Source organism: Paenibacillus silviterrae, from assembly GCF_030167925.1.
GTDB classification, from domain to species: domain Bacteria; phylum Bacillota; class Bacilli; order Paenibacillales; family NBRC-103111; genus Paenibacillus_G; species Paenibacillus_G silviterrae.
Genome location: NZ_JASKUT010000004.1, coordinates 1 through 44,152 on the forward strand (window position 1 = coordinate 1; position 44,152 = coordinate 44,152).

The 44,152-nt window shown below is 53.0% G+C and carries 55 protein-coding genes and 17 pseudogenes; 44 read left to right on the plus strand and 28 right to left on the minus strand.

The window, feature by feature from the left end; genetic code table 11:
* Nucleotides 1-342 precede the first annotated feature (342 nt).
* The 3 genes from QMO62_RS32880 to QMO62_RS32890 all read left to right on the plus strand — a co-directional run bounded on the left by QMO62_RS32880 (nt 343) and on the right by QMO62_RS32890 (nt 1,132).
* Nucleotides 343-543 carry a hypothetical protein gene (locus QMO62_RS32880; protein WP_284646816.1) on the plus strand — a complete coding sequence of 67 codons (201 nt, stop codon included), beginning with the start codon at nt 343-345 and terminating at the stop codon, nt 541-543.
* Complete coding sequence (locus tag QMO62_RS32885) at nt 489-851, plus strand: hypothetical protein (protein ID WP_284646817.1); 363 nt, start codon at nt 489-491, stop codon at nt 849-851. Before QMO62_RS32880 ends, QMO62_RS32885 begins: the two co-directional genes overlap by 55 nt.
* A 152-nt stretch (nt 852-1,003) precedes the next feature.
* Nucleotides 1,004-1,132, plus strand: a complete 129-nt coding sequence (locus tag QMO62_RS32890; protein ID WP_284641245.1) for a hypothetical protein — start codon at nt 1,004-1,006, stop codon at nt 1,130-1,132.
* Nucleotides 1,133-1,189: 57 nt separating this feature from the next.
* Here the strand turns inward: QMO62_RS32890 and mtnA are convergent.
* The 3 genes and pseudogenes from mtnA to QMO62_RS32905 form a co-directional block, all read right to left on the minus strand.
* Nucleotides 1,190-2,240 (minus strand): annotated as a pseudogene (gene mtnA, locus QMO62_RS32895) (S-methyl-5-thioribose-1-phosphate isomerase).
* 33 nt (nt 2,241-2,273) lie between these two features.
* Nucleotides 2,274-3,475, minus strand: a pseudogene (gene mtnK / locus QMO62_RS32900) (S-methyl-5-thioribose kinase).
* Between the two features lie 155 nt (nt 3,476-3,630).
* Nucleotides 3,631-3,801, minus strand: coding sequence for an asparagine synthase (locus QMO62_RS32905; protein WP_284641242.1), 171 nt, complete (start codon nt 3,799-3,801; stop codon nt 3,631-3,633).
* 152 nt (nt 3,802-3,953) lie between these two features.
* On the opposite strand from QMO62_RS32905, the gene QMO62_RS32910 reads away from it, so the two are divergent.
* The 8 genes and pseudogenes from QMO62_RS32910 (at nt 3,954) to QMO62_RS32945 (ending at nt 11,231) form a co-directional block, all read left to right on the plus strand.
* Nucleotides 3,954-4,526, plus strand: a complete 573-nt coding sequence (locus QMO62_RS32910; protein WP_284641241.1) for a DUF1802 family protein — start codon at nt 3,954-3,956, stop codon at nt 4,524-4,526.
* A gap of 167 nt (nt 4,527-4,693) precedes the next feature.
* Nucleotides 4,694-5,522 (plus strand): annotated as a pseudogene (gene sufC / locus QMO62_RS32915) (Fe-S cluster assembly ATPase SufC).
* A gap of 28 nt (nt 5,523-5,550) precedes the next feature.
* A pseudogene (sufD, locus tag QMO62_RS32920) lies at nt 5,551-6,862 on the plus strand (Fe-S cluster assembly protein SufD).
* Nucleotides 6,859-8,085, plus strand: coding sequence for a cysteine desulfurase (locus QMO62_RS32925; RefSeq protein ID WP_284646819.1), 1,227 nt, complete (start codon nt 6,859-6,861; stop codon nt 8,083-8,085). Before sufD ends, QMO62_RS32925 begins: the two are co-directional and overlap by 4 nt.
* Complete coding sequence (sufU, locus tag QMO62_RS32930; RefSeq protein ID WP_284641237.1) at nt 8,072-8,497, plus strand: Fe-S cluster assembly sulfur transfer protein SufU; 426 nt, start codon at nt 8,072-8,074, stop codon at nt 8,495-8,497. The genes QMO62_RS32925 and sufU overlap by 14 nt, the downstream gene beginning before the upstream one ends.
* A 46-nt stretch (nt 8,498-8,543) precedes the next feature.
* Nucleotides 8,544-9,939, plus strand: a pseudogene (gene sufB / locus QMO62_RS32935) (Fe-S cluster assembly protein SufB).
* A gap of 139 nt (nt 9,940-10,078) precedes the next feature.
* Nucleotides 10,079-11,086 (plus strand): C40 family peptidase, encoded by a 1,008-nt coding sequence (locus QMO62_RS32940; protein WP_284646820.1) that lies wholly within the window; start codon nt 10,079-10,081, stop codon nt 11,084-11,086.
* A gap of 40 nt (nt 11,087-11,126) precedes the next feature.
* Nucleotides 11,127-11,231 (plus strand): hypothetical protein, encoded by a 105-nt coding sequence (locus tag QMO62_RS32945; RefSeq protein ID WP_284646821.1) that lies wholly within the window; start codon nt 11,127-11,129, stop codon nt 11,229-11,231.
* 48 nt (nt 11,232-11,279) lie between these two features.
* Here QMO62_RS32945 and QMO62_RS32950 read toward each other — a convergent pair whose 3' ends face one another.
* The 5 genes and pseudogenes from QMO62_RS32950 to QMO62_RS33350 all read right to left on the minus strand — a co-directional run bounded on the left by QMO62_RS32950 (nt 11,280) and on the right by QMO62_RS33350 (nt 14,289).
* Nucleotides 11,280-11,879, minus strand: coding sequence for an HD-GYP domain-containing protein (locus QMO62_RS32950; RefSeq protein ID WP_284646822.1), 600 nt, complete (start codon nt 11,877-11,879; stop codon nt 11,280-11,282).
* Nucleotides 11,880-12,466: 587 nt separating this feature from the next.
* Nucleotides 12,467-13,456: pseudogene (locus QMO62_RS32955) on the minus strand (ThiF family adenylyltransferase).
* Nucleotides 13,405-13,542: a hypothetical protein gene (locus tag QMO62_RS32960; RefSeq protein ID WP_284646858.1), complete on the minus strand. Its 138-nt coding sequence runs from the start codon at nt 13,540-13,542 to the stop codon at nt 13,405-13,407. Before QMO62_RS32960 ends, QMO62_RS32955 begins: the two are co-directional and overlap by 52 nt.
* A gap of 135 nt (nt 13,543-13,677) precedes the next feature.
* A complete protein-coding gene (locus tag QMO62_RS33345) occupies nt 13,678-13,956 on the minus strand; it encodes a molybdenum cofactor biosynthesis protein MoaE (RefSeq protein WP_348651754.1) in 279 nt (92 codons plus the stop codon).
* Nucleotides 13,957-13,989: 33 nt separating this feature from the next.
* Nucleotides 13,990-14,289, minus strand: coding sequence for a MoaD/ThiS family protein (locus QMO62_RS33350; RefSeq protein WP_348651755.1), 300 nt, complete (start codon nt 14,287-14,289; stop codon nt 13,990-13,992).
* 79 nt (nt 14,290-14,368) lie between these two features.
* Here QMO62_RS33350 and QMO62_RS32970 point away from each other — a divergent pair, with 79 nt between their 5' ends.
* From QMO62_RS32970 to QMO62_RS32990, 5 genes are all read left to right on the plus strand, one after another.
* Nucleotides 14,369-14,695, plus strand: a complete 327-nt coding sequence (locus QMO62_RS32970) for a hypothetical protein (RefSeq protein WP_284646823.1) — start codon at nt 14,369-14,371, stop codon at nt 14,693-14,695.
* Nucleotides 14,659-14,862 (plus strand): hypothetical protein, encoded by a 204-nt coding sequence (locus tag QMO62_RS32975; RefSeq protein ID WP_284646824.1) that lies wholly within the window; start codon nt 14,659-14,661, stop codon nt 14,860-14,862. Before QMO62_RS32970 ends, QMO62_RS32975 begins: the two co-directional genes overlap by 37 nt.
* Before the next feature lie 42 nt (nt 14,863-14,904).
* Nucleotides 14,905-15,309, plus strand: coding sequence for a metallophosphoesterase (locus QMO62_RS32980; RefSeq protein WP_284646825.1), 405 nt, complete (start codon nt 14,905-14,907; stop codon nt 15,307-15,309).
* On the plus strand, nt 15,306-15,617 hold the full coding sequence (locus tag QMO62_RS32985; RefSeq protein WP_284646826.1) for a metallophosphoesterase: 312 nt from the start codon (nt 15,306-15,308) through the stop codon (nt 15,615-15,617). Before QMO62_RS32980 ends, QMO62_RS32985 begins: the two co-directional genes overlap by 4 nt.
* 68 nt (nt 15,618-15,685) lie before the next feature.
* Nucleotides 15,686-16,075 (plus strand): 5'-nucleotidase C-terminal domain-containing protein, encoded by a 390-nt coding sequence (locus QMO62_RS32990; protein ID WP_284646827.1) that lies wholly within the window; start codon nt 15,686-15,688, stop codon nt 16,073-16,075.
* Nucleotides 16,076-16,157: 82 nt separating this feature from the next.
* Here the strand turns inward: QMO62_RS32990 and QMO62_RS32995 are convergent, their stop codons facing one another.
* The gene (locus tag QMO62_RS32995; protein ID WP_284646828.1) at nt 16,158-16,283 is read right to left on the minus strand and encodes a hypothetical protein; all 126 of its coding nucleotides are present in this window, start codon (nt 16,281-16,283) and stop codon (nt 16,158-16,160) included.
* Between the two features lie 198 nt (nt 16,284-16,481).
* On the opposite strand from QMO62_RS32995, the gene QMO62_RS33000 reads away from it, so the two are divergent.
* The 15 genes and pseudogenes from QMO62_RS33000 (at nt 16,482) to QMO62_RS33070 (ending at nt 26,463) form a co-directional block, all read left to right on the plus strand.
* On the plus strand, nt 16,482-16,649 hold the full coding sequence (locus QMO62_RS33000) for an undecaprenyl-diphosphate phosphatase (protein WP_284646829.1): 168 nt from the start codon (nt 16,482-16,484) through the stop codon (nt 16,647-16,649).
* Entirely contained in the window at nt 16,589-16,939 is a 351-nt protein-coding gene (locus QMO62_RS33005) for an undecaprenyl-diphosphate phosphatase (protein WP_284646830.1), read from the plus strand. Before QMO62_RS33000 ends, QMO62_RS33005 begins: the two co-directional genes overlap by 61 nt.
* A 46-nt stretch (nt 16,940-16,985) precedes the next feature.
* Nucleotides 16,986-17,201, plus strand: a complete 216-nt coding sequence (locus tag QMO62_RS33010) for a hypothetical protein (protein WP_284646831.1) — start codon at nt 16,986-16,988, stop codon at nt 17,199-17,201.
* Nucleotides 17,202-17,454: 253 nt separating this feature from the next.
* The gene (locus QMO62_RS33015; RefSeq protein ID WP_348651756.1) at nt 17,455-18,438 is read left to right on the plus strand and encodes an HD-GYP domain-containing protein; all 984 of its coding nucleotides are present in this window, start codon (nt 17,455-17,457) and stop codon (nt 18,436-18,438) included.
* 194 nt (nt 18,439-18,632) lie between these two features.
* Nucleotides 18,633-19,767, plus strand: a pseudogene (gene yfkAB, locus QMO62_RS33020) (radical SAM/CxCxxxxC motif protein YfkAB).
* Between the two features lie 558 nt (nt 19,768-20,325).
* The gene (locus QMO62_RS33025) at nt 20,326-20,868 is read left to right on the plus strand and encodes an AI-2E family transporter (RefSeq protein ID WP_284646832.1); all 543 of its coding nucleotides are present in this window, start codon (nt 20,326-20,328) and stop codon (nt 20,866-20,868) included.
* A 19-nt stretch (nt 20,869-20,887) separates the two neighbouring features.
* Nucleotides 20,888-21,764, plus strand: a pseudogene (locus QMO62_RS33030) (YitT family protein); the annotation flags it as partial.
* A 250-nt stretch (nt 21,765-22,014) separates the two neighbouring features.
* Nucleotides 22,015-22,235: pseudogene (locus tag QMO62_RS33035) on the plus strand (spore coat associated protein CotJA).
* A gap of 18 nt (nt 22,236-22,253) precedes the next feature.
* Nucleotides 22,254-22,523 (plus strand): spore coat protein CotJB, encoded by a 270-nt coding sequence (locus QMO62_RS33040; protein ID WP_284641223.1) that lies wholly within the window; start codon nt 22,254-22,256, stop codon nt 22,521-22,523.
* Nucleotides 22,524-22,625: 102 nt separating this feature from the next.
* Complete coding sequence (locus tag QMO62_RS33045; protein WP_284646833.1) at nt 22,626-23,195, plus strand: manganese catalase family protein; 570 nt, start codon at nt 22,626-22,628, stop codon at nt 23,193-23,195.
* A gap of 25 nt (nt 23,196-23,220) precedes the next feature.
* Nucleotides 23,221-23,595 carry a hypothetical protein gene (locus tag QMO62_RS33050; RefSeq protein WP_284641168.1) on the plus strand — a complete coding sequence of 125 codons (375 nt, stop codon included), beginning with the start codon at nt 23,221-23,223 and terminating at the stop codon, nt 23,593-23,595.
* Between the two features lie 126 nt (nt 23,596-23,721).
* On the plus strand, nt 23,722-23,922 hold the full coding sequence (locus tag QMO62_RS33055; RefSeq protein ID WP_284641167.1) for a hypothetical protein: 201 nt from the start codon (nt 23,722-23,724) through the stop codon (nt 23,920-23,922).
* A gap of 650 nt (nt 23,923-24,572) precedes the next feature.
* A complete protein-coding gene (locus QMO62_RS33060; RefSeq protein WP_284646834.1) occupies nt 24,573-25,094 on the plus strand; it encodes a CBO0543 family protein in 522 nt (173 codons plus the stop codon).
* Between the two features lie 149 nt (nt 25,095-25,243).
* The gene (locus tag QMO62_RS33065) at nt 25,244-25,633 is read left to right on the plus strand and encodes a DUF6010 family protein (protein ID WP_284641165.1); all 390 of its coding nucleotides are present in this window, start codon (nt 25,244-25,246) and stop codon (nt 25,631-25,633) included.
* Nucleotides 25,634-25,784: 151 nt separating this feature from the next.
* Nucleotides 25,785-26,463 (plus strand): annotated as a pseudogene (locus tag QMO62_RS33070) (HAD family hydrolase).
* 58 nt (nt 26,464-26,521) lie between these two features.
* Here QMO62_RS33070 and QMO62_RS33075 read toward each other — a convergent pair.
* The 8 genes and pseudogenes from QMO62_RS33075 to QMO62_RS33105 all read right to left on the minus strand — a co-directional run bounded on the left by QMO62_RS33075 (nt 26,522) and on the right by QMO62_RS33105 (nt 31,070).
* Nucleotides 26,522-26,659 carry a hypothetical protein gene (locus tag QMO62_RS33075; protein WP_284646835.1) on the minus strand — a complete coding sequence of 46 codons (138 nt, stop codon included), beginning with the start codon at nt 26,657-26,659 and terminating at the stop codon, nt 26,522-26,524.
* On the minus strand, nt 26,656-27,414 hold the full coding sequence (locus tag QMO62_RS33080) for a YheC/YheD family protein (protein WP_284646836.1): 759 nt from the start codon (nt 27,412-27,414) through the stop codon (nt 26,656-26,658). The genes QMO62_RS33075 and QMO62_RS33080 overlap by 4 nt, the downstream gene beginning before the upstream one ends.
* A gap of 38 nt (nt 27,415-27,452) precedes the next feature.
* Nucleotides 27,453-27,647, minus strand: a complete 195-nt coding sequence (locus tag QMO62_RS33085; RefSeq protein WP_284646837.1) for a hypothetical protein — start codon at nt 27,645-27,647, stop codon at nt 27,453-27,455.
* Nucleotides 27,648-27,654: 7 nt separating this feature from the next.
* On the minus strand, nt 27,655-28,182 hold the full coding sequence (locus QMO62_RS33355) for a YheC/YheD family protein (RefSeq protein ID WP_348651757.1): 528 nt from the start codon (nt 28,180-28,182) through the stop codon (nt 27,655-27,657).
* Nucleotides 28,183-28,186: 4 nt separating this feature from the next.
* Nucleotides 28,187-28,453, minus strand: a complete 267-nt coding sequence (locus QMO62_RS33360; RefSeq protein WP_348651758.1) for a YheC/YheD family protein — start codon at nt 28,451-28,453, stop codon at nt 28,187-28,189.
* A 15-nt stretch (nt 28,454-28,468) separates the two neighbouring features.
* On the minus strand, nt 28,469-28,774 hold the full coding sequence (locus tag QMO62_RS33365) for a hypothetical protein (RefSeq protein WP_348651759.1): 306 nt from the start codon (nt 28,772-28,774) through the stop codon (nt 28,469-28,471).
* Nucleotides 28,775-28,835: 61 nt separating this feature from the next.
* Nucleotides 28,836-30,197: pseudogene (locus QMO62_RS33095) on the minus strand (YheC/YheD family endospore coat-associated protein).
* A gap of 166 nt (nt 30,198-30,363) precedes the next feature.
* A pseudogene (locus QMO62_RS33105) lies at nt 30,364-31,070 on the minus strand (YheC/YheD family protein).
* Here QMO62_RS33105 and QMO62_RS33110 point away from each other — a divergent pair.
* Entirely contained in the window at nt 31,039-31,302 is a 264-nt protein-coding gene (locus QMO62_RS33110) for a hypothetical protein (RefSeq protein WP_284646840.1), read from the plus strand. The pseudogene QMO62_RS33105 and the gene QMO62_RS33110 sit on opposite strands and share 32 nt — an antisense overlap.
* Before the next feature lie 9 nt (nt 31,303-31,311).
* Here QMO62_RS33110 and QMO62_RS33115 read toward each other — a convergent pair whose 3' ends face one another.
* From QMO62_RS33115 to QMO62_RS33145, 7 genes and pseudogenes are all read right to left on the minus strand, one after another.
* Nucleotides 31,312-31,575, minus strand: coding sequence for a hypothetical protein (locus QMO62_RS33115; RefSeq protein WP_284646841.1), 264 nt, complete (start codon nt 31,573-31,575; stop codon nt 31,312-31,314).
* A gap of 23 nt (nt 31,576-31,598) precedes the next feature.
* Nucleotides 31,599-31,784, minus strand: a complete 186-nt coding sequence (locus QMO62_RS33120; protein WP_284646842.1) for a YheC/YheD family protein — start codon at nt 31,782-31,784, stop codon at nt 31,599-31,601.
* 7 nt (nt 31,785-31,791) lie between these two features.
* Nucleotides 31,792-32,295 carry a YheC/YheD family protein gene (locus tag QMO62_RS33125; protein WP_284646843.1) on the minus strand — a complete coding sequence of 168 codons (504 nt, stop codon included), beginning with the start codon at nt 32,293-32,295 and terminating at the stop codon, nt 31,792-31,794.
* A 66-nt stretch (nt 32,296-32,361) separates the two neighbouring features.
* The gene (locus QMO62_RS33130; protein ID WP_284646844.1) at nt 32,362-32,784 is read right to left on the minus strand and encodes a hypothetical protein; all 423 of its coding nucleotides are present in this window, start codon (nt 32,782-32,784) and stop codon (nt 32,362-32,364) included.
* A gap of 387 nt (nt 32,785-33,171) precedes the next feature.
* Nucleotides 33,172-33,954, minus strand: a complete 783-nt coding sequence (locus QMO62_RS33135; protein WP_284646845.1) for an HAD hydrolase family protein — start codon at nt 33,952-33,954, stop codon at nt 33,172-33,174.
* Between the two features lie 109 nt (nt 33,955-34,063).
* The gene (locus QMO62_RS33140; RefSeq protein WP_284646846.1) at nt 34,064-34,363 is read right to left on the minus strand and encodes a DeoR/GlpR family DNA-binding transcription regulator; all 300 of its coding nucleotides are present in this window, start codon (nt 34,361-34,363) and stop codon (nt 34,064-34,066) included.
* A gap of 232 nt (nt 34,364-34,595) precedes the next feature.
* Nucleotides 34,596-34,664: pseudogene (locus QMO62_RS33145) on the minus strand (hypothetical protein); the annotation flags it as partial.
* A 326-nt stretch (nt 34,665-34,990) separates the two neighbouring features.
* Here QMO62_RS33145 and QMO62_RS33150 point away from each other — a divergent pair.
* The 6 genes and pseudogenes from QMO62_RS33150 to QMO62_RS33175 all read left to right on the plus strand — a co-directional run bounded on the left by QMO62_RS33150 (nt 34,991) and on the right by QMO62_RS33175 (nt 38,335).
* Nucleotides 34,991-35,230 carry an acyltransferase family protein gene (locus tag QMO62_RS33150; protein WP_284646847.1) on the plus strand — a complete coding sequence of 80 codons (240 nt, stop codon included), beginning with the start codon at nt 34,991-34,993 and terminating at the stop codon, nt 35,228-35,230.
* 180 nt (nt 35,231-35,410) lie between these two features.
* The gene (locus QMO62_RS33155; RefSeq protein WP_284646848.1) at nt 35,411-35,686 is read left to right on the plus strand and encodes a hypothetical protein; all 276 of its coding nucleotides are present in this window, start codon (nt 35,411-35,413) and stop codon (nt 35,684-35,686) included.
* Between the two features lie 79 nt (nt 35,687-35,765).
* A complete protein-coding gene (locus tag QMO62_RS33160) occupies nt 35,766-36,026 on the plus strand; it encodes an acyltransferase family protein (protein WP_284646849.1) in 261 nt (86 codons plus the stop codon).
* Between the two features lie 85 nt (nt 36,027-36,111).
* Nucleotides 36,112-36,312 (plus strand): hypothetical protein, encoded by a 201-nt coding sequence (locus QMO62_RS33165; protein WP_284646850.1) that lies wholly within the window; start codon nt 36,112-36,114, stop codon nt 36,310-36,312.
* 225 nt (nt 36,313-36,537) lie between these two features.
* On the plus strand, nt 36,538-36,789 hold the full coding sequence (locus QMO62_RS33170) for a hypothetical protein (RefSeq protein ID WP_284646851.1): 252 nt from the start codon (nt 36,538-36,540) through the stop codon (nt 36,787-36,789).
* A gap of 206 nt (nt 36,790-36,995) precedes the next feature.
* Nucleotides 36,996-38,335 (plus strand): annotated as a pseudogene (locus QMO62_RS33175) (DRTGG domain-containing protein).
* Here the strand turns inward: QMO62_RS33175 and helD are convergent.
* The 4 genes and pseudogenes from helD to QMO62_RS33195 form a co-directional block, all read right to left on the minus strand.
* A pseudogene (gene helD, locus QMO62_RS33180) lies at nt 38,319-40,674 on the minus strand (RNA polymerase recycling motor HelD). The pseudogenes QMO62_RS33175 and helD sit on opposite strands and share 17 nt — an antisense overlap.
* Nucleotides 40,675-41,088: 414 nt before the next feature.
* Entirely contained in the window at nt 41,089-41,373 is a 285-nt protein-coding gene (locus tag QMO62_RS33185; RefSeq protein ID WP_284646852.1) for a YtpI family protein, read from the minus strand.
* Between the two features lie 63 nt (nt 41,374-41,436).
* Nucleotides 41,437-41,583, minus strand: a complete 147-nt coding sequence (locus QMO62_RS33190) for a hypothetical protein (protein WP_284646853.1) — start codon at nt 41,581-41,583, stop codon at nt 41,437-41,439.
* Nucleotides 41,584-41,988: 405 nt separating this feature from the next.
* Nucleotides 41,989-42,320 (minus strand): annotated as a pseudogene (locus tag QMO62_RS33195) (YtrH family sporulation protein).
* Between the two features lie 138 nt (nt 42,321-42,458).
* Between QMO62_RS33195 and QMO62_RS33200 the strand changes: the two are divergent.
* From QMO62_RS33200 to QMO62_RS33220, 6 genes and pseudogenes are all read left to right on the plus strand, one after another.
* Entirely contained in the window at nt 42,459-42,827 is a 369-nt protein-coding gene (locus tag QMO62_RS33200) for a PHP domain-containing protein (RefSeq protein WP_284646854.1), read from the plus strand.
* 4 nt (nt 42,828-42,831) lie between these two features.
* Nucleotides 42,832-42,978 (plus strand): PHP domain-containing protein, encoded by a 147-nt coding sequence (locus QMO62_RS33370; RefSeq protein ID WP_348651760.1) that lies wholly within the window; start codon nt 42,832-42,834, stop codon nt 42,976-42,978.
* A complete protein-coding gene (locus QMO62_RS33205) occupies nt 42,914-43,117 on the plus strand; it encodes a hypothetical protein (protein ID WP_284646855.1) in 204 nt (67 codons plus the stop codon). Before QMO62_RS33370 ends, QMO62_RS33205 begins: the two co-directional genes overlap by 65 nt.
* Nucleotides 43,118-43,438 carry a hypothetical protein gene (locus QMO62_RS33210; protein WP_284646856.1) on the plus strand — a complete coding sequence of 107 codons (321 nt, stop codon included), beginning with the start codon at nt 43,118-43,120 and terminating at the stop codon, nt 43,436-43,438.
* On the plus strand, nt 43,395-43,586 hold the full coding sequence (locus QMO62_RS33215; protein ID WP_284646857.1) for a hypothetical protein: 192 nt from the start codon (nt 43,395-43,397) through the stop codon (nt 43,584-43,586). Before QMO62_RS33210 ends, QMO62_RS33215 begins: the two co-directional genes overlap by 44 nt.
* Nucleotides 43,544-44,038: pseudogene (locus QMO62_RS33220) on the plus strand (hypothetical protein). Before QMO62_RS33215 ends, QMO62_RS33220 begins: the two are co-directional and overlap by 43 nt.
* Nucleotides 44,039-44,152 lie beyond the last annotated feature (114 nt).

Sequence of the window (44,152 nt, forward strand, 5' to 3'; positions counted from 1 at the left end):
TATTCTAGCTGCAGAAATCACCTTACTGTACCAAGAATGTGTTCATCTGCCACCGTAAGTTGAAAAAATCGCGTTACGACGTCTGGCGCTTATATCGGGCCGATAATGCTTCCTTGTAACGTTATGAAAGTCATCGTAATGGGCAGAATTCGCAAGAAATTTGGGCTGCCAAAGCTCAATTTGTGCGATTGAAGTCAAAAAACCTTCGACTTTCGTATGAGCATTCGACACGAATTGTTCATTCTGGTATCCAAATCTAATAATCTCTTAACGATTGCTTGATACTTTTTGAATTTCTTCCTAGTAAACTCCAATTATAGCAATGATGCGGAGGTGCTTCGGATGAAAGAGATTCAAATGTTGTATAAAGGCAAGGTTCACAAAGGAGAAATTGCATACGAGCAGCCGGACTTTATGGAAATCAGCCTGCCGGATGAAGCTGAATATTCGAGCGGAGATGCGATCATTTGCTTTGACCGTTTCCGCAGATGGACGATGAAAGTGATGCGGACCGCTACGTCGCGGATCATCGTGCTCCTGTAAACAGCGAAATTTTTCAGATTCAGGGTTATTCGCCTATCGCGTACGAGGAGCTGTACCGCCAGGAGGACAAGGTGTTCAAGAGCTTTAAGCTCAATACCTTCGGTACGATCAGCGAGGATTTCAAAATCCGTTCGGTTCGCTTTACGGATGTCAGCAGGCTGGGCTTCGGGCTGGAGGTAGACGATTTCTCCGTCCGAATGAATGAGGTCTACGATTCGATGATCATCTGTGACGAGGGAGACCATCCATCCGAAGCTGATCGTAAGATATGCGCATATCCTGGAGAAAACGATCCGGTACGGCTGTGAAATCAAGTCGATTTCTTCTAAGGATCTGCATAAGCTTCGCTGCTATCTTCTGACAAAGCAGTTTGCACAGGAAGTGTGATATCGGTCACAGCCGCCGGGGACGGCTCTATGGTTCAATAGAGGTAAGTTCAAAGATAAGGGGGCTGCCAGCCATGATTACCTGCGGAGAATGCGGCAAAATCAAGGGCCAAGGTGAAACGGGGAACAGCTGGATCTGCGAGGATTGCAAAGTCGAGCCGCCGGCAAAGGAAGAGGAGCCAAAGGAAACGAACACGCCATAAGAAAAAGGGACGCCTTGATCGGATTAAAACCCGAGGGGCGTCCTTTGTATTTATCCGCTACTCTTCAAACAGGTTACGCAAGCCTTCCTCATAAGGGGCTCGCACGATTCCCTTTTCGGTGATGATCGCGGTAACGTATTCGTTCGGCGTCACGTCGAAGGCAGGATTATATACTTTGATGCCTTGCGGGGCCGTACGTTTGCCGAAGCCTTGCGTAATCTCGTCTTCATGGCGTTCCTCAATAGGAATGTCCGCTCCTGTAGGCGTATTGAGGTCGATTGTGGACATCGGGCAAGCCACGTAAAAAGGAATGCCGTGCGCTTTGGCCAATACAGCTACGCTGTAGGTCCCGATTTTGTTGGCTACGTCGCCATTGGCCGCCACGCGATCCGTCCCGACGATGACCGCCTGTACCCAGCCCTTGGACATGACCGCTCCGGCCATGTTGTCACAAATCAGCGTCACATCGACACCGGCCTGCTGCAGCTCGAAGGCCGTCAGTCTGGCACCCTGCAGCACCGGCCGTGTTTCATCCGCGAACACCTTGATGTTGAGTCCCTTCTCCTTCGCCAAATACATCGGGGCCAAGGCGGTGCCGTAACGGGCTGTCGCTAAGCCGCCGGCGTTGCAGTGCGTGAGCAAGCCCATGCCGTCCTCGAACAGGGTTAGAGCATGCTCTCCGATCAGACGGCACGTTTCCTCATCTTCGGCTTGGATTGCCCTAGCCTCGTCCAGCAGTGCTTGCTTTGCGCCTTCGACCGTTACTTCCGTACCCTCGGCAAGAAGCCCCTTCGCGGTTGCCCGCATCCGGTCCAAAGCCCAGAACAGGTTCACTGCCGTAGGCCGGGAGGTAGCCAGGTAATCGCATTGCCGCTCCACTTCTGCCAGCAGGGCGCTTTTGTCCCCTTCGGTGTGACGAACACCGAGGTAAACCCCGAACGCAGCGGCAATCCCGATGGCCGGAGCCCCGCGAACCGCGAGCTGTTTAATGGCGTCCCACACCTGTTCGGAGGTGGTCAGCTCCAAATAAACAATTTCATCGGGCAGCAGGCGCTGGTCAAGAACGATCCAACCGGTTATCCAGCGAATTCCAGCGTACCGACTGCAGCCAATCATATGCGTTTGCTCTACTGTTGACATCTTATTGAACCGCCTTCACTGCGATATCCAGAAGCTCTTCGATCGAAGCTGCCTTCCGGTTGTGCTTAATTAGGGACGTGCCGATTTGCAGGGCGATGCGCTGAGCGCGCTCCTTCGCCGCGGCGTCCTCCAGCTTATTGATATCGGCGACCTGTGCGAGTCCATGAACGCGGCGAACCATCTTACAACCGGAGTACCCGAAGGTGTCCTGCAGCAAGCGCGTCATATAAGCGTCCTGGAAGCCCTCTGTCTTGAACATGCGATCGTTGCCCTGCTCGTTCCAAAGCGTACGGAATTGCCGATCGAAGCCCACCAATGTCCCGGATGGTATTCAAGAGATACGCCGGAAGTCCTGACGAGAGGAAGCATCCTGACTCCAGCCCTCTTGCGCGGCATAATTGAGCAGGAGATTGGCGAATACCGCACCGATATCAAAGCCCATCGGACCATAATAAGCGAATTCCGGGTCGATCACCTTCGTCGATTCGGGTTTAATGAAAATACTGCCGGTATGTAGATCGCCATGCAGCAGCGCCTGCGCTTGAACGAGGAACTTCTCACGGAGAAGGGCAACCTCAAGATGCAGCTCCTTATCGTTCCAAACCGCTTCTACCGCATCCTGAATGGCCGGCGGCACATTGTTGTTCGGCGAATTCGTGTACGGGTCATCGAAAATCAAATCCTCGGTAATTTTGCACAGCTCCGGATTGACGAATTGCTTCACCCGAGCTTTCTTCTCCTGCTGATTCATTCCAAGGTCGGAGGTAAAGAACAAGGTGTGGGCTAGAAAACGGGAAATGTGCTCGGCGAACAGCGGATATTTATTGCCTTCCATCAGTCCGCGGCGCATGATGACATGATCGCTTAAATCCTGCATGACCGTAAGGGCAAGCTTCGCTCATAGACATGGACATGGGGCACAAGATCAGGACAAAGCGCTTCCTGGATCATCAACGCTTCGCTTTCAATACGGGCACGGTCCAGTGTCAGAGGCCAGGATTCCCCTACAACCTTTGCGTAAGGAAGGGCTTGCTTGAGAATGATGCTTTTCCCCGAAAAAGGCTCCGAGATATGAAAAACGAGATTCAAATTGCCGTCGCCGATCTCACGGCTGACAAGCTCGCTATTGGCTGCAAACAAATCGGGCAGGCGGCGGGCGTACTCGATTGCTTCCGCTTCACTTAATGCGTGGTATGCGCACATGGTATATATCCCCTCCAAGTGGACGTTAACTAAACGGTTTCGACAAAAAACTGCCATTCCTAAGTATAAATCAAATTAGGGGTGATTGGAAATAGAGGGATACAAAAGAAAAGGGAGGGCACTGGAATTGTGCCTTCCCTTGTCCTCTTTCAGAATTAAAGCATGCGTTGCCTACGATGCTCCACCAAATCGATTGCCCCTAGTACCACATGGGCAAGTCCGAAGCCTACTACAGCGGCGGCTGCCATAGGATACTTCCCTCTCATAGCTGCACCGGAAGCTGTTACTGCTGTACCCAGGACGGTAGGAATAAGACCTTCGCGCATGTACAATTCCTCCTCAAAGGATAATGTCATTACTTCTTTAGAATCGGGCGAACCGCGAAGTTTTATGCAATCAGGGAGCTGTATGGTTTTGCCTTGCCGCGCGAACATGGTACAATGTTAAGATCAAGCAAATACGGAGTTGAGAATCACGGATGAGCGGTCAGGTAATTGCACTAAAGGAGTGGGCTTCGGCCATTGAAGCACTTCGAAACGGGCAGCAAATTCTCATTATGCGCAAAGGAGGGATTCGGGAGGAAACCCGGGATTTCCAGATCGAGAGCGAAAGCTTCTACTTATATCCGACTTACGAGCATCAGCGCAGGGAGCTGCTTAAGGAAGAGTATCAATATCAATTGGACGAGACTCTGAGGGGCTGGAGCAGCCAGGATACGGAAGCGGTGATTCGTTGTTATGCCGAGCTTACGGAAGACATACTAATTGCATCGCAAGAGGAGCTGGATCGGCTCAAAGGAGAGCATATCTGGACCGACCGCTTCGCCGAAGAGCGGGTCAAGTGGAAGCGGGCACAGCCGCTGCATCTTATGCTGCTGCGTGTGTACGAGCTAACCGAGCCCGTCCGGGTAAGCATCCTGCCGGAGTATAACGGCTGCAAATCATGGATCGGCTTGCCTGCCGCAGCTCTGGATGCAGCGGAGCGACGGCCGGTCTTATCCGATGAGCAATATGCGGAACGGATAAATACCATAAAATCGTTGCTGGGGTGACCGGTTTATATGTGATCGAGGCTCCCGGGTTCGCTTCATTTTCACCGAGCCTAAGCACGCCTATTGATTTTTATTGGTAATGTAAGATAATATTATCATTGAGAATCATTGATAATCAGTTAGAATAATTATTAACAAAGAATAATTTAACGCTGGAGGCGCAAATCATGGCTAATTCACCACAATTTATCATAGACGGTTTGAAGGCAACTGTCGAAGGGAAAGAGATCCTCAAGGGCTTAAGCTGAAGATCAACGGCGGCGAGGTTCACGCCATCATGGGTCCGAACGGAACGGGGAAATCGACCCTTGCATCACATTGATGGGACATCCGAAGTATGAAGTTACTGACGGTTCCGTTTCCTTGAACGGCGAAGACGTGCTTGAAATGGCGACGGACGAAAGAGCAAGAGCAGGCTTGTTCCTTGCTATGCAGTACCCTAGCGAAATTACCGGTGTTACGAATGCGGACTTCCTGCGCAGTGCGATCAATGCGCGCCGCGGCGAGGGCAACGAAATTTCGTTGATCAAGTTCATCCGTCAAATGGAAGCGAAAATGAAAGAGCTGGAAATGAATCCGGAATTCATGCATCGTTACCTGAACGAAGGCTTCTCCGGCGGTGAAAAGAAGCGGAACGAAATTCTCCAGATGCTGATGCTCGATCCTAAGATCGTCATTCTCGATGAGATTGACTCCGGTTTGGATATCGACGCTCTCCGCATTGTAGCGACAGGTGTGAACGCCATGCGCTCCGAAGACCGCGGCTTCCTGATCATTACGCACTATCAGCGCTTGCTGAACTACATCAAGCCTGATTACGTTCACGTTATGATGCAAGGACGCATTGTAAAATCAGGCGGTCCTGAGCTTGCAGAGCGTCTGGAAGCGGAAGGCTATGATTGGGTAAAGGAAGAACTGGGGATTGTAGACGAAACGGTTGGCCAAGAAGAGAAAGAATTCAAGGTTCCGATGAATACTACAGCGCCTAAATACTAAGCGATAGAGGGATAGGAGGATACGCAAGATGAGTACACAAACCGCTCTTCCCATCGATCGTGCAAGCCTAACGGAGCTGTCGAAGTCCAGAAAAGAACCGGAATGGATGACAAATCTTCGGGCGCAGGCTCTCGAGCTGGCCGAATCGTTGGAATTACCGAAGCTTGAAAAAACAAGAATCGACCGTTGGAGCTTAAATTCCTACGGCAAATATAAAGCAGCAGGCGAGCTGACCGCCTTGGATCAGCTTCCTGAGGCAGCGAAGCAGCTGCTGCAAGGCGAGAATCAAGCTCAGCCGGAAAACCTGCTGATTCAGCAGAACTCGGCTGTAACCTTCCGCAGCGTTTCCGAGCAGTTGAAGCAGCAGGGTGTAATTTTCACCAGCCTGGAAGAGGCTCTTCAAACGCATGGCGACTTGGTGCAAAAGTACTTCATGTCCGTTGTCGAGACGAAGGAAAACCTGCTTACCGCATTGCATACTGCGCTTTGGAGCGGCGGGGTATTCCTCTACGTTCCAAAGAACGTTCAAGTGGAAGTACCGGTTCAAGCGCTGTTCCTCACATCGGATGCGGAAGCAAGCTTCTCTCCGCACGTATTGATCGTAGCTGAGCAGCATTCCTCCGTTACTTACGTAGATAACTTCGTTTCGGAAGGCAATCTGAATCAGCTTGTACTGAACGGTGTAGTAGAAGTAGTAGCCAAGCCCGGCGCCAAGGTTACCTTCGCTTCCGTACACAGCCTGAACGATTCCGTAACGGATCTGACTTATCGCCGCGCGGTCGTTGAGAACGATGCTGGCGTCGAATGGATTATCGGTGAAATGAACTATGGGAACACGATGTCCGATACGACGACGATTCTTAAAGGCAACGGCTCTACTTCCGATGCCAAGGTGATCAGTGTAGGCACCAACGACCAGAAGCTGAACGTAACGACCCGTGCGATTCACTACGGTAAAAGCTCGGACAGCCAAATGATCACTCGCGCGGTAATGCGCGATGAGGCGACGGCGATTATCAACGGTATCACCAAGATTGAGCATGGCGCTACGAAGGCAAACGGCGAGCAAACGGAGAAGGTGCTGATGCTCAGCCCGAAGGCGCGCGGAGACGCGAACCCGATTTTGCTTATCGACGAGGATGACGTAACGGCAGGACACGCAGCCAGCGTCGGCCAAGTCAATCCTGAGTATGTATACTATCTATGTCCCGGGGGATTTCCCGTCAGGATGCCGAGCGCCTGATCATCTATGGCTTCCTGGATCCGGTTGTCTCCGAAATTCGCTGGAGCTCGTACAGACGCAATTAAGGAGCCTTGTGGAAAGGAAGCTGGGACAATGAATACCGCAGCCATCCGCAAGGAGTTCCCGATTCTTCATCAGGAAATCAACGGACACCCGCTAGTGTATTTGGATTCCGCGGCCACCTCGCAAAAGCCTCAGGTTGTAATCGATGCGATCAAGCATTATTACGAATGGGATAACGCCAACGTGCACCGCGGTGTCCACACGCTGGGCTCGCGGGCGACCGATGCCTATGAGAATGCCAGAGAGAAGCTGCGTAAGTTCATCAATGCCCGCTCGACGGAGGAAGTGATTTTCACCCGCGGCACAACCACGGCGTTAAACCTCGTAGCTTCAGGCTACGCAAGAACGGTTTGCGGCGAGGGTGATGAGATCGTCATTACTCCCATGGAGCATCACGCCAACTTAATTCCGTGGCAGCAGGTGGCTAAGGCTACCGGCGCCACACTGAAATATATTCCGCTTCAAGAGGACGGCTCCATCCGCCTTGAGGATGTGGAGAGTACGGTAACAAGCCGCACCAAAATCGTCTCCGTCACTTATGTTTCCAACGTGCTTGGCGTCGTCAATCCCATCAAGGAGATTACGGCGATTGCTCATAAGAACGGGGCCAAGATGGTAGTGGACGGGGCTCAGAGCACACCTCATATCAAGGTTGACGTACAGGATCTCGATTGTGATTTCTATGCGCTGTCCGGCCATAAAATGTGTGCTCCAACAGGGATCGGTGCCCTTTACGGTAAGAAGGAGCTTCTTCAAAGCATGGAGCCGATCGAATTCGGCGGCGAAATGATCGATCATGTTGGCTTGTACGAATCGACATGGAAGGATCTGCCCTGGAAGTTCGAGGGGGGAACTCCGATCATTGCAGGCGCGGTCGGGCTTGGTGCGGCGATTGATTTCCTGGAAAGCATCGGAATGGATGCGATCGACAAGCATGAGAAGGAGCTCACGGCTTACGCCATGGATCGGATGCTTGAGATTGAAGGCCTTACCGTCTATGGACCGAAGGAGAATCGCGCAGGACTGGTCCACTTCAACCTGGACGATGTTCATCCGCACGATGTTGCAACGGTTCTGGACGCAAGCGGCGTTGCCGTTCGCGCAGGACACCATTGCTGCCAGCCGCTGATGCGTTGGCTTCAAGTAACGGCAACGGCACGGGCAAGCTTTTATCTATACAATAACGAGGAAGATGTCGATCGCTTGATCGCTTCGCTAATCAAAACAAAGGAGTACTTCGGCCATGCAATTGGATGATTTATACCGCAGAGTCATCATGGATCATTATAAAAATCCACGCAACCGCGGCTCCTTCGAAAGCGGAGAAGCGGTTAGCATCGACTTGAACAATCCAACCTGCGGAGATAAGATACAGCTTCAGATGCAGGTGGAGGACGGTATTGTCAAAGCGGCAAAATTCACGGGCGAAGGCTGTTCCATCAGCCTTTCTTCCGCTTCTATGATGACGGATGCCGTGAAAGGCAAAACGCTGGACGAAGCGCTGAAGATGGCGGAGAGCTTCTCCGGCCTGATGAAGGGCGAGCCGGTCGAGTTCGAGTATGAGGATATTGAGGCGCTGTCCGGCGTGAACAAGTTTCCTGCCAGAATCAAGTGCGCCACCCTTGCTTGGAATGCTCTGCGCAAAGGTATTGAGCACTCAAAACAATAGTAAAACGTACGGAATGACCTTAAATTGAAAAGGAGGTCTTACCATCATGGCGAAAAAAATGCCCGAAATGGAAGATTATAAGTATGGTTTTCGCGACGAGCACAAAGCGGTGTTCCAGTCGGAAAAGGCTTGAATAAAGAGATTGTTACGGAAATTTCGCGTATGAAGGGCGAGCCCGAGTGGATGCTGAGTTCCGTTTGAAGTCTCTGGAGCAATTCCAGAAGATGGATATGCCTACTTGGGGCGGCAACATGGACGATCTGGATTTCGAGGATATCCAGTACTACGTCAAGCCTTCTGAGAAGCAAGGCAAGACGTGGGAAGAGGTGCCTTCCGAAATCAAGGAAACGTTCGACAAGCTGGGTATTCCCGAGGCCGAGCAAAAGTTCCTTGCCGGCGTATCCGCTCAGTACGAATCTGAGGTAGTATACCACAGCATGCAGAAGGAGCTCGAAGACCAGGGCGTTATCTTTACCGATACGGATACTGCGCTTCGCGAATATCCTGAGATCTTCAAAAAATATTTCGGCACGATCGTACCTCCAAGCGATAATAAATTTGCCGCTTTGAACAGTGCCGTATGGTCCGGCGGAAGCTTCATCTACGTTCCGAAGGGCGTAAAGGTAGAAATTCCGCTGCAGGCATATTTCCGGATTAACTCGGAAAACATGGGGCAATTCGAACGTACGCTGATTGTTGCCGACGAAGGCAGCTTCGTGCACTATGTAGAGGGCTGTACGGCTCCGATCTACAGCACAAACTCCTTGCATAGTGCGGTCGTTGAGATCCTCTGTCTGAAGGACTCCCGTGTCCGTTACACCACGATCCAGAACTGGGCACCGAATATCTTCAACCTCGTAACCAAGCGTGCGGTAGCGGAAGAGAACGCAACGATGGAATGGGTTGACGGAAACATCGGCTCCAAGCTGACGATGAAATATCCTGCCGTCGTTCTGAAGGGCCGCGGCGCGAAGGGTATGGTGCTTTCCATCGCGGTAGCAGGGAAAGGTCAGCATCAGGACGCAGGAGCGAAGATGACGCATCTGGCTCCGGATACGACGTCCACGATCGTATCGAAGTCGATCAGTAAGCACGGCGGTAAAGTAACATACCGCGGCTTGGCTTCCTTCGGACGCAATTCCCAGGGGTCTAAGGCGAACATCAAGTGCGATACGCTGATCATGGATAATCAGTCCACATCGGATACGATCCCTTACAATGAGATCATGAACGATAACATCACGCTGGAGCACGAAGCAACGGTATCCAAGGTTTCCGAGGATCAGCTCTTCTACCTGATGAGCCGCGGCTTAAGCGAAGCGGAAGCTACGCAAATGATCGTTATGGGCTTCATCGAGCCGTTTACGAAGGAGCTTCCAATGGAATATGCCGTAGAGATGAACCGTCTCATCAAGTTCGAGATGGAAGGCTCTATCGGTTAATAATAAGGAAGGACACAGCTTTCCCGGGTTATACCGGAGGCTGTGTCCTTTTTGTTTCCATAGCCGACAATGCATAGGGGGTTCAGCCTTTTCTCATGCTATAGAAAGTGAAAATTTGCTGAACAAGGAGACAGCCAGCATGAAAAAGCGAAGCCAAAGAGCCGTTTTAGCCATGATCATCGGAACTCTTCTCATCCCCACGGGCTGCGGCCATATTTTGTCCAAGGAACAGCGTCAAAACAATCAATTGAGCTTTCCGAGCACAGACGGAAGGCAGACGAACAGGGCAAGAGTGGAGCAGGAAAATGCCGCAAAGGGCCTTACGGCCCAGTCGAAGCACCAACCGAAGGTACTGGAAGCAGATACGGCCCGTTTGCCGCTCACGACGATCAACGGGGTAAGTTACGTTGAAGCTAACGCCTTCGCTAAGGCACTGGAGTATAACACCGATTGGGATGGCGATCAAGGCGTGCTGCAAATAGGGGAATACGGCTCCAACTATGAGCTGAAGGTGAATGATACCACTGCCATGAAAGAAGAGGAGAAGGTAAGCCTTCCTCAAGCGCCAATCTTGAGAAACCATCAGGTGTTCCTGCCGTCTGCGGCGATTCAGCCTTTATTCGGCGACGATATCTCCTTCGAGCTGACAGATCGCGAAGTGGTTCTGCGTCCGGTGGGTGAAGCGGTAATGGATCCGATGGACGGACCGGAGGAGGCGGATACAGGCTCTGAACTGGACTTCGGAGATGACCCGGACGATCCTTTCAAGGGGGATGAGGGCGAGGATCCTGCCGATGCGGAAACGCTTAGCGGCGCTGTAGAGGAGCTGACACAGCTGAGCTCCGTGGAGCTGGAAGCGCTAATGAACCAAGAGGCCGTTCCGGTGTTAAAAAATATTGATATGAATGCTTTAATCCGCCGCGGAAAACGATATTTGGGCGTGAAGTATCGTTTCGGCACAGGGCCGTATCCAAGAACCGGCCGTTTCGACTGCTCCACCTTCACGGATTATGTGTTTAACAAGTTCGGCGTGGATTTGCCTAGAACGGCTCGCGCGCAAGCGAAAAGGGGAACGGCGGTCAGCCGAAAAACCTGCGTAAGGGCGACCTCATGTTCTTCTATGTACCGGGGCGGTTCAGGACCATAAGACGGTCGGGCATGTGGGCATCTATATGGGGAATCGCCGGATGATTCATGCTTCCCCGCTGCCTCGGAATGGCGTACAAATTTCAACTATCAATAAGGGCTACTGGAAAAAAACGTTCTTGCGTGCCAAAAGAGTAGCGTATTAATGCTTCAAAGGAATAAAGCTCAACGTCAGCCGACGTTGAGCTTTATTTCTAAACAAAGATTTGTTCGATATCCAGCTCCCGTTCGTGAGACAAATCAACGAACCTTCCCTCGACGTTAATTAAGGGCCGGAAGAAGTCCACCGGATTCGTCAGAACGATTGTGCCGAGCTGTCCATTCGTTAGCTGGAGCTTCTTTCCGACAAAATTAGGAACCATATTCCGAATAAACACCTGTGTAATGCCAGGGTCCAGCTCTCCGAAGCTGCAGCGATGGATTTCACGGAGAACATGCAGCAGATTGCGGGCCTTCTGATATGTGCGATTGGAGATCATGGCGCTATACACATCGGCGACCGCTACGATTTTGGACATACGGGACATTTCATGTCCTTTAATCCGCAGGGGATAGCCGGTCCCGTCCAGCCGCTCATGATGCTGCAGCGCCGCGACCGCCAAGCTTTGCTCGAAGCCGGATTGCTTCAGCATCTCATACCCGAAAATGGTATGCTTTTTAATTTCTTCGTACTCCTCATCGGTAAGACGCGAAGGCTTCTGAAGGATGTCTATGGATACCTTGCTCTTGCCTATATCGTGCAGATAGCCCGCTTTTCCGCCAATAACGCTTCGTCTTCCGACTGCCCCAGCCATTTCGCAATGTAATAAGAGATCATGCCTACTTGGACGCTATGCTGTAAGTGTAATCGTCCTTCGTATTTAGAGCGATCAGAAGCGAGACGACGTCTTTTTCCTGCTTGAAGTGTTGAACGAGCGGGGTGAAACCGTTCTCCACTTGCTCCTCATGGAGCTTCCTTCATGAAGTACTTGCTCAAACACAAGCTTGATGTTGTCGACCGCGTTGCCTGTATGCTTCTGCTTGCTGCTCTTGGACTGTTGAGACGGTGAGCCTGGAATTTTCCACTTGCAAATCAATGTCGACATAATCCAAGTCATGTCGCTGCAGTTTAGCAATATCCTCCGCATGAAGAACCGTATGAGCGGATAGCACAAGAAGCCCGTGCTTGTTGAAGGTATCCGACCCCAAACGATCGCCAACCCGCACATCATAAATGGGAACCCGCAAAAGAATTCACCTCAAAATAAAAAATATTGTGCGATTTCCCTAATCATACCAGCATTCGGATTGGCAAACAATGTCGAACTGCGCGATTTGAAGTAAAATTTTACTAAAAATTTATTAATAATTATTGAAAATTTAACACAAAAATTCCATTAAGTTACATTCCGATATAACGGCTATAAAGGCTCTTGGCCAATACTGGATCATCCGTTCCTTGGACCAGCATCCCGTCCGCCTTCAAACAGCACAAACGTGATTTCGTCATCCAGCCGGAACTTGAGCAGGAACGGATTCAGCTCCACTTCGCCCAGCGGACGCAATCGCTCCGCCCATTCCTTTAGGCTTAGCGCGGAAGGCCTAACCGGCTGAATCTGCACGGAGTTTCTCCCGCATAGCGTTTGCAGCGTATCCTCATGCATGAATGCTTCCAAATATTCATAACGTCTTCCGCACAGCAGGGGCAGTCCGCTTTCCGGGCTTTGCTCACGTCAACGGCCGAGTATTGGTTGTACCACAGATCCCAGTGGACCATCCGCCGATTGCGCTGCTCGTGAGCGCCGACGAGCAGCTTCATGGCCTCGGTCGCCTGATGTGAAGCGACCGTATGTATGATCGGCCCGATGACGCCGGCCGTATCGCACGTCTCGGTCGTTCCCTGCGCCGGGGGCTGCCCGAAGAGGCAGCGCAAGCAAGGCGTCTCTCCGGGAACGACGGTAAGGCTTACGCCGCGGGAGCTGACCGCGCCGCCGTAAATCCACGGGATGCCGTGCTTAAGGCTCACGTCATTGATCAGGAACCGCACCGCGAAGTTGTCGGTTCCGTCCAGGATGAGCTGCACATCCGTCAGCAGCTCTTCCGCATTGGTCGCGTTCAGGTCCGCGACCACCGGTTCGACCGCGACCTGCGAGTTCGCGGCCCGGAGCCGCGCCGCTGCGGCGACGGCCTTCGGCGACGAGCCGGCCGCATCGGCTTCGTCGTACAGCATCTGCCGCTGCAGATTGCTGGTCTCGACGAAGTCGCGGTCGATCAGGCGCACGAAGCCGACCCCTGCGCGAATCATATGGTTCGCGAGGACGGTGCCGAGGGCGCCCATGCCTACGATGGCGACACGTGCCTCGTGAAGCTTCGCTTGGCCTTCCGGCCCGATCGGGAGGAATAACATTTGCCGAGAGTAGCGGGCAAGGTGGCTAAGATCTCGTTCTCCTGTATGTGGCTTGCTTCATTCATGTTCATGCTGCCCCTCCTCCTTCGGGAGTCGATTGGCCGGGACCGGCTGTAGGATCCCAGGGCCCCAGCTGATGGCCCTTCCATTCGGAGCCGTCCTCCCAATTTTCTTTCTTCCATATCGGTACAATTTGCTTCAGTCGCTCAATGGCATACGGCTCGCTTCGTAAGCGGCGGCGCGATGGGGGCGGAAACGGCAATCACCACGCTAATTTCACCGATCCCCACGGTGCCCAGACGATGGGTAATGGCGCATAACGCCCCGTCCCACCTCTCCCCGATCTCCGAGCAGATTTGCTCCATCGTCTTGAGAGCCATAGGCTCGTAAGCCTCATATTCTAGCAGCGTCGTTCTCTTCCCGAAGGTAAATTCCCTCGTGGTTCCGACAAAGGAGAGCGACGCACCGTGGTTCGGATGAATCACCTTGCCGGTGACTCTTCTACAGAAATCGGATCCTTAGTAATACATACAAGGTTCCCCGACGTCCGTGCAGCTCTTCCTCCGTCGGTTCTCCGCCCGATACCGGAGGGATGATCGCAATTTCATCCTTCTCGGTGAGAAGCAGCTCCGCTCGGCGTAAGCTTGATTTACCGCAATGAAGGATTGCTGCAGCGAGCGCGCTGCGTGAGGATACAGCTCTGCCAGCTTCTCCTTAAGCGCCTCTACCGTAAGGGATTCCTGCTCGATATGTAAAGTCAGCTCGGATCCGCCTAGCTGCTCGGCGAGTCCTGCAAACAGCAATAGTTGAAGTTTCATGACGCCTCCACGACTTCCTTTTTTCCTTTCAGCATATCATATTTTTCATGGGAAATGGTATAATGGGATGAGTTTGGCTGTGGTTTTGGACTTAAGGCAAGGGAGGCATAACGATGCAATTCACGTATATGATGAAATACATGGGAGCGGACAACTTACCGTTCAGGAAATGGCTTCGCTGGCCGGCGGCGGCTTTGCTCTGCAGGAGCGCGTTCCGTCCGTCTCCGGCAAGGCCTTCGATCTGAAGCGCTGGTATGCCGGATGGCGCGGGCAGCAGGGAGGGGAGAACGACAGACTGCCGGTCCTTCTTCAAGTTGAGGCGGCGGATGAATTTCAGGCAACGATTCCATGGGATCAGCTCGATCAGGCATGCTTCTTGTACGAGCAGAAGATGGCAATCCGCTGAAGAAAGGGTTTCCGCTTCGTCTCTACGTTCCGGACGGCAGCAGCGAATGCTTAAATGTCAAAAGCGTTGTTACCCTTCGTCTAGGGTATGAAGGGCTTGCTCCGGAGGAGGCAACCTACGGCTTCAAAAACACGGTGAGCCTGGACGATCTGAAGCTTCGCAAATAGAGCAGCCTTCGAAGCCGCTAAACGAAAGGAGAGCGCTTATGAATGCTGATCGAAAACCGTCTGCGAATCCTCCATACGAACGATCTGCATAGCCGCTTCGAGCAAATGCCGAAGATTGCGGCGGTCATCCGGAGGCTGCGGTCGGAAGCCGGCGAGGAGCACACCGTTACGCTGGACATTGGAGATCATTTGGATCGAATGTTTCCGGAAACGGAGGGCACGGAGGGGCTTGCGAACATCGCTGTGCTGAATGCAACGGGCTACGACGCCGTGACGCTAGGCAATAATGAAGGACTGACCTTCAGCAGGAGCATGCTTGCCAAGCTGTATGCCGAGGCTCAGTTTCATATCGTCGCCAGCAACTTGCCGGAGACGGCCACCGGGGAGCTGCCCGAGTGGGCCCTGCCGTATCAAATCCTTACCAAATCAGGAATCCGGATTGCTTGATAGGGGTCACGGCTTATTTTACAGAGTACTATCGCTTGCTCGGGTGGGATATTCAGGAGCCGCTGCAGGTAACGGAGCAGCTCGTTCGTAAGCTTCGTCCCGAGGTCGATGTGCTGATCGTGATGTCTCATCTCGGTCTGCGGCTGGATGAACGGATGGCACAAGAAATTCCGGGCATAGACGTCATTCTGGGCGGACACACGCATCACTTGCTTGAGGAAGCTCAGCGTATGAATCAAGCGCTGTATGTGCCACAGGCAAATTCGGTCAGTATGTCGGGATCGTCGACCTGGAGCTCGACAGCGTAAGCAAGGCCATCCTATCCTCCTCCGGCTCCGTCATAGCAACCGAACCATTGGAAGAGAACGACTCCGAGGTGAAACAAGTCATCGCGGCGTATTCAGAGCTTGCCAGGCAAACCCTTAGCCACCCGGTGGCCTTCGTGGACAGAGCGCTCCCGCACAATTGGAACGGCGATTCCCCTTTGGGGAATCTTCTTGCGGCGGGACTGCGCCGGGTGACGGAGGCCGAGATCGGGCTTGTGAACGCGGGACAGCTCCTGGGGGATTTGAACTACGGTCCAGTCACGTCCGGAGACTTGCTGGCCTTGTGTCCGTCGCCTATTAATCCGTGCCGCATGACGCTGACCGGAGCACAGCTGCTGCGTGCGCTGGAGCAAGCCTTACTGCCGGAATACACGGAAAAGGCGATTAAGGGTTACGGCTTCGGGGCAAGGTGCTCGGCACCCTCTGTCTCGATGGAATGATCGTAGAGTATGACCCTGCCGGCAAAGCGGGACGCAAAATCCATCGTGTGCTTGTGGATCAGCGCCACTTGAATTGCAAAGGTCATACCGTATTGGGACCATCGATATGTTTACCTTCGGAATCGGATACCTCCCGATCGCCGAGGGAACGCATGTAGAATACTTGCTGCCGGACTTCCTTCGCGACGTGCTGCTTCGGGAGCTGCATGCTCGGGGGCGATTGAGGATAGTCTGCATCGCCGCTGGTTGTCTATCGAGCCATAACTGCGGAATGCGGCGTTCGTACGGTACCTAATGCTCTGAATTCCGGTTCTTGGAGGCGTGAAATGTACGATATTTGGGTTGCCGTTATCATCGGTATTGTGGAGGGCTTGACGGAATTTCTGCGGTTTCCTCGACCGGCCATATGATCCTGACGGGTTATTTGCTGGGAATTCCGGAAAGCGATGAATTTATCAAAACGTTCGAAATCGCGATCCAGCTCGGAGCGATCCTGGCCGTTGTGCTGCTGTATTGGAAACGAATCATGCGATTATTCGGCCTTACAAGTCCGATAAACCGGGACCGAGACTGAATCTGTTCCATATTGCGATTGCCATTGTACCTGCCCTCGGATTGGCTTATGTGCTGAAGGATTTTATAAAAGGCCAGCTGTTCTCGCCGACCACCGTCCTCATTGGGCTTGTCCTCGGAGGGATTCTTCTCATTATTGGGGAGAAGCAGCAAGGCACGGTGACGACGAGGATGTGGATCAGATTACTTATAAGCAGGCTCTCATGGTCGGCTTATGGCAGATTTCTCTCGATCTGGCCGGGGTTCTCCCGCTCCGGATCGACGATCGCCGGGGGGATGCTGTCCGCATGAGCCGGGCTGCCGCCGCTGATTTTACATTTATCATCGCCATCCTGTCATGGTTGTGGTGACCGGTTACGAGATGCTCAAAAGCTTCGATCAGTTTTCTTCAGAGCAGTTCGGTTTCTTCACAACAGGGTTCGTTGTATCGTTTATTGTTGCGCTGTTGGCCGTCGTTACGTTCATCAAGTTCGTTCAGCCGGTTCAGCTTGTCTTATTTTGCCTACTACCGATTCCTGATTGCCGCGGTGTTCTGATGTTTCTGCTTCGTTAGGTTAAGTGGGCCGGGGTCCTAATTTGATTAGGACTTTCGGCTTTCTTGTTTTTTTTGTCATAAAATTAATAAAAAAGTAGAAAAATGCATCAAAAGATAGTTGCCATTTTTTGACGGATCTTTTACTCTTATCATACAGCCTTATTCTAAAAAAAATTTAAGAAAGTAGACGTGACACTTCTATGCGCTTGCTGCCTATCGCGAAGATCATACCCGGGATGAAGCTTGCAAAAAGATATACAACAGCGACGGTTTGGTCTTGCTGAATGAAGGGGTGGAGCTCTCCTCGTCATTGATCAAGCGTTTAGGAGATCACGGTGTAGATTTTGTTTATATAAGTGACCCCAGAACTGATGACATTGTAATACGGGAGCTTATCTCGGATGAGACGCGCGCTGCAGCCATTTCCGGAATCAAGCAGTCCTTCCGCACGGCTATGGAGGATCACATGAAGCGTAAAGCGGTTGGCGCCTTGCAGGTGGGCAAGGTGTTCCGCAATTTGCTGACGATGATTCTCGACGATCTCAGCAGCCATAAAGACGCGATGATCATGCTGACCAATATTCATACAATGGATGATTATTTATATCAGCACTCTCTTAACGTATGCATATACTCAACGATGCTTGGAATGGCTCATGGGTATTCCAGAGAGGAGCTCATGACGCTGGGACTCGGCTCGCTGCTGCACGATATAGGCAAGACTCAGATCCCTATACAGCTTTTGCGCAAGAACGACAGACTGACCGATGAGGAATATCTTGTGATCAAGAAGCATGCGGAATTCGGCTACCGCTTCCTGAAGGACGAGCCTAATATCCCGCTGCTCTCCGCTCACTGCGCCTTCCAGCACCATGAGCGTGTTGACGGTTCGGGTTATCCCCGGGGCTTAAAGGGGGACGAGATCCATGAGTATGCCCGATGGATCGGACTCGTCGACTCGTATGACGCCATGACGACCCATCGGGTGTACCGCAGAGCGATGCTTCCTCATCAGGCAATGGAGATTTTGTATGCCGGCACGGGAACTCTCTATGATATGAAGAAGATCGAACTGTTCCGGGACAAAATCGCAATCTATCCGCTTGGCGTCACCGTTACGCTGAATACGGGCGAAACGGGAGTTGTGTGCGATCTGAATCCTTCCGTTCCGCATCGGCCCACGGTACGTATTCTGAAGAATGCCTATGGGGAAGATATTCAGTCCCTTTCGATATTGATTTGTCGCAGCAGATGACGCTGCTTATTACCGGTGTAGGTGAAGAGAACGCGGTTACGCCGGTATAATGCAAAGGCGGTTCCTTGCGGGAGAAAGTCCTTCCACAAGGGACGGCCTCTTTGTTTTCAGAAAGCCGTTCGGTTTTCTTTTGTGACGGGTTGCGATACAATAAAATGAAAATAAACCTCAAGAGTCAGGTGTGAAGAATTACCATGTCAGAAGGAATACAGAATACATTTCGGGCGGAACTGGACCCGATTACCCCTGAGAACGACCCGTGGGAGCCGATTCGCTCCAGAAGCCGGCATCATAAACACGTTCTTACCAGCGTAGAGTTAACCGTAACGAATTTGTGCAATATGCGTTGTGAGCACTGTGCTGTAGGCGATTCGCTGCTGATGACCGAAGGGCCGAGAATCCCCCTGTCTGCGATTCTGAAGCGGCTCGATGAGGTCGAGCATTTGGAAACCATCAGCATCACCGGAGGTGAGCCGAGCTATCATGAGCAGACCGTTCGCGATTATATCGTGCCCATCTTGCGTTATGCCAGAGAAAGAGGGATCGATCCCAGATTAATTCGAATGTGACGCTCGATTTGCACCGCTATGAGCTGCTCGCTCCCTTATCTGGACGTCATGCATATTTCGTTCAATTATTTGAATGCGGACGACTTTTATCAAGTGGGTTTTGTTCGTGCAGACCGCAAGGTGTCCAAGGATACGGCCGCCCGCCTGTATGAACGGATGGTAGAGAACACGATGGCCCTCAGCCGCGGCGGCATGTTCGTATCCGCGGAGTCGATGATCAATTACCGGACGCATGAGAAGCTGCCGGCGATCACCGGTTGATCAGTGAAATGGGCTGTCGACGCCACGAGGTGCATCCGATGTACCCGAGCGCCTTTGCCGCCCAGCTTCCGGTGCTCAGTCTGGAGCAGATTCGCACATCGATTCACGATTTGCTTGACCATCGCAATCAGGAGCTCTGGATGCTGTTCGGCACGCTGCCCTTCTATGCTTGCAGCTCCTCCGATGCCGATCTCGAATTGATTTGGAGACTCAGGAAGGAGCCGAATGTAACGGTACGGAACGACCCGGACGGCCGCAATCGATTGAATGTCAACTTATTTACGGGCGATGTCTATGTGACAGATTTCTCGGATGTTCCCCCACTCGGCAATGCTCATCGGGATACGCTGGATCAGGTGTTTGAGCGATGGAAGCAGCATCCGCTGATGATGCCGTTGATTGCTATTGCCCTGCCGCCTCCTGCTGCGGACCGAATTTGCTTGTTATGGATGCTTATTATAAAGGCTTGAATTTCAAAGAACGCCAGGCGGTCATTTAAACCGGATGCTTCAGTCAGACGCAACTTGACGAAAAGAGGGGAGCCTCATACGGTGTCATTGCGAGCTGTAGTTTTATGCGCTGTCGGATTTGTGCTGCTGTACGGATTGTTTACCATCGGATTCCCTTTCTTGCTGGCCTTGCTGGGAGCAATTTTTTTGGAGCCTTTGGTTACATTAAGTATGAAGTATTTGCGTTTCCCTCGGATGGTTGCTTCAGCTTTGGTTTGCACATGGTTTACCGCCTTACTGCTTGGCTTTGTTTATTTGCTGGGGTTCAAATCGTCTCTGAGGTCATTCAGCTATGGAACCATAGTCCTGCCATTTTGAACGGGGCGAGATTGTTTTACGATGATACCTCAGAGCGTACGCGGCTCTTCTACGATTCACTGCCTTTGGGTGTAGCCGAGCAGCTCCAAGGAATTCTGGAGTCAGGCATAACTCCCTGGCGGAAAGCGTCAAGGATGTATTGACGGCGGTTTCGATGTATTTTTAAACGTAGCGAAGGCGATTCCAACATGCTTGTCTTTGTCGTGGTCTTCATCATTAGTCTATATCTCATGTCTTTCCAATTACCCAGCTTATATCAGTCCTTCCTGAATTTGTTCGATAAACGTTCTAGACCTAAGGTGGCAAGTGTGCTTACCGATTTGCGGAGAGCCTTGGTCGGATTTTTGTTTGCCCAGACGCTGATCAGCTTTCTGACCTTCCTTGTTACAGCTGCCGGGCTGCTGTTTCTGCGGGTCGATTACCCTTTGGCCATTGCGTTGGTCATCGTCCTTGTAGATGTCCTGCCTATCCTTGGAACAAGCGCCGTCTTCGTACCCTGGATCATCTACTGTCTGCTCGCGGGGAATACGCAGTTGGCTGTGGGGCTGCTGATCCTGCTGCTTTTCATTATGATTTTCCGGCGTCTCATCGAACCCAAAATTATTGGTGAGGCTGTAGGGATTCATGCGCTAGCCGCACTTATCAGCATGTATATCGGCTTTCAGTTGTTCGGGGTGATCGGGCTGCTGCTCGGTCCGGTCGTGATCATCATTTATCAAGCACTGCGTCGTGTAGGGCTTCTGCACCTTACGATCAACTTGGATAAAGCTTAACGCACGATGGAGGACACAGATGGAGACAACTAGACTGACTGCCAAAAAGCATGCAAAGCTGACGACCGTTAAGCTGCTGCGCCGTATTTTCTTCCTTACCCTGGGGGCTGCTCTCGTCTCCGTCGGGACTGGAAATTTTCCTCGTTCCCAACTCTATCATCGACGGTGGGGTTGTCGTATTCCGATCATTTCGTCCTATTTTGTTCGGAGGACCGCTCTGGGCTGTACTTGCTGCTGCTGAATCTGCCGTTTCTGTTTGTCGGGTATAAGCAAATCGGAAAAACCTTCGCTTTGTCCACCTTGTTTGCCGTCATCATCATGTCCATCGGAACGTACAAGCTGCATCCGGTGGCCCCGTTAACGATAGATCCGCTTCTTGCCGCCGTCTTCGGCGGGATTATTGTCGGTATCGGGGTGGGGATGGTGATTCGTTCCGGAGGCTCGCTGGACGGCACGGAAATCGTGGCCATCCTGGTAAGCAAGAAAAGCCGTTTTCTGTAGGCGAGATTGTGATGTTCTTCAACTTCTTCATTCTGGGGAGTGCGGGATTTGTCTTCGGATGGACCGGGCGATGTATTCATTGATTGCCTATTATATTGCCTTTAAGATGATTGATCTCACCATCGAAGGCTTCGGAGAGTCGAAGTCTGTCTGGATCAATCAGGCGACAGCGTTCGGGACATCGGGGACGCCATCATTCAGCGGCTTGGCCGCGGCGTTACGTATCTCAGCGGCGAGGGAGGATTTACGGGCGATGACAAGCAGGTTATCTTTCTGTGTCGTCACCCGGCTGGAGGAGGCGAAGCTGAAGTCCATCGTGGAGGAGATTGACCCGACGGCCTTCCTCGCGGGTCGGCAACATTCACGATGTGAAGGGCGGACGCTTTAAGAAGAAAAAACATACATTGATCCACAGCACCTCTACTTGCTCATTAGAAAACGATGGGCGGGCGAGGTGTTTTTTTATGTTCCTGGGGCTAGGTGCTCTGCAGCTGCTGGATAAATAATACCAGTATTCCGGGAGCTTGTAAGCTCATAACAGACAGGCAATGTCTATATAATAGAGGTAGTGGTTGTAAGATGAGCTCCTTACTGAAGCTCGGTCCAACGTATCACTTCCGTGGTTGTACAAAGGAGGTATGGCTTGTGAATCAACAGAATCAACAAGTGAAGGTATGGTTTCCCTTCGTCAGTCCCAATGACCCTTGCCCCCCGATCGAATGCAAAACCTTCGTCACACCGCCAAATCTTTATATCCCGTTTCAGCCGCCGGGATTGCCGCAATATCACCTATGAGGCACTGGCGTAGAGGAACGCTGTGGCCTGCCCTGTTCAGTCCTTACGAGCCCAAACGAAACGAATCTTAACTCGAGGAGGGATGTTCTATGACCCATGCATTGCCGGAAAAATATTACACCACCCTTCATGAGCTTCAGGCCATCGATTTTGTCCTCGTGGAGCTGACCCTGTACCTTGACACCCACCCCGATGATGAACAGGCCATCAGGCAGTTTAATCAATTCACTCATCAGCGGCTGCAGGTGGCGCATCAATTTCAGATGGAATTCGGACCGCTTACGCAGTACGGCCACAGCTTCGGCTTCAGCAAGCATCCATGGCAGTGGGCGGAAGGCCCTTGGCCGTGGCAGGTATAGGCACGCACGTGGCGCTTAACGTTGTAAAGCAGGCTGAGCTTTAATCGTTGCAGCGCCATGGCAGGGTTCTCTTAAACATTCGTTAACGGAGGGGAGCGTACTATGTGGATCTATGAGAAGAAGCTGCAGTATCCGGTACGGGTCGGCAAGTGTGACGTACGCATGGCCAAACTGCTCTTGGAGCAGTATGGCGGAGCGGATGGAGAATTGGCAGCTGCGTTACGGTACTTAAACCAACGTTATTCGATACCGGATAAGGTGATCGGGCTGCTGACGGATATTGGGACGGAGGAATTTGCCCATCTAGAAATGATTGCGACCATGGTGTATAAGCTGACAAAGGATGCGACACCGGAGATGCTGAAGGCCGCGGGACTCGATGATCATTACGTGGCGCACGACAATGCCCTGTTTTATCAAAATGCCAGCGGTGTGCCGTGGACAGCGGCCTACATACAGGCGAAGGGTGACCCGATCGCCGATTTGTACGAGGATATTGCGGCTGAAGAGAAGGCCAGAGCTACATACCAATGGCTCATCGATATGACCGACGATGTCGATTTGCAAGACGGTCTGAAATTCCTGCGGGAGCGGGAGGTTGTGCATTCGATGCGCTTCCGTGAAGCGGTCGAAATTCTTAAGGCGGACCGGCAGCAGAAGAAAATATTTTAAATAAGATCAATGGGAGGTTGGCGCTGTGCAGAAGGAGGATATTCTGCTGGAGCTGCAGTCGCTCCCGGAACGGGTACTGCGGGCGGAGCAGGATTATTTGAAGGCGTTGTCCTACTTGGAGGAGAGCAGGCTGGCGTTAACGGCCAAGACGAACGAGCTTTTCTACCAGGGGACGATTCAGGGCAAGAATGAGCAGGCGCGTGAGGCGGAGCTATGGCCTCATACGCATGAGCTGCGACGTCTTGTATTGAAGGCGAAGCTGGCTGCGGAGCAGGCGAAGAGCGAGCTGACTTATGTCAGGAATAAACTGGACAATACAAGACTTATTGCCCAGATGGTGCTGCATGCCCCACCGGCCGCTGCAAGCTACGATAACTGGGCCGCCGGCCCGATGGATTAGCTTAAGAACTGGCATGCCCCTGTGGGTGTGCTATTTTTTTGTATAGTTAAGCCCCCCTTGTATAAAGAACGTTTGTTCTGTATAACATAGTATAGAACAAACGTTCTTATTAGAGGTGAAATATGTATGAATATGGGAAAATACGTTGGAAAAACAATTGATATTATTTATATTGGCCTTGACGAACGAATCACCCAGCGGCGGATCCATGTGAAATCATCAGTTGGCGGTATCGTTAAGGCACATTGTTTACATCGAAATGATCCAAGAACTTTTCGAATTGAGAACATTCTGGCAGTGAAGCCGGTGAATCAATATGCTTCATGATGCCGAGCGTAAGCTGTTACGTATAATTGGAAACTTTACAGCTATCCGTAGAAGAACGCCAACGATCCACGAACTAACGATCAAGACAGGGCGGAATGAAAAACGTGTATGGGATTCGCTTGCGATACTGGCTAAAGAAGGTTTTATCGAATGGGATAAAACAGATCCGGAGACAATCCTTATCATACGCGCCTGGGAGGATCCTCCGCCGGAGGACTTTAGGTTATTTACGGAATGAATACAAGCTGGTTAGTGTTGGCTTAAAAGCCTATGGATATTGCTGTTCGAGCCATGACTGTGCACATGAGCATCCATGAGAACCGGGCATGCCTGTTGGATGGTAAAATCTAGACATAAAGAAGGCTGCAAATGGAACGCCTAATGATGAATATGCAAGAAAACCAGGGAGGAGAGTCAGTCGCATGGCAAAAATCATTTTCGCATTGAACCAGTAAGGAAATAGCGTAATATTACTGTTATTAATTGTGTACCCTAAGGACAACAAGGAGGGAACACAAGGATGACGCAAACACAAGCTGATTATTTTCATAATATAGTATCGACTCAAGAACGGCTTACTCGTGAGGGGGTTAATTATTTGGTCTCTATACTCCAATTTTACCACTTGGCAATTTTGGACAATCCTGGCTATGCTTATTATCCCACTCATTCTAGTATACAGGTTTATTGATCGTACAAAGATATACCAAATCGCATTTTTTGGGTTCGCCACTCATGTGCTCTTTGCTTATACAGATGTATTCGGCATCCGTTACGGGTTATGGGGATACCCATATCAGGTAATACCGTTTCTGCCCAGTGTTTCATTGGATGCTGCGCTAATTCCGGTAGCGATCATGTTCGTCTATCAATGGACCCTTAAGCGAGGGAAAAACTTTCACCTGTATGCCGTCTTAACTGCACTGGCATTTGGGTTTGGTTTCAAACCATTACTGGTCATGTTCGGTTTGTTCGAAAAATACAAGTGGGTAAATTACTTTATCATCTTCCTTATTTATATAACCCTGTATGAGGCGGCCTACCTGCTAACCTCCTTATTTTCGAAAATGAAAACCTCTAATCCGAAGAGGCAGGGCAGACAGGATCACAGGGTTAAGATGAACGATGTGAACCTCAAGCTGCCAGGCAGGAAGAGAAGCAAGGTTACGTAAATAGCTTGAAGGAAAAGGCATGCCGGCGGCGTGCCTTTTTTTGCGTGAAGGGCGCAATCATTTGCGTGAAGCGGGTACATTTTTTGCGCTTTTGTTGTAATCTCCAAGTGCTAAGATATGCATAGGAAATTACACTAGGAGGATGTATCATGTCAAACCAAGGGAAAATAATTGTTGGAGGTATCTTACTCGCCTTATTGACCATTAGATGCTTTTACTGGTTTTATTCACCGATCGCTTATGAAATGTTCGCGTTATTCTTAGGATATACCGCCTGCGTTTATTTGGGGGCTGCTTTAGCAGATTCGCGAATCCAATGGATCTCTGTTGAGTTTGGAATGTCTCTTCTGTTTTTTACGATAGCAGCCATGGGATTATTGGTTTCCCCGATGTGGATTGGAATCGGATTTGCCTTGCACGGAATATGGGATATGCTGCACCATCCGAAAGTGATCAAGACCAAGGTAATCCACTGGTTTCCGCCTCTCTGTGCGATCTTTGACGTTACCGTGGCCGCATATATTTTTATCTTTTTTTAATTTACTTGGACAAAAGCACTCCGCACCAAACTGAGATGAAACGAAGCCCGCGGGGTTCCCGACAGCAACTAATTCCTTCGAGGTGCGGTTTGACTTTACCGGGAAATCATGGTTGTATAATACGTAAAAAAGTGTTTCGGGAGGGGAACCGATGACTGGGAAATGGACGAAGCCGGAAGCGATGATCTTCGATCTCGACGGCACGTTGTTTCAAACGGAAACATTGCTGCTGCCGGCGTATTATGCCACCTTTGATCAGCTGCGGAAGGAAGGCCTGTTTCAAGGAGAGACACCGCCGGAGAAGCATATTCTCGGTGCGCTGGGGAATGCTGCTTGAGCATATATGGCAGCAGGTGATGCCGGATTACGGTGCCGAGGTGCATCGACGGGCGGACGAGCTTCTGTTGAACTACCAGCTCGAGGGGATGGCTCGCAAGGAAGGGAAGTTATATGACGGTGTGGCCCGCACGCTGCAGGCTGCGCGGGAGCAGGGCATCAAGCTGTTTATAGCCAGTAACGGGCTTGAAGCATACGTTAAGGGAGTTATCCGCATGCAGGGCCTCGAGCCGTTGTTCGAGAAGGATGGGTTGTATAACGCGGGAGAGTACCAAACACGCTCCAAGAATGATCTGGTTCGATTGCTGCTCGAACGGCATCAGCTGAAGTCGGCCTGGATGGTTGGCGACCGCTCGTCCGATGTGGAGGCAGGGCATGCCAACGGCTTGAAGGTGATCGGCTGCGATTACGCCGGCTTCCGTAAAGAAGGAGAGCTCGACGATGCGGATGTGATCATTAACCGGTTTGAGGATCTGTTAACGCTGATACAATAATAACGAAACCCCTTGCTTAGGCCATGAAGGCCGGCAGGGGGTTTGTTGTAGGTAAAGGTTACTCTTTTTTCTCTTCGGCCGGCTTCTTCTGCTTTAGCAGCCAGAGCGCATACTCCAGCGGGGTGTAATCGCTCTCCGGTACGTTTCCGTTTCCCCGATCCGGTAGAATACTTCCCGCGACGGCTTCGGAATTCACTTCCAGGAGCCACACATGGCCCTTCGGGTCAATCCGCCAAATCGATGCCGACCTCGCATAAACGTCCGAACTTCTCTTCCAAATGCTTCACGACATTCAAGCCGAGAGTATACGCGCTTTTGTTTGATTTGATCTACCTTTGCCTGCGAGCCGAATCTCCGTTTCAGCAAGGTTTCCATCGGTGCCGCCGAGCCCCCGCCATGAAGGTTGGACGTCACGGGAGCGCTTCGGTCCGACACCGTCCGGCGCAGCCGGTAACCTGCCACACCCCCGGTGCTGTCCTTCTGAACGAGCATCCGAAAGTCGTGAACGCGTCCGTCCTTCAGCTGGAGAGGAATCCCCTGCTGTAAAATATACCGATGGCCCAGCTTCCAGCCGGAAACCCGGCTCGTAATTTGCTCAGGCGTGACCTTCTGCGGAAGGAGAATGCGCCGATTCGGGTCACGCCCCTGAAGCAAACAGTGCTCGCCGCCCGGAAGACGCTGCAGACGAAGGATGCCCCGCCCTCCGGTGCCGTTCATCGGTTTCATGTAGACGATGGAGTGCTTCTTCATGAAATTCGCAATGCTTTTCGCATCCTCGAATTTCTCCGTATCCGGCATATGCGGCTTGATTTGGTCGTGCTCGGACAAAATCCGATGCATCGTCCATTTGTTGGCCATCGGTCGGCTAATGTAGCGAAGCTTCGTATGCCGCTCCCGGAAGGCCTTCAGCTTTCGGTAATTGCTCACCCCGTGATAGCCGCGCACGGTCATAGATGATGGGTGGGAACGAAGTCCACTTGCGTTCCCACTTACCCCTTCTCCGGATTATACGACAGCGCATGAATGCGAGGTCCTTTGCTCTCATGTACGTCATCCGGCGTGAAGACGAGCACCTCCAGCCCAAGCTTGCGCCCGTTGACACAGAGCTTGCGGAAGAAGGAAAGCTCCTCCAGCTTTTTTCCTTGCATATACATCGCTAATACACCAACTTGGTAAAGGGGCATGCTGTCGTCACCTGCTTGCATTACGTTTTGTAGTCATCCGTGTCCTACCCGGTTTGGCTGCAGTGCGGACTTTTTTCCTGCGGGATAGAAAGGCGCTGTAAAGAATCAAATTTTCAAGTGATTTCTTGCGGATATGGGGTTCGTCGAATTTCATCGGCTTGGAGTTGGCTTCGAAGAACCATAAGCGGCCATCCGTATCTACGCCAAGATCCATAGACATTTCTCCCAGGACGCTTCCGCTGGCCTTCTCAATCTGTTTCGCAATCAGAAGGGCAGACCTTCTGGCGCTGACGATAATCCGCTTGCTGCCTGCCGCACCGAAGGTGGAGGCAAGCAGCTTTGCCGGGTCGTCGATCGAGCCGCCTCTCGGCACATGGGTAGTGATGCTGGATTTTCCCGCCAGTCTGGCGCCTACGCCCGCAATGCTCCACAAGCCTTTGCCGTTCTTCTGCACCAGCACGCGGAGATCGAATGGGCGCTGCCTATAGCTCGACAGATCGATCCCTTGCTGCATGATATATTCCTTGGAGTCCACAAGCTCACGAACCTGGGACCACAGCTTGAGTCGGCGTCGTATACCTGGAGATGTGGCTCTTGGTTTTTTCCTGAATGCTCAGCTCATATAAGGGGGTGCCGGCAGCTCCGGGCTTTAGGCTCACCTTCATGATCCCCTTCCCGGCTTTGCCTCGAATCGGCTTCAAATACAGGGAGGAATGCTTCTGGAGCAGCTTATCAAGCTCTTCGCTTGAGGTCAGTTTGTGTGTGACCGGAATAAAGCCCTTCGTGTGCCGGATTTCGTCAGCCACTCAAACAAATTCCATTTATTGAAGAAGGGACGGGTTGAAGAAATGAATCTGTCCGTGGCGCAAGCAGGTTTGGATCACCTGCTGCACCTCGGGAAGCAGCTCGAATTTGCGGAAGGGGATCCGGTTATAAATGACATGCGGGATCGGCTGCTCCCCTTCTTCAGCGCTTTGCCGCAAAATCATACGTGTAGCCAACGCGGAGCTCCCGGTAAGTTTAAAATCCTGAACGGTCATCACATAAACCTTCACCTGATGCTCCAGACCAGCCCGGATTAAATCGATAAAGTTTTCCTGATTTTCCCTCGAAAATTCTCTTGTCATCCGAGTAAGTGAGAATGGCCAGCGTAGGCCGCTGCGGCTTCTGCTGTGTGCTCGCGTCCACTCACGAATCCCTCCTTGCCCGAAATCGGCTCAAGTAGAGACAGTAGTCTAAATGTACTGCAGCGAGGCTCTGCCTTGTTCCTTGAGCGCCGGGTGTTTGAAGATCGACCGGCCGGGCTTGGAGTTGGCCTCGAACATCCATACCTTTCGTTCTGATCGATGCCTATGTCGAAGCCGAGCTCTCCCAGGGTATGGCGATGATTTTTCTCTACAGCCTCTGCAAGCTTGATGGCTGCATCCTTGGCCGTTTGCAGCACACTCTCTCCACGTGCACCGTAGACCTGACGCATCACCTGCTCGGGGGTCATCAGCTGGCCTCCGGTTCGAACATGGGTTGTTACGCTGCCTTTACCCGCCTTTTTGGCGCCGATCGCTGCAACGATCCATTGGTCGTTCGAATTTTGGTCATATGGAAGCGGAAGTCAATCGGACAGTTGTCAATCTCGATCAAGCGGATGCCTTGCTGCGCCACATAATGGTTTAAGCGGCGTTTTGGCGGGTCAGCAGCCTCATCAGCCCGTCGAATTTGGCGAAGCGAAGCAGCACATTGCGGCCGCTGCGGCGGAAACGGCATAGTACCCGCGTTTCGGATTGTACGTCAGCCGGTATATGCCGATGCCGAGACTGCCACCGGTCGGTTTTAAATAAATGAACTTGTGCTTCTCGAGCATTTCTCTAATATCCGACGCGGAGGGATTGATTCGGGAATCCGGCACATGCTTGTATGCATCGGTGCCTTCTAGCAGGTTGTAGACATCCCACTTGTCGAAAAAGCTCCAGTTAAACAGCGAATGCCGCGCCGGATAAACGTTTTTGAAGGCGTTCATCGAAGCGAGCTCTCCGCCTTCCGGCTTGGGAGCCGGTTGTATACCACGTCCGGCAGCGGAACCACCTTGCGGACCCAGCCTCCCTCGGAGCGAGGAATGGTTGCTGTTACCGTGCCTTGGTTCCAATTCACTTGGTTTTGGGAAAAGGCAAAGTAATATGCCTTATCTGAGCCGACGCGCATGAATTGGCGGATGAATTCGGTGCGGGAGCCGAAGGGAGCGGTGCTGCTGCTCGAGACGCTGGTCAGAATGCCGATGAGCGGTCCGATCTCGAGCTCTTTGCCGCCGCCGCTGCTTTGGATGAGTGTGCTGCCGAGGCGCGGGATATGAAGCTGCTTATATAAAGTCGCCGGCAAATACATATGCTTGCCGGTTTTCTTGAGCAGTCTCAGACTAAGCTCAAGGCTTTTGCTGCCAAGCCGTAATGTCACGCTTCTCGTTTTGGCCAGTTTGAGGGCGCTGGCAAGCTCACTTGTCAAGAAGACCGCTCGCTCCAGCCGCTGGGTGACGTGAATCGTGCAGGTTGTCAAACTCATGATAAACCTCCTTAGCGCTCCGTGTGCGAAGCGTTCTTCGTAAGGAATCGCGGCCTTGCCTAAGGCCGGCTCATCCGTTGCTGCCGCTCGAGCGTAGCCTTATTTCACCGCTCTTGCGATTGTCCAAAACGTCTGAGTTTACGATCTTCGGGAATCGCTGTTTGCGTCAGTAAATACTTGGCATACCGAATGGGATTTTCAGCGCACGGTTACGCGCCTTATCGTCCTGTAAATAAGTAAAGATGGAGCGGCCGGGTTTGGAGTTCACTTCCAGTATCCAAATATAACCGTCGAGATCGACACCAAAGTCGATGCCGAGCTCGACGAGCCGCCCGTGACAGGATTCGAGCACATCCGGGATGAGCTCGGATAGCCGCGTCAGCTCCTTCTGGAGCTGACGCGCCTTCTCCGGCCCGAACACGCGGGCCAGGAAGGCCCGGCGGCCTCCGCTTTGCCGCCGCCGTGCAGATTCGAGGTCAGGCTGCCGCCCTGACCTTGCCGGACGGCCATGCCGGTCAGCTGCCAGCGACCGGCGCCGTCCTTCTGCACCAGCGAGCGTACGTCGTACGCATCGCCGCTGGCATCGTGCAGCTGCAGGTACGGCTGCACGAGATAGCTGCGCCGCCCCGTGAAGCGGCGCAGCCAGCGCAGCAGCGCTGCGGCGTCGCCGAAGCCGTGCGCGACGCGCCGGTTGCGCGCGTCGCGGCCGCGCACGGAGAAGGCCGCCTCGGCCGTATTCTCCGTGACGGGCGGGCAGCGCTGACGCGGGCCATCCCGGCGCTTTCGCGGCGCACGAGCAGCACGCCGCGTCCCTGCGAGCCGCCCCTGTGGCTTCAGCACGATGGCGTCGCGGCGTTTCAGCCACTCCAGCATCGTGCGGCTGCTGCCGCAGCTCCTCCGTGGGCGGAAGGAAAGGCCGGAGCCGTTCCTCCCGCTGGAGAAGCTGCTGCACCTCCCACTTGCCCTTGAGGCCGTAGCCGAGCAGCCGGACCGGCTGCTGTTCCAGGGAGGCGGCGCAGAGCCGTACGGTAATTGGCATATTCCTTGCGGGTGGAGAAGAAGCATCGATCGTACACCGCATCCGGCAGAGGAAACCACCGGCTGACCCACTGCTTCAGCGACGGTTCATAAACGTAACCGGTGACTCGGGAGAGAGACCATCGATGTCCTCCGGTGAGAAAACAAACACGGTCAGCCCGTAGCGCCGACCGCACACAATCAAGCGGCGGTAGAACCCGCGTTCGTAAAAGGGACGTCTCCTTCGGTACGTGTCGTCATGATGCCCAAGGTGCGTCCGTTCGTTCGCTCCAGCATGGTAATCATCATGCGTTTCACCTTCCTGCTTCGGCAGTTGCCGCGGCCTGGAAGGCAGAAGCATCCCCCTTGGCCCCGGTCTTTGATTTAGAACTTCGCCGCATGGCGAGCATACTGTACGACCGTCTTCACGGACGGGCGGATCTTTCGCTCCGCATTCAGCGGGGTATTGTCATCCTTCGACGGCTTCGAGTTCACCTCGAGCAGCCACACACCCGCCCGGAGGTATCCAAGGCGAGGTCGACCCCCCAGCTCGGCAAAATGTCCCTCCACCTGCGTCTCAATGCCCTTCGCAATCTGTAGGGCGGCGCGCTTCAGCCTGGCGGCCCGGAAGCGGAGGCACCGGCGCGGGCCAGCGCCTCCCTGACGTGCAGAGCGTTCCGCCCCGGGCCAGGTTGGAGACGAACTGGTGGTTGGCCCCTGCAATCCGTCCGACGATGGAGGTGACGGTCCATGATCCGGTATCATCCCGTTGCACGAGCGCCCGGAAATCGATGGGGCGGTCGCCCGCCTGGATCAGGTTCAGGCCTTGCTGGATCTGGTGCCGCCCGGTCTTCACCTTGCCCGAGATGGCCGAGTACAGCTGGGTCAGGCTGCGGTACACCTGCTTTCGGGTACCGTTCAGGCCGGTGAAATGGGCGATATACGTTCCGCCCTCGGAGCGGCGGATGCGAATGATGCCTTTACCCAAGCTGCCCGTGATAGGCTTAAGAAAGACGGAGGCGTATTTGCTGCACATGGATTTCAGCGTGGCAAAATTACGAAGCAGATGGGATTCCGGCAAGTACGTCTGGAGTCCGGCTTCCTTGCGCAGCGCATCGAAGACCTCGCTTTTATTGAGATATTCTCATTAAACATGATGGTGCGGTGCTTGCTTCGGGGCCTGGCTTACAAACTGCTGGACGTGGGGGTAATTTTCGTAGCGGCGAGAGGTAAGACGATTGTACAGTACATGGGGTACAGGAAAGGTAGAGCGAATCCAGCGGCCGCGTAATGCCAGCCCTTGACGGTATCGCCTGCCGTCTTCAGGTCCTCCGGTGTGCAGAAGAAGGACGGCGGCACCGTAGATTTTGCATGCTTCCGTCATTTCGTGGCAGAAGGCGGTCGTTGTACCGAACAGCTTATCACCCGCACTGGCGTTGGCGCGGCTGACCATGACTCCGATTAACGGTCCCAGATGAAGGGAACCCGAGGCGGATTTATATTGCAGACACAAGGAATCGCCGTGTTTCACGCCCCATTTGGCAGCGAGGGTGTCACTGAGCCGCAGCATTCCGCTTGAGTGACAGGGATGACCTTTACCTCTTTGTTTGGCGGACCCAAAGCAAAGGGAGACGGATGGGTTCTGCGAAAGCTTCCATTTCTTCACGAGAGAATCGCTGAGCATAACAACGGAGCCGTCCGGTGAAAGGCTGGCGCTGACATGAATCTTTACCCTTCGTTCTTTTCATTGCGGACCTCCTTCCAGCACAACATACATCTACCAAGTAACGAGCTACTGTCATCATATGAGGGCATCTACACCTTGGTGAATGGACCATGCCGAAAAGTACAGTGTTCATAGGCCCGATGGGAAGGTGCTGCGGCAGGCTGTCCGGCGTCGCCGAAGGGAGGGGAAACAACAAAAAAAGCCGGCGTTTATACACCGGCTTCTCGTAAATTATAGGCCCTGACCCAGGCAATCACATCCGCTACATACGCAGCGGTATGCTTCGCCTTTGCACGTACCTCCGGATGGGCGCCGCCCATAGCGAAGCTGTGCGGCGTCTCCCGAGAACATCGCGAGATCGTTGAACGAATCTCCGATGCATACGGTCTCCTCCGGCAGCACATCGAGCTTCTTCAGCAGCGCATGCAGACCGGTGCCCTTCGAAACGCCCCGCGGCATAACATCCATGCAGTCGATATCGGAAATGTAGGCGTCAATCCGTTCGCCATACTGTCCGAGCAGCTTTTCCTGCAAGCTCCGAAGGCGCTCCACATCGCCGAAAAAGGACATTTTGCCGCACATCACTTCGCGTCCCAGGAGCTCCCTCGCATGGGGAATCTCGTGAAAAGGCGCCATCAGCCTTGCTCCGATGATGCGGGCATGCTCATTCATCCGCTCGACGAAGTAGCTGTCCGGTCCGCAGAGCATGGTCAGGAAGGCATGCCCTCCGCAGCTCCGGCCAGCTCCAGGAGCAGCTCCCCGCTCGAAGGCGTGATGCGAAAGCAGTGTCCCGTCCGAAGTGTGGACATAGGCTCCGTTTTGGGAAATGGAATGAACCCTCCGGTCGATTTCCTTCATGACCGTATCGATTTCGGGATACATGCGGCCTGAGGCGAAGGCTACGGCGACACCCTCCTCCAACATAGCGTGAAGCCCCTTCACATCCTCCTCTCGGATCGAGGAATGATGATGGATCAAGGTACCGTCCAAATCGCTGACAATCAGTTTAATCATAAGTTTTTTCCCCTTCTTCTGCGGCGACGATCAGATGAATGCCGTGCTTGTCAGCAGCTCGGCGAATCGTTCCTCCGGACGCCGGTCCGTGATGATGATATCAATTTGCTCAAGACCTGCAACCCGCGTAAAAGGTACGCTGCCCGAACTTGGAATGATCCACGAGAATAATTACCTGATCCGCCCGCTCGACCATTTCACGATGGACATGGCCTTCGTCCTCATAGGGATTAGAGAGACCTTCGGCGGACAAGGCGGCGGTGCCAAGCAGAAGCTTATCTGCGTGATAATCGCGCAGCATATCGATCGTTCTCGAGCCGGCGATGAAGCGGTGCTTGGGATGTACGACGCCGCCGAGCAAATGCACGGTAACGCCGTTCCTCGCCGACAGCGTACCGGCAATGTCCATCGAATTGGTTACGACAACGTGCTGCGACGTTCCTCAGGCACTCCGCCGCCTGAAGCACAGTCGTAGAGGCGTCCATGAACAAGTAGTCTCCCTCCTGAACCAAAGAGGCGGCGCATGCGCCGATGGCGTGCTTGCCGGTGCTTTCCAGATGGAGCCTTGTATGATAATCGACGACATCCTTCATCAAGGTGGGAAGAATCGCGCCGCCGCGAGTTCGCAGGATGCGGCCTTGCTCTTCCAGCTTAACAATATCCCGTCTGGCGGTATCCCCGGGGATACCTCGAACAGCTCGCAATCTCATCCGTGCTGATGCGGCCCTTGTGCTGCAAGTGCTGCATAATACCGATAAACCTTTCTTCTTGGTACATGACGCTCTCCTCGGGGAATTTGATTTTCTTTCATTGTAAGTGAAAGTAATGCATTAAGGCAAGTGTTTTTAAGTGTAATAAGTATATATGCGTAAATATAAGTGATAACTCGATGGAGTAGGCTGTTACACCCAATATGTTACAATGCTTAATAGCATTTCTTCGACAAAGAGTCGACAACATTTGACGGAAACCGTACCTCCCCCTGCAAAAAAGAAATCACTCCCCAAGCTCCATGAGCTGGATATCGTGAGAGCGATTGCCCATCTTAGCGGTGGTAGCGATTCATGCCACCTCGGAGGCTACCGTGAGCTTCCCGGTCGGCAGCACGGCGCAGGCGGTCTACCTAGCAGTCAACAAGCTGTGCAACTTTGCCGTACCCGTTTTTATTTTATTAAGCGGCGTCGTCCTGTTCTATCGCTACTCGAACGATTGGGGCGCCAAGCAGGGAGTCACCTTTTACCTCAGAAGAGTAAAGCAGGTCGTTATTCCTATCTAGTATGGTCCTTGTTTTATTACCTGTACAACCAATGGATTTTTCAAGGAACACTCTGCATTTCGACTGGCGCGCCTTTCTGGATTTACTGCCGAGGGGCGGATGCCTCGTATCACTTGTATTTCATGACGATTATCGTGCAGTTTTACCTATTGTTCCGCTGCTGATGACCCTGTGCCGGAAATGGTTTTGGTTTCGCCGAAGTCTGTTTTGTTCGGGCTGCTTGTTCAGGCCGTCTTCTATTGCTACAACCGGTATGTGTCGCCTGTAGAGCATGTTCCTTCTCTGGCTGTGACGTATTTCGCGGTATTTGCGGTGGGCGGGCAGATCGGGCTGTATTACCAGCCGTTCATCGAATGGCTGCGGAAGCACATCCGCTGGGTGCTGCCGCTATCGTTGATCATCGGGGCGTCGTTCGCCGGGTCCATTCTATTGGAGCAATACAAGCTTGTCCGTTAAACGGCGTCTGGTATGAAGTCATGTTTCACTCGTATGCGATCTTTGTGGCGATGAGCTTCATCTGGCTCGGGAGAGGCTGTTGAACAAGTGGAACAGCGCTGCGCAATGGCTCATCCGGCTCGGAGCGGTCTCATTCGGTATTTATTTGGTGCATCCGGCGGTCCTTACGTATTGGCATACCCAGGTGGAGCGGGCGACCGGCGACATTCTGCTATACCATGCGTATACACTCGGCGGCTTTGTCGCGACCTTGTTTGTCCCTTGGATTCTGGTCGCTGCCTACGGCCAATTCATGTCTCTTTGGAGAAAAAAAACGAAGCCGCAGCCGGCCAAAGCGTAGCCTGTCCTTTTTTTCGGTGATAATCCGTCCCCTTGCCTCATAGAATGAAGCGTACAAGTTGTTCTGGGGAGGGGAGACAAGGACGATGAAAGGGATACGTAATCTCGTTTATATGGGCTTAACTCTAGGAATGGTCATCTTTGCCGTTCCGCGGTTAAGTTTAAGCGACGGCTTGGCGCCCGAGTCGGTGTTCGGCTTCGTTTGGCTTGCGATGGCGCTCTTGATCGTAGCTGCGCATCTTCACGAGCTGCTGGGCGTGGAGGAGGAGACTCGCGGGAGCTGCTGAAGGTGAAGAAGATGAAGCGATGGCAGCTGGAGCAAATGCTGCAGGGCCGCAGGAAGGTTATGCAGTTCAAAAAATAAATGGCCTGGGGTATGGAAAAGCCTGCCTGCTTTCCGAATGGGAGAGCGGGCAGGCTTTTTGGCATGACAAGAAACTACCACAGCAGACTGACGGCGAGAAGATTAAACAGAGCGAGCGGCAAAACCACATTGTTATAATAGGGATTGAATGCCGGAGACCCGAAGCCTCCGTGCGGCCCAAAGCCGCCGAAGGAAGGAAGGCGCGGCTGTGTCCCGGCATGATTTGGAGGTAGATGAAGTCGCTGTCAATATGCACGATATAGCCGTCATGCGTCTGGCCGTGCACCGTTTGGACGCGGACAGGGCGGTTCATGTGCTGGCTGCAAATGGAATGGAGGCGCTCCCTGCACTTTTTCATAGCACCTGCCGTTTCGGGGTCCAACTGGTAAATCGGCTGTAAAGCGCCGGCTCCGGCCGCGGCTCCGACCGGCTGTAACGGATTCATGGACATGTGTTCTCACTCCTTAACATTCTATAAGCACAAATGGCTATTTCCATCCTATGCAGCACAAACAGGTATAGAGCTGTCAGTCTATTCATTTTTTGTAAAATCGCCTATAATGGGTAATACAGAGTGTGACAGATCAATGGGGAGAGGTATAACAGATGGAGGTTTCCGGTGTACCTGAGGCGGCGACGAAGCACGAGCAGATCATTAAATATATAGAAAGCTTAAAGATCGGCACCAAAATCTCCGTCCGGAAAATCGCCGAACAGCTGGATGTCAGCGAGGGTACGGCATACCGTGCTATTAAAGAGGCGATACGATCGGGCTTGTGGCTACTAAGGAGCGGGTCGGAACCGTACGGGTTGAGAAGAAGCTGCGCGACCAGCTGGATAAGTTAACCTTCGCGGAGGTCGTCAATATGGTGGACGGCGAGGTGCTGGGCGGGAGCGGCGGTTTGAACAAAACGCTGCATAAATTCGTTATCGGCGCGATGGAGCAGGAAGCGATGATGCGCCTATATCGATCCGGGCAGCCTGTTAATTGTAGGTAACCGCTATAAAGCGCATGTACGACGCGTGGAGCAGGGGCCGGCGTACTGATCACCGGGGGCTTCGGGACATCGGAGGAGGTCAAGCAGCTGGCGGACCAGCTGGAGCTTCCGATCATATCAAGCAGCTATGATACGTTTACCGTCGCCTCGATGATTAACCGGGCATCTATGACCGGCTGATCAAGAAGAAGATTTTGCTGATTGAGGATATTATCCCGAAAGGGATGCAGGTGTACGTGCTTAAGGGGAATCAGACGCTGAGGGACTGGCAGCGGCTGCATGAAGAGACGGGGACACAGCCGCTTCCCTGTAGTGGATGAATGGAACCGGGTCATCGGAATGATTACGTCCAATGGACTTCATCGGTGCGGAGCCGCAGCAGACGATCGACAAGCTGATGACGCGGAGCCCTGTCACGGCTGCGCCGAGCACCTCGGTAGCTTCGGCGGCCCACATGATGGTGTGGGAGGGCATCGAGCTGCTGCCGATCATCGACCTTGGCCGTAGGGTAGTAGGCGTGATCAGCCGCAAGGATGTGTTGAAGGCGATGCAGCACACCCAGCGCCAGCCGCAGCACGGGGAGACATTCGAGGACCTGATTTGGTCCGGCTTTCAGGAGGGCAAGGACAAGAACGGCCAGCTCGTCTTCCGCGGCTCGATTACGCCGCAGATGACGAACCGGCTCGGTACGGTGTCCGAAGGGGTGCTGACCGTGCTTATGTCGCAAGCGGCTTACCACGCCGTGCTTGACGTGAAGAAGGGCGATCTCGTGATGGACAATATGTCCTCGTACTTTGTCAAGCCGGTCAAATCGACAGTGAAATTGAAATTCGTCCGAAGATGATTGAAGTCAGCCGCAAGTTCGGGAAAATCGACGTGGAAATTTATCACGGCAGCGCGCTTGTCGCCAAAGCGATGTTAACCGCTCAGGTCATTGAGCAGGGGTAGCCGTATAAAGCTCCTCGCTGACTCCCCCAAGCAGCGGCGTTCGTTCCCCGGTATAGAATAAATGAAGCTCATGCATCGCGCGGGTGCAAACAGTATAGAAAAGCTTGCGCTCGCTTTCTCTGCCGTATTGCTTAGCCGAGGCGTCAAATACGATGACGGCGTCGAATTCCACACCTTTGGCCAAGTAAGAAGGAATCACGAGCACCACCCGCCTCATAGGAGGTCGTTTCCTGCGGATCAAGGCAAGACCGTCTAGATGCCCGCTGAGCGCCCGGTGGGCTTTCTCGCTTTCCTCCGCCGTTTTGCAAATGACCGCAATCGTAGGATGCCCGGCCGACTTCAACTGCCGGAGACGATCCCCAATGCCTTTTGCCAAATCGATAGGGTCTGCAGCCTTCGTCAGAGTCGGCTTGGGACCTTCCCGATGAAACGGCTCTATGAGAGCCCCAGCCGGAAGCAAGGGCTTCGTAACTCGACAATCTGACGGGTCGAGCGGTATGTCCGCGTTAGGATCATCGTTTCGGTTTGCTCGGCGCCATACAGCTCCGGCAGGAATTCCAGGCTGCTGCCGCCCGCGGTATGGGCGTAGATCGCTTGATTAAAGTCACCAAGCACCGTCATTTTACTTCTGGGAAACAAGCCCTTCAAGTAATGGTATGAAACGGCGAATAGTCCTGCCCCTCATCGACGAACACATGGCGAATCCCCGTATTCACTTGAGTGCCTTCCAGGCGCTCGCGGAGGTATAAGTACGGGGTGGTGTCCTCGTAGGCGAGATAGCCTTGATCCAGGTGCTCACTTGTTTGGCTGCAGATGTCCGCCCATTGCTTCGGCAGGGAGGAAGCTACGCATGCTGCCGCTACCTTTGGATCGGTGAAGAACTGTCTGTAGGCCGACGGCACGTCAAGGAAACTAAGGCGCTTGATTTCCGCACGCACCGGCTCCATCTGCTCCCGAACCAGCATCGTGGCGAGAATATGCTTCTCCCGATCGAAATCATCGAACGTATCCTCCGAAGGAAGCTTCTTGCGCTGCAGCTCCTGGTAGGCCTTTAAGTAAGCCTCGGTATCCAGCAAGTCTATCTCGTCCTCAACCAAGGGCTTTAAGCGCTCCGCGCGGGCGATTGGAATCAGCTCCTTCAGCAAGGCATCCCGGAGCAGCCTTAGACGATTCGGGAATGGGCAGCCCTTGATCCAGCTCGTAGAACCGCTTCTGCAGACTTTGTGCGGAGAACAGCACGTCCTCGCGAAACCGGATATCCTGAAACGGAAGGCCTTGCCGGCCTAAGGTAACCACATAAGCATCCAGAGCGTGCAGGTAATCGGTGGAAGCTTTGAACCGAATGCCCTCAAGCCGCGCCGCGTAACCGGGCTCGTGCATGGAAGTCAAGGTGTATTCCATTTGAGCTGCGGGTTCCTCCTGATTGAATTCATGCCCTAACCGGTGCTCCAGATATTCCTGAAACGTCGTTTGCTGCATGTTCTCCTCGCCCAGCTCGGGGAGCCACGGTGGAAACATAGCTGTTGAACATGGAGTTCGGCGAGAAGAGAACGATCTGATCGGCCCTCAGCGTTTCACGAAACGATAGAGCAAGTAAGCTACCCGCTGCAGGGCGGCAGACGTTTTTCCGCTTCCGGCTGCTCCCTGAACGACAAGCAAGCGGCTGCCTACGTTGCGGATGAGCCGGTTCTGCTCCTTCTGGATCGTAGCCACGATGCTGCGCATCTGCGGGTCGGCCTGCTTTCCCAGCACCTCCTGAAGCAGCTCGTCGCCGATGGTTAACTCGTATCGAACAAGCTGCGGAGCTCATTGTCGCGAATGATGAATTGACGCTTCAGCTCCATGCTGCCTGTGATGGTGCCGCCGGGAGTATCGTATTGTGCCGGGCCCGGAGGATAATCGTAATACAAGCTGGAGACCGGGCGCGCCAGTCGTAGATGAGAAACTGATCTCCTTCCTGATTGAGCAGCGAGCCCACGCCGACATAAATAGCCTCGCTTCGCGGCTCTCCGTCCTCCTGAAAGTCGATGCGCCCGAAATATGGCGATTGCAGAAGCCGCTGAGCTTTTTCAGCTGCGACTGCTGCTGACGATGCGCCGTTCACGGTCCGAGATGACCTCCGCCTGCTGCTTCAGGCTTGCCATCGTTTCGACCATTTCCTCAAGACCCTCGACGTTCACTGTTACGTCATCCCAGAAATGCTTGCGGAAGCCGACGATGTCTTCTCTTATGCCGCTGATTTGCTCCTGCAGCGTTTCGGCCCGCTCCTGAATTTCATTTCTCACGGCAGTAATACGGTGCTGCTCCTCAACCCATGCTTGCTCTGATACGCGGCTCATAGCACAGCTCCTTTTCATGAAAGATTTTTTGTGAAGAGGGGTTTGACAACAGGGTTTCGATGTGTTATGATAATATTGAGGAAAACTGATCTTGTTAATCTTTCTTAAAAATGAATCGAGATCAATGATATCATGAAATTATATTGATTGCAATAGAAACGGAGCCCCTAGGGAGGACTCCGTTTTTTTTTGTGTTAAGGCGAGCGCCATTCTCGGCGTTAATGGTCTGGAACGCAGGGAATTTACCGGGATACATACGAATAGCGGCCTTGGGGGACGTTATTCCCTCGAAATAGCCGGTAATTTGCAGAATAGCCTCCCCGCGGACGTTAATGGCGATGAAACGCTAACTAAGGCCCGGCATTCGCTAAACGAAAAGAACCGCGCAGGCTGAAGCCTGACGGTTCCAAGGTCCTACCGGTTAAATAAAGAGTGGTTCCGAATTCCGACGAAGAAGTTGAACGCGCCCAGGATAAAGCAAACCACACCGAAAATGCGCAGTGTTACCGAATCCGTAAAGAAGAACAGCTGGCTGACGGCAATGATGACAAGCATCAGGCCCATGGCGATGTTCATCCGGGAGGAATAAATGCCGCGAAGCTTCGGGTCCTGCTCCCGGCGGTACCGAAGGCTGTAGTATACAGTGAAGATCAGCGTGACAAGAATCAAGGTGCTGAGCACCGCTTGAACGATCAGCATTGGCTAATGCACTTCCTTTATGAGCTTGAATATAAAGGCACCTTACGAAGGCGCAGCTTAACTCTACCCATAACGCGGAAAAAAAGCAATCCTGTCCCTTCGAATCATGACGAGGGGAGGCGCTTCCCATTCTTTTGCGGTAACCCAGACGCGAAGCTCTGTACCGACCAGCAGCATGGTTTTGACGGTAACGATATAATCCTTCTCCATGACGCCCTGAGAACGTCTCTCCGTGAGGATTTCCTCGTACAAGTCCTTCGAGTCGACGTAATGAGGAAATCTTCGTGCCGATCACGACCTTGCCGAACTCCTTGTGAATACGGCGCTTCTCAGCTCGCTTTCCGTAACTTTATCTAAAGGAGGCTGCGGGCTGCTGGTGCTCACTTCGATAATATTCAGAGATTAATCGTGGTTTGCTGATTCTTAGATTTGCGCAGTGTAGCCGTCTCCTCCATAAGCTTCTCGTTATCCGACAGCAGCTCCCTATTCTCCGTAATGATGAGATTCATGTTGTGGCTGTACACCGACATAAAAAAATGCAGCCCGATGATCTACCGGAAATGACGAGGCCGAAGGCGCGCAGGTAGGCGGTGAACAGGTCAAAGCGGGGCACCCTCATCCATTTGCGCCTCCCTTGCAGATCCACTGGATCAGCATCGTTCCTACATGAGCCCCTGTGAAGCGCAGACGATGTACAAAATTTGCTTAATTGCAGGGGAAATATTGCCAAGAGCAAAATTGGTTTCAATCGCCCGAATCGGATCGATCGTGCCGCCAATCGCAGCGACCATAGCCCATATTTTAATCTGTTCGGCGACCAGGGACATCCGGTTGATCGGCGGATCCAGCGTCAGAACGGCACAAATGCCCGCCAGCATCGTTCCCCCCAGCACCACCCCGAACGCAACGAAAAAATCCAACAAACATCTGGATAAAAACATAACCATACGACTGCTCATCCTTTCCCGTATGACAAGCCTTGGCTTGACCCATCCCTCTTGTCCTAATCTATGGCACACTTGTTCGCATTATGCTAAAATTAAGAGAAAACATTTTTTTCTTTCGAGAAACGGAGGCGAAGCGATTTGAGCGGGTTTGTCCATTTGCATGTACATAGCGAGTACAGCTTGCTCGACGGGGCGGCGCGGATCGACGATATGGTCGAACAGGCGGCGAAGCTCGGGATGAAGGCGCTGGCGCTTACCGATCACGGTGTGATGTACGGAGCGATTCCTTTCTATAAAGCGTGCAAGCAGCACGGAATTAAGCCTATCCTTGGGTGCGAGATGTATTTTACCGCCGGCTCGATCAAGCAGAAGGCCGCGAGACAGGAGCAGCCCATCTACCATTTGCTGCTGCTTGCCAAAAATTTGACGGGTTACCGTAACCTGATGAAGCTGGTATCGATCGCTCACCTGGAGGGCTTCCACTATAAGCCCCGCATCGACCCTTGAGCATTTGGCCGCTTACTCCGAGGGCTTGATTTGCACCAGCGCTTGTCTCGGCAGCGAGGTGTCCCAGCATCTTCTGCACGGGCGTTATGAGGAGGCGAAGGCGGCGGCACTCAGGTTACCGCGGTATTTTCGGCGCGGACTTCTATCTTGAGCTGCAGGACCACGGATTGCTGGAGCAAAGGAAAGTCATGCCCGAGATGCTGAAGCTGAGCCGCGAGACGGGCATCCAGTTGGTAGTAACGAACGACGTGCATTACGTGCGGAGCCGGAGCACGCCGTGCAGGATATAATTGATTTGCATTGGCACGGGGAAAACCGTTGAGGATCAGGACCGGCTTCGGTTCTCCACCAGCCAGCTCTATCTTAAGAGCGGGGAGGAGATGAGCCGTGCATTCGCTCATGTGCCGGAGGCCTTGGCCAATACAGCAGCCATTGCGGAACAATGCGAGCTGGAGCTGGAGTTCGGCCGCTCGATCCTGCCTCAATTCGAGCCGATTCCCGAAGGGCGGACAGCAGGCGAATACCTTGCCGAGCTGTGCCAGGTTGGCCCTTCAGCAGCGCTACGGCTTGTCGCAAGAGTGGGAGGATGCAGGCTGGCGAAGAAGCATTGAGGATCGCTTGACTTATGAGCTTGGAGTTATCGAGCGTATGGGGTACTCCGATTATTTTCTAATTCTGTGTGGGACTTCATCCGCTTTGCCAAAGAGAACGGCATCATGGTCGGCCCCGGCAGAGGTTCCTCTGCCGGAAGTCTCGTAGCCTACGTTCTCCGAATAACCGATGTGGATCCGATCCGTTACGAGCTGCTCTTCGAGCGCTTCCTCAATCCGGAGCGGGTCACGATGCCGGATATCGACATTGACTTCAGCGATTCTTCGACGCGATGAGGTCCTCGACTACGTTGTGAAGAAATACGGCCGCGGACCGTGTGGCGCAGATCGTCACCTTCGGTACGATGGCGGCGAAGGCCGCGGGTGCGCGATGTCGGCCGCGTGCTGAGCGTTCCCTATAACGAGGTGGACCGCGCGGCAAAGCTCATCCCGAATCAGCTCGGAATGACGCTCGCCGATGCGCTCAAAGTAAGTCCTGAGCTCAAATCGCTCGCCGAGAAGCATCCGAAGACCGGCGAGCTGCTGGAGCTGGCCATGAAGGTCGAGGGGATGCCGCGTCACGTGTCTACGCATGCCGCCGGCGTTGTGATCTCCCCGTGAGCCGTTAACGCAGTATGTTCCTCTTCAGGAGGGTACGGAGCAGACGCCGCTAACCCAATACTCCATGGAGCATCTGGAATCGATCGGTTTGCTGAAGAATGGATTTTCTCGGCT

What these genes read in the sequence shown, in the direction of transcription:
- QMO62_RS32880 (WP_284646816.1), top strand. Translation starts at nt 343, where the DNA reads ATGAAAGAGATTCAAATGTTGTATAAAGGCAAGGTTCACAAAGGAGAA.
- QMO62_RS32885 (WP_284646817.1), top strand. Translation starts at nt 489, where the DNA reads ATGGACGATGAAAGTGATGCGGACCGCTACGTCGCGGATCATCGTGCT.
- QMO62_RS32890 (WP_284641245.1), top strand. Translation starts at nt 1,004, where the DNA reads ATGATTACCTGCGGAGAATGCGGCAAAATCAAGGGCCAAGGTGAAACG.
- QMO62_RS32905 (WP_284641242.1), bottom strand. Translation starts at nt 3,801, where the DNA reads ATGCGCGAAGGTCTTATTCCTACCGTCCTGGGTACAGCAGTAACAGCT.
- QMO62_RS32910 (WP_284641241.1), top strand. Translation starts at nt 3,954, where the DNA reads ATGAGCGGTCAGGTAATTGCACTAAAGGAGTGGGCTTCGGCCATTGAA.
- QMO62_RS32925 (WP_284646819.1), top strand. Translation starts at nt 6,859, where the DNA reads ATGAATACCGCAGCCATCCGCAAGGAGTTCCCGATTCTTCATCAGGAA.
- sufU (WP_284641237.1), top strand. Translation starts at nt 8,072, where the DNA reads ATGCAATTGGATGATTTATACCGCAGAGTCATCATGGATCATTATAAA.
- QMO62_RS32940 (WP_284646820.1), top strand. Translation starts at nt 10,079, where the DNA reads ATGAAAAAGCGAAGCCAAAGAGCCGTTTTAGCCATGATCATCGGAACT.
- QMO62_RS32945 (WP_284646821.1), top strand. Translation starts at nt 11,127, where the DNA reads ATGATTCATGCTTCCCCGCTGCCTCGGAATGGCGTACAAATTTCAACT.
- QMO62_RS32950 (WP_284646822.1), bottom strand. Translation starts at nt 11,879, where the DNA reads ATGGCTGGGGCAGTCGGAAGACGAAGCGTTATTGGCGGAAAAGCGGGC.
- QMO62_RS32960 (WP_284646858.1), bottom strand. Translation starts at nt 13,542, where the DNA reads ATGAACATGAATGAAGCAAGCCACATACAGGAGAACGAGATCTTAGCC.
- QMO62_RS33350 (WP_348651755.1), bottom strand. Translation starts at nt 14,289, where the DNA reads ATGAAACTTCAACTATTGCTGTTTGCAGGACTCGCCGAGCAGCTAGGC.
- QMO62_RS32975 (WP_284646824.1), top strand. Translation starts at nt 14,659, where the DNA reads ATGCTTCTTGTACGAGCAGAAGATGGCAATCCGCTGAAGAAAGGGTTT.
- QMO62_RS32980 (WP_284646825.1), top strand. Translation starts at nt 14,905, where the DNA reads ATGCTGATCGAAAACCGTCTGCGAATCCTCCATACGAACGATCTGCAT.
- QMO62_RS32995 (WP_284646828.1), bottom strand. Translation starts at nt 16,283, where the DNA reads ATGCAGCTCCCGAAGCAGCACGTCGCGAAGGAAGTCCGGCAGCAAGTA.
- QMO62_RS33000 (WP_284646829.1), top strand. Translation starts at nt 16,482, where the DNA reads ATGATCCTGACGGGTTATTTGCTGGGAATTCCGGAAAGCGATGAATTT.
- QMO62_RS33010 (WP_284646831.1), top strand. Translation starts at nt 16,986, where the DNA reads ATGGTTGTGGTGACCGGTTACGAGATGCTCAAAAGCTTCGATCAGTTT.
- QMO62_RS33025 (WP_284646832.1), top strand. Translation starts at nt 20,326, where the DNA reads ATGTCTTTCCAATTACCCAGCTTATATCAGTCCTTCCTGAATTTGTTC.
- QMO62_RS33040 (WP_284641223.1), top strand. Translation starts at nt 22,254, where the DNA reads ATGACCCATGCATTGCCGGAAAAATATTACACCACCCTTCATGAGCTT.
- QMO62_RS33045 (WP_284646833.1), top strand. Translation starts at nt 22,626, where the DNA reads ATGTGGATCTATGAGAAGAAGCTGCAGTATCCGGTACGGGTCGGCAAG.
- QMO62_RS33055 (WP_284641167.1), top strand. Translation starts at nt 23,722, where the DNA reads ATGAATATGGGAAAATACGTTGGAAAAACAATTGATATTATTTATATT.
- QMO62_RS33060 (WP_284646834.1), top strand. Translation starts at nt 24,573, where the DNA reads ATGCTTATTATCCCACTCATTCTAGTATACAGGTTTATTGATCGTACA.
- QMO62_RS33065 (WP_284641165.1), top strand. Translation starts at nt 25,244, where the DNA reads ATGTCAAACCAAGGGAAAATAATTGTTGGAGGTATCTTACTCGCCTTA.
- QMO62_RS33080 (WP_284646836.1), bottom strand. Translation starts at nt 27,414, where the DNA reads ATGACCGTGCGCGGCTATCACGGGGTGAGCAATTACCGAAAGCTGAAG.
- QMO62_RS33085 (WP_284646837.1), bottom strand. Translation starts at nt 27,647, where the DNA reads ATGCCCCTTTACCAAGTTGGTGTATTAGCGATGTATATGCAAGGAAAA.
- QMO62_RS33365 (WP_348651759.1), bottom strand. Translation starts at nt 28,774, where the DNA reads ATGACAAGAGAATTTTCGAGGGAAAATCAGGAAAACTTTATCGATTTA.
- QMO62_RS33110 (WP_284646840.1), top strand. Translation starts at nt 31,039, where the DNA reads ATGGCGTCGCGGCGTTTCAGCCACTCCAGCATCGTGCGGCTGCTGCCG.
- QMO62_RS33115 (WP_284646841.1), bottom strand. Translation starts at nt 31,575, where the DNA reads ATGCTTCTGCCTTCCAGGCCGCGGCAACTGCCGAAGCAGGAAGGTGAA.
- QMO62_RS33130 (WP_284646844.1), bottom strand. Translation starts at nt 32,784, where the DNA reads ATGCTGCGGCTCAGTGACACCCTCGCTGCCAAATGGGGCGTGAAACAC.
- QMO62_RS33135 (WP_284646845.1), bottom strand. Translation starts at nt 33,954, where the DNA reads ATGATTAAACTGATTGTCAGCGATTTGGACGGTACCTTGATCCATCAT.
- QMO62_RS33140 (WP_284646846.1), bottom strand. Translation starts at nt 34,363, where the DNA reads ATGGACATTGCCGGTACGCTGTCGGCGAGGAACGGCGTTACCGTGCAT.
- QMO62_RS33155 (WP_284646848.1), top strand. Translation starts at nt 35,411, where the DNA reads ATGGTTTTGGTTTCGCCGAAGTCTGTTTTGTTCGGGCTGCTTGTTCAG.
- QMO62_RS33165 (WP_284646850.1), top strand. Translation starts at nt 36,112, where the DNA reads ATGAAAGGGATACGTAATCTCGTTTATATGGGCTTAACTCTAGGAATG.
- QMO62_RS33170 (WP_284646851.1), top strand. Translation starts at nt 36,538, where the DNA reads ATGCCGGAGACCCGAAGCCTCCGTGCGGCCCAAAGCCGCCGAAGGAAG.
- QMO62_RS33185 (WP_284646852.1), bottom strand. Translation starts at nt 41,373, where the DNA reads ATGCTGATCGTTCAAGCGGTGCTCAGCACCTTGATTCTTGTCACGCTG.
- QMO62_RS33190 (WP_284646853.1), bottom strand. Translation starts at nt 41,583, where the DNA reads ATGGAGAAGGATTATATCGTTACCGTCAAAACCATGCTGCTGGTCGGT.
- QMO62_RS33205 (WP_284646855.1), top strand. Translation starts at nt 42,914, where the DNA reads ATGAGGAGGCGAAGGCGGCGGCACTCAGGTTACCGCGGTATTTTCGGC.